The sequence below is a fragment of the Arthrobacter sp. UYEF36 genome (assembly GCF_040547025.1).
Lineage (GTDB): Bacteria > Actinomycetota > Actinomycetes > Actinomycetales > Micrococcaceae > Arthrobacter.
The window spans coordinates 111,659-168,161 of record NZ_JBEPOX010000011.1; the positions used below are offsets into that span (position 1 = coordinate 111,659).

Below are 56,503 nucleotides of genomic sequence, written 5' to 3' on the forward strand. Positions count from 1 at the left end.
ATCCTCATTGCCGGTACCGCCGGCGTCGTCGGTGGCGCGATCTCGATGGCCCTGGGCGAATACGTCTCGGTGAGCAGCCAGAAGGACAGCCAGCGGGCCCTGATCGAGAAGGAACGCCGGGAACTGGAAGAACAGCCCGACGAGGAGCTCGAGGAACTCGCCGCCATCTACCAGGGCAAGGGTCTGACCGCGGACACCGCCCGGACCGTGGCCAAGGAACTCACCGCCCATGATGCCCTCGGCGCCCACCTGTCCGCGGAACTGCATATCGACGAGACAGACATTGTCAGTCCGTGGCATGCCGCGTTCGCCTCCGCCGCGGCGTTCCTGGTCGGCGCGGTCCTCCCCATGCTTGCCATCCTGCTGCCGCCGGAGAACATCCGGGTTCCGCTGACCTTCGTGGCTGTGCTGGTCGCCTTGGCCCTGACCGGAGCCATCGGCGCCTGGATCGGCGGCGGCTCGAAGATGAAGGCGGCCGTGCGGGTGGTGATCGGCGGCGCCGCGGCGCTCGTCGCGACCTTCCTGATCGGCAGTTGGCTCGGAGCCAGCGGCATCACCGTCTGACCCTCCTGCTGCGCCGGCAGGATCCTGACCTGCTGACAACGCGGGCCGGTGTGACGAAGCGGGACCGCCCGGCCCGGCGGACCCCTGACGCCCGGCAGCAACTACGCTGGATCCGATGAGTCAGCCAACCGACGTCCCGATTCCGCCCGACCTCAGCCGCCGCTACGGCGGCAGCTCAACCGGCCGCGCCTGGCTTGCCTCGCTCCCCCGGCTGGTTCGGCACTGCCTCGACCGGTGGCAGCTCGAGCTTGACCTCGCGCCCGGCGCCCTGCCGTGGAACGGCCACGGGGCCATCGTCGTCCCGGTGCGGCTTCGCGCCAGCGCCACCATCGGGACCGGGACCGGCACCGGCAACAAGGCTAACTCCGGCACCACGGCCGGTGAAGCAAGCCGGCAGGCTGCGCGCCAGGTGGCCGTCCTGAAGATCGCCTATCCGCACGACGCAGCGCTCGTGGAACCGCAGGCGCTCGCTCTCTGGAACGGGCACGGTGCGGTCCGGCTGCTGGCCAGCGACGCCGAGGCCGGTGCGCTGCTGCTGGAGCGCCTGGACGCCGCCCGCTCCCTCCAGGGCGTGCCCCTGGACGAGGCGGTCCCGGTGTGGGGTGCGCTGGTTCGCCGGCTCAGCCTTGTCCCCGACGAACGCCCGGAATGGGCGGCTTTCGACCACGTGGCGGCCCGGGCCGAGCAGTGGAGTGATGAGCTGCCGGAGAGCTGGGAACGGCTGGGCCGGCCCTTCCCGCGCTGGCTGCTGGAAGCCGCGCTTGAGGTCTGCCAGACCCGCGGGGCCGTGGGCCGCCGCTCCGGGCGGGACGTGCTGGTCCATACCGACCTGCACTCTCTGAACGTCCTCGCCCGGTTCGGCAGTTCGGAGGCGGGCGGCGGCGGTGAACCGGCCAATGGCTGGGCCGCGATCGATCCGCAGCCCATGCTCGGCGAGGCGGAATTCGCGGTGGCGCCGTTGCTGTGGAACCGGCTCCGTGAGCTGTCCCGGGCGGATCCGGAACGGGCCCTGCGGGAGCGCTGCGGGGACTTCAGCAGGGCCGCCGGACTCGACGCCGAGGTGGCCCGGCAATGGAGCCTGGCCCGGGAGGTCGAAAACGCGCTCTGGTACGCCTCGAAACCCCGGCACGGGGGCGACCTCGCCCGGTCGCTCTGGGTGGCCAGCACACTGGCCGGCCGCACGCTCCCGGAGCTCCCCGCGCCCCACGAGCTGCCGGCACCGGGGGAAGCCGCCAGCTAGCTGCTGTGTCCGCGGACCGCCGCCACGGCGTCCTTCACGGCGTCGACGGCGGCTGCCACGTCGGGGTCGTCCGTGCTCCAGTTGCTGACAGAGATCCGCAGAATGTCACGGTCCTGCCAGCGCGAACCGGACATCCAGACCCGGCCGTCAGCGATGATCCGGGCCGTCACCGCACGGGTCGTGGCGTCGTCGCCGAAGGCCAGGGAGACCTGGGTGTAGTCGACGTCGTTGAGCACCTCGACGCCGTCCAGCGCCGACAGCTGCTCCGCCAGTTGCCGGGCGTGCAGCACCAGCCCGCGGACCTGGCCGGCGACGCCGTCCCGGCCCAGTGATTTCAGCGCGGCCCACACCGGCACCCCTCGCGCCCGTCGGGACAGTTCCGGCACCGACTCGAAGGGGTCCGCGGCGCCGTCCGCGTCCTGGATCAAGTAGCTGGTGTGCAGACCCATGGCCGACCGCAGCGCCCGGGCATCCCGGACCACCGCGATCCCGCAGTCATAGGGCACGTTGAGCGTCTTGTGCGCGTCGGTGCCCCAGGAGTCGGCGCCCTGCAGCCCGGCGGTCAGCGCGGCGAGTTCGGGGACGGCAGCGGCCCAGAGCCCGAACGCCCCGTCCACGTGGACCCAGGCGCCGTGTGCCTTTGCGACGGCGATTGCCTCCACGAACGGATCAAAGGCTCCGGAGTGGAGGTTCCCGGCCTGCAGGCAGACCAGCAGCGGCGCCGGGCCCGGTCCTGCGGCCGCGACCTGTCCGACGGCGCTGGCCAGGGCCAGGTCCAGCTCCCACGGGTTGATGCGGCCCTGCCGGTCCGCGGGGACCACTGTGGGCCGACCCAGCCCCAAATACCGCAGGCCGAGGTCAATCGAGTCGTGCCGTTCCTCGCCTACGAAGCAGTGGATCCGGGGCGCACCGAAGAGGCCGTCGCCGCCGAGGTCCCAGCCGGCGTCGGTCATCAGGCGCCACCGTCCCGCCGCCAGGCCGGTGAAGTTGGCCATCGTGGCGCCGGTGGCGAAACCGACGTCGGACTCTTTGGGCAGACCCAGCAGCTCCAGCAGCCATTTTCCGGCGGCTTCCTCGATGGCGGCCGTGGCCGGAGAGGCGAAGCGGAGCACGGCGTTCTGGTCCCAGGCGCTGACCAGCCAGTCCGCGGCCAGCGCTGCCGGCAGCGTGCCGCCGATGACCCAGCCGAAGAACCGTCCGGAGGGCATGGCCATCAGCCCGGGTTCGGCCTTTGTGGCGAGGTAGTCCACCACCTCCGCCGCCGGCGTTCCCTCCCGGGGCAACGGACCGCCGAAGTCTGCCGCGAGGTCCGTCGCGGTCACACGCGGGCCCACAGGCCGTGTTTCCTGGCTCTCCAGCCACTGGCGTGCGTGCCGGGCCGCAGCCTCCAGGGCATCGCGGTAGCGTTCAACAGGTGCTGACATAGCTGCATGCTACGCCCGCGGCCAGGGGACGGGCAGGGTCTAAAGGACGGCAGCGTTCCAGGAAGGGAACAGGGGGTGAGCGGCAGGCTAAGCGAAGCTTTCCTGCCAGATGTCCGAGCCGAGCTTGATGATCAGGGCACCCACCACGGCGAGGAACACGATGCGGATGAACTTGTTCCCCTGCTTGACGGCGGTCCGGGCGCCGAGGTAACCGCCGGCCATGTTCGCCAGGCCCAGGACCAGCCCGAGACCCCACAGCACGGCACCATGCGGCACGAAGAACAGCAGGGCGCCGGCGTTGGTGGCCATGTTCACGATCTTGGCCTTGGCGCTGGCTTCGAGGAAGGCATAGCCCATCGCCGAGACGAGCGCGATGATCAGGAAGGACCCGGTGCCTGGCCCGATCAGTCCGTCGTAAAAGCCGATCACGCCGCCGATCAGGCACGCCAGCACGTAGTGCCGGTGGCCGTTGTGCCGCAGCCTGGTCAGCTCCCCCACGTTCGGGCGGAAGGCCGTAAACAGCGCGACCGCGACCAGCGCCACCACGATGATGGGTTTGAACACGCTCGCCGGGAGGTTCGCCGCCAGCACCGCCCCGCCGAAGCTGCCGGCCATGGCGATGACCGCCATGGGCAGCGCGGTCCGCAGATCCGGCCGCACCCTGCCGTAGTAGGTGACGGCACTGGTGGTGGTGCCGAAAATCGAGCCCATCTTGTTCGTCGCCAGCGCCTGCACCGGGCTGATGCCCGGCACCAGCAGCATCGCCGGGAGCTGGATCAGTCCCCCGCCGCCGACGACGGCATCGACCCAGCCCGCGGCGAAGCCGGCGACCACAATCAGGATGAGGGTACTGAGCTCGATCGACTCGAGTCCGGAAACCACGCCTGGACGGAGTGCGGGTTAGTGGTTGCGGACGGCGTCGAGAACGTAGTCGACCGCCTTCTCGACGGCGATGTTTTCGGCGTTGCCGCTGCGGCGGTCCTTGATCTCGACCACCCCGTCGACCAGCCCGCGGCCGACGGCGAGGATGGTGGGCACGCCGACGAGTTCGGCGTCGCCGAACTTCACGCCCGGGGACACCTTGGGGCGGTCGTCGTAGATCACGTCGAGGCCGGCGGCTTCCAGTTCGAAAGCCAGCTTCTCCGCCGCGGCGAAGATCTCCTCGCCGCGGCCAACGGCCACCACGTGGACATCGGCCGGAGCGACCGAGCGCGGCCAGATGAGGCCCTTGTCGTCGTGGTTGGATTCGGCCAGGGCCGCGACGGCGCGGGTGACGCCGACGCCGTAGGAACCCATGGTGACCACCACCTGCTTGCCGTTCTGGTCCAGGACCTTGAGTTCCAGCGCCGCGGCGTATTTGCGGCCGAGCTGGAAGATGTGGCCCATTTCGATGCCGCGGGCGGTCTCCAGCGGACCGGATCCGTCAGGGGCCTCGTCGCCGGCGCGCACCTCGGTGCACTCGATAACGCCGTCCCAGCCGAAGTCGCGTCCGGCGACCAGGCCGAAGACGTGCTTGCCGGCCTCGTTGGCGCCGGTGACCCAGGCGGAGCCGCTGACGACGCGCGGGTCCACGAGGTAGAGCAGCTTGGCGGCGCCCTCGGTGCCCAGCAGGGGCGTGTCCAGGGACAGCCCGGGGCCGAGGTAGCCCTTGACGATAAGGGGCTGCTTCTTGAGGTCTTCCTCGTTGGCGGCCTCGAGGATGATCTCGCCGGCGATCGGCAGGAAGGACCCGATGTTCGCCTCCACGCGCTTGAGGTCGACGCCGCGGTCGCCCGGAACGCCGATGACGACGATCTGGCGTTCCCCGGTCGGCAGGGTGACGGCGAGAACAACGTTTTTCAGCGTGTCAGCGGCAGTCCAGGCGCCGCCGTCGGCCCCGGTGCGGGGCACCAGGAGGTTGGCGGCATCCACGAGGGTCTCGATGGTGGGGGTATCCGGGGTGTCCCGGACTTCGGCGGCCGGGGCGTTGCTGAAGTCGATGTCCGCGGGAACCACGGTGGTGACGGCCTCGACGTTGGCTGCGTAGCCGCCGGCGGAACGCACGAAGGTGTCCTCGCCGATCTCGGTGGGGTGCAGGAATTCCTCACTCTTGGATCCGCCCATGGCACCGGCCGTCGCGGCGACCGGAATGACCTCGAGGCCGAGGCGCTCAAAGATCTTCAGGTAGGCGCCGCGGTGCGCGGCGTAGCTGGCGTCCAGGCCGGCGTCGTCAACGTCGAAGGAATAGGAATCCTTCATGATGAACTCGCGGCCGCGCAGCAGTCCTGCCCGGGGACGTGCCTCGTCGCGGTACTTGTTCTGGATCTGGTAGATGCTCAGCGGCAGGTCCTTGTACGAGGAGTACAGGTCCTTGACCAGCAGGGTGAACATTTCCTCGTGCGTGGGCGCCAGCAGGTAGTCGTTGCCCTTGCGGTCCTTGAGCCGGAAGATGCCCTCGCCGTACTCGGTCCAGCGGTTCGTGGCTTCGTAGGGCTCCTTGGGCAGTAGTGCCGGGAAGTGCACTTCCTGGGCGCCGATGGCGGACATTTCCTCGCGGATGACTGCTTCGACCTTGCGCAGCACGCTCAGTCCCAGCGGCAGCCAGGTGTAGATGCCCGGGGCGGCCCGGCGGATGTAACCGGCGCGGACCAGGAGCCTGTGGCTGGCCACCTCGGCGTCGGCGGGATCTTCACGCAGGGTGCGCAGGAACAGCTTGGAGAGTCGAAGGACCACTGGGTATCTATCCGTTTCTGGGAAGGTGCGGGGCGAAGCAGCAAAGCTGTGAATCTAGCTGTGAACAGAGCTGTGAATCAGTAGAACCGGCGAAACCGGCCCACGGGTCAGGTACTAATCTACCGTCAGCCCGGACATGGAAGAGCCACGCCATAACTGACGGAAGCCCCTGGCCGTTGCCGGCTGGTCATCCTGTCATGGCGTGGCTCTGCGGCCCCAGCACCGCCAAATTACTGGCCGTGAGTTCCGTTGTGTTGCCCCCAAGGGCGTCTGCATCCCCGGCTCATGCTCCCGGGAAACGCGTGCCCATGCGACACGGCTAGCTCGAACTTATGTGACGCAGGGCACGAAAACAAGAGTCCGCATCCAGATATTTTTCTGTAGTGCCGGGGATACTGCTGGGACAGAAGAATTCTGCAGTGAACTGAGTGCTGCCGCTGGGGAGCTCGGCGGCTAGAAGAGCACCGTAGCGAACGTCCCCACCTGTCGGAAGCCGACCCGCTCGTAGGTGGCGCGGGCCCGGGAGTTGAAGTTGTTCACGTAGAGGCTGGTGACCGGGGCGAGGGTCTGGGCCAGGACAACGGCGGCGGCCATGTACCCGGCGCTGAGGCCCTGGCCGCGGAATTCCGGGTTCATCCAGACGCCCTGGACCTGCGTCACCTCCGGGGTGACCGCACCGAGCTCGGCTTTGAAGACCACGTCGCGTGCGGGGTTCAGGTGGACCATGGAATGCCCCTCTCGGATCAGGCCCTTGACCCGGCGGCTGTAGTACTCCCGGCCGCCAAGGTACGGCGAATACCCCACTTCCTCTTCGAACATCGCCGCGCAGGCGGGCAGGATCTTGTCGAAGTCCGCCAGCTGGCCAAAGCCCAGCAATGGATTGGGGGCCACGGCGGGAGGCCCGGAGATCGTCATCAGCGGCTGGTCCTCGCGGATCTCATGCGCCGCCTGACCGAACTGCTCCAGCCCGGCGTGCAGGGCCAGGACAGTGTCGGCCGGGCCGAAAATCGACGCGTACCGGCGCCCGGAGCGGTGTGCGGCCGCAGCCACCACACCGGCAAGGCCGGGGTCCAGCTGCACCGGAACCAGGTTCGCGCCGGCCCAGCACGCTCCGAGGAGCGCACCGCCGTCGAACACGCCAAGAATGCTTGCGCCGCCGGTGGTGGGTGCCGCCGTACCGGCGGTCGCCAGATGCGACAGGATGAAGACATTGGCGACGGCGTCCTGCCGCGCCAGGTCCACCAGCTGGGATGTGTCCGGGCCTCCCAGGGTCCGGACTGCGACGCCGGGAGCGGCGCCGTCCTTACGAGACGCTAACCACGGGGCTACCCTTGACAGCATCTTCGCCATCGGCCTCCCCCATCTCTTCAGCGATACGCATGGCCTCTTCGATCAGTGTCTCAACAATCTGGTTCTCGGGCACAGTCTTGATGACCTCGCCCTTCACAAAGATCTGTCCCTTGCCGTTGCCCGACGCGACGCCGAGGTCGGCTTCGCGGGCTTCGCCCGGTCCGTTGACGACACAGCCCATCACGGCAACGCGCAGTGGGATCTCCATGCCTTCCAGACCGGCCGTGACCTGCTCGGCCAGCGTGTAGACATCCACCTGGGCGCGGCCGCAGGACGGGCAGGAGACGATCTCGAGTTTGCGCGGGCGCAGGTTGAGCGACTGCAGGATCTGATTGCCGACCTTGATTTCCTCCACCGGCGGGGCGGAGAGGGAAACCCGGATGGTGTCACCGATGCCGCGGGACAGCAGGGCGCCGAAGGCCGTGGCCGATTTGATGGTGCCCTGGAAGGCGGGGCCGGCCTCGGTGACTCCGAGGTGCAGCGGCCAGTCGCCCTGTTCGGCGAGCATCTCGTAGGCGGCGACCATAATGACGGGGTCATTGTGCTTGACCGAGATCTTGAAGTCGTTGAAGCCGTGCTCTTCGAACAGCGACGCTTCCCAGACCGCGGACTCCACGAGGGCCTCCGGGGTGGCTTTGCCGTACTTCTTCAGGATTCCCGGCTCCAGCGATCCGGCGTTGATGCCGATCCGGATCGAGGTGCCGTGGTCCTTGGCCGCGCGGGCGATTTCCTTGACCTGGTCATCGAATTTGCGGATGTTGCCGGGGTTCACCCGGACCGCCGCGCAGCCTGCCTCGATCGCGGCAAAGACGTACTTCGGCTGGAAGTGAATGTCCGCGATCACGGGGATCTGGGACTTCCGGGCGATGATCGGCAGGGCCTCCGCGTCGTCAGCGGACGGGCAGGCGACGCGGACAATGTCGCAGCCGGAGGCCGTGAGTTCGGCGATCTGCTGCAGCGTGGCGTTGATGTCCGTGGTGGGCGTCGTGGTCATTGACTGCACACTGATCGGCGAGTCGGAGCCGACGCCGACCGAACCCACCTTGATCTGGCGGGTCTTGCGGCGCGGCGCGAGGACGGGGGGCGGTGCTGACGGCATTCCCAGGCTGACCGAGGTCACATGGACTCCTTGTATTGAAGTAGGTCTGGCGGGGACGGTTAGGCGGCGTGGCCGGCCAGAAGGCCGGTCAGGGGAGCCCAGACCATCGTGCGGGTGCCGGAGATGGCACCGGCGGCGGCGAAGGGATCCTGCTTGAGGACCTCGTTCAGGGCCTGCTCGTCGGCAGCCTTGAAGATCAGCAGGGCGCCGGCGCCGTCACTGTAGGGGCCGCTTGCGAGCAGCGTTCCGTCCTGGGCAAGTCCGGCGGTCCATTCGCGGTGCGCCGGGCGGGTGGCGTCGCGGGCTTCGGAGGATTCGGCGTCGTATACGTACTCAACAGCAAAAACAGTCATACGGATACACTATCGCCCCGTCGGCCAGGTACCCATCCGGCGGGCGGCCGGGCAGACTTGCGGCGGGCGGCGTCAGCCGAGGAGGAGCACTTTGGCCAGGGCGGCGACGCCGGCCGCCCACAGCAGGGACGTGAGGGTGCCGATGATGAACCGTTCCGCGGCGACCGGCGTCTCCTTCAGTTCGGCGAAGCGGCCCAGGCCCTTGATCGCGACGACGTAGGCGATGGCGACCGGTTCGCCGACGAGGATCGCGAGGCAGACCGCAAGGCGCTCCAGCACCCCGATGATTGCGCCGCCGCGCAGTATCCGGACGCTGCTGACCGAGACTGCCCCGGAGCCTGCTGCCGGGGCAGACGTACCGGCGGTACCGGAGGTGGCGGATGATGTGCGGGCGGCACCGGTGGTGACAACGGGATCAACGGTGACGTCCGCCGCGGGGTCATTCGCCAGGTCGGCGACGCCGGCCCCTGCGTCCTGCCGGTCGTCGATGGTCCGGGCGAGCCGGAAGACCAGCGCTGTCACCGGCCAGCCGACGAAACCGGCCGTGAGCAGGGTCAGGGTGATCCAGAGCGCGTTCACCGGTCTCCTTCCGTGCTGTCCCGGGGGCGGTTGTCCGGGGCCTGGGGCCCGCCCGCGTCCGGGGCGCGGTCCGCGGGCAGCCCGCGGGCGTCGTCGTTGCCGGCGATGACTCCGTGGGCGAGGGCCAGCAGCATTTCCGCCGCAGGCCTCGCGGCCCATTCTTCCTGCCAGCCGGAGCGCAGCAGTGCACGGCTCACCGATTGTTCGGTGATTCCCAGTTCTTGGGCAGCGATTTTCTGCGTGCCATGCGTGCCGGAGTGGCCGTGCTGTACCGAGCGCAGCACATCCACGACCTTCCACTGGGCGGTTGTACGGTCCTGAACCAGCCGTCCGATCAGCCGCAGCACCGCCTCGGCGTTGGCGCAGGCGCGGGCGCCGGCCGAGCCCGCGGGCGAGGGGGCAGCCTCTCCCCTGCGCAGTCCGCCGGAGACGACGGCCAGCGGCACGTGAGCGGCGCCGGACTTGGCCTTCTCGACGGCCACGCGCGCCGCCACGAAGGCCGGCCCGGATCCTTCCCGCGGGCTCGCAGGCAGCGGCAGGTCCACCGCCCCCACCCCGATTCCCACGTACCAGCGTCCGCTGCGCAGGGCGTGCAGTGCGATCTCGACAACTTCATCCGGGCGTTCCACGACTCCCTGGACCTCGTCGCCGACGGATCGTTCGAAGCGCCCGGCGGTGGAGAGCCCGGCCAGCTCCGCCAGGAGTCCCGGAACACGGTCGACGTCTGCGCTGCTGCCGCGCTGGTCGATGGTCATCACGTACATAGCCCCACCCTAGGGGGCTGATCCTGCGGAATCAATCACTTTCAACTGATTACCAAAAATAAGTCAAAATAAGCTGATGTTTGTCAATCAACCGCATCCGATTACCGCGTCGTCGCGGCTCGGGCCTTCCGAAGTCGCCGGACAGCTGTCAGATCGCCGTTTCGTTCCGACGACCTGGCAGCTTTCCGGCGATTCCGAGTTTTTCCACACAGGGGCCGGCCGGCCGCCGCCGCGTCAGCCGAAGAGGTTGACCGGCTTGACGATGTCCGCGTAGATCAGCAGGGCGCCCATGCCCATCAGCAGCACCGCCACCACGTAGGTGACCGGGAGCAGCCTGGCGATGTCGAACGCGCCGGGGTCCGGACGGCCGAACAGCTTGGCGATCCTGCGGCGGGTCCCTTCGTACAGCGCGCCGGCCACGTGGCCGCCGTCGAGCGGCAGCAGCGGAATGAGGTTGAAGACGGCCAGGGCGAAGTTGAGCCCCGCCAGCAGCCCCACCAGGGTGGCCACCCGGGACTGCATTGGCACCTGCTCCATCGCGGCGACCTCGCCGGCCACCCGCCCCACACCGACCACACTGATGGGCCCGTTGGGGTCGCGCGGCGCCTCGCTGAACGCTGCCTCCGCCACGCCGGCCACCCGGGCCGGCAGGTTCAGAACGACGCCGGCGATCTGCTTAATGTTCTCCCCCGCCATCGGCAGGACCGTCGACGCCGGCTGCGGCACCAGCGCGGTCTGCGCACCGATGCCCAGGAAGCCGACGTCCTGGTACTGGAGGGTGCCGTCGGCGCTCTTGGCCTGGCGGCCGTCGTCGCCCACCACGGGACGCGCGGAGAGAACCGGCGTGACGGTGGTGGTGACCGGGACGCCGTCGCGCGCCACCGTGATGCTGACCTGCCTGTCCGCCGACGCGCGGATCCAGCCGGTGAGTTCATCCCAGCTGGTCACGGCCTTCCCGTCGAAGGAGGTGATGACGTCGTTGGGCTGCAGTCCGGCGGCGGCGGCGGGTGTGAGCTTGCAGTCGGCGGAGTCCGGATCCACGGTTTCGCCGGCCTTGACCTGGCATTTGGAGACGTCGGCGATGGTGGTGGTCTGGGTGGCCATGCCGAAGCCCATCAGCAGCACGGCCGTCAGTGCGAGTCCGATCAGCATGTTCATGGCCGGGCCGCCGAGCATCACCACGATCTTCTTCCAGACCGGCAGCTTGTAGAACACACGGTTCCCGTCGGCGGGACCGACCTCCTCGTGCGCCAGGGAGCGGGCGTCCGAGGCGAGGGACTGGAACATGCCGGTGCTGGAGGTGCGCACGGTGCCGTCGTCCTTGTTCGGCGGGTACATGCCGATCATGGAGACGAAGCCGCCCAGCGGGATGGCCTTAAAGCCGTATTCGGTCTCGCCCTTCTTGCGGGACCAGAGCGTGGGCCCGAAGCCGATCATGTATTTGGTGACACGGACCTTGAACAGCTTGGCCGGCAGCAGGTGGCCCACCTCGTGCAGGGCAATGGACACGGCGATGCCGATCGCCACAAAGACGACACCGAGGATAAAGAGGAGGACGGGATTCATGCTTGGATCTGCTGCTTCCTAGACGCTTCTGACGGCTAAACGTTCGTGGGTGCGGGCGCGTGCCCATCTTTCAGCATCCAGCACGGACTCCAGCGTCAGCCCGGAGGATCCTGTGTGTTCGCTGAGGACTGCTTCGATGGTATCGACGATGTCGGTGAAACGGATCCGGCCGGCATGGAACGCCATCACGGCTTCCTCGTTCGAGGCGTTGAAGACAGCCGGGTAGGTGCTCCCCCGCCGTGCGGCTTCCTTCGCCAGTTCGACGGCGGGGAACGCCTCGGTGTCCAGCGGCTCGAAGGTCCAGCTGGTGGCTTTGCTCCAGTCGCACGGCCGGGCCGAGCCGGGGACGCGGTCCGGCCAGCCCAGGCCCAGGGCGATGGGCAGGCGCATGTCCGGCGGGGAGGCCTGGGCGATCGTGGACCCGTCGACGAACTGGACCATCGAGTGGACCACGGACTGGGGATGGACCACGACGTCGATCTTCTCCAGCGGGATGTCGAAGAGCAGGTGCGCCTCGATCACTTCCAGGCCCTTGTTCACCAGGCTGGCGGAGTTGGTGGTGACCATGAGTCCCATGTCCCAGGTGGGGTGGGCCAGCGCGTCCTTCGGGGACACATCGTGCAGCTCGTGCCGGGACTTGCCTCGGAACGGTCCGCCGGAGGCCGTGAGGATCAGCCGGTCCACCTCGGCCGCGCTGCCGGAGCGCAGACACTGGGCGATGGCGGAGTGTTCGGAATCGACCGGGACGATCTGGCCTTCGCGGGCCGCAGCCTTAACCAGGGCGCCACCGACAATCAGGGATTCCTTGTTGGCCAGGGCCAGGGTCGCGCCGGATGTGAGCGCGGCCAGGGTGGGCGCCAGTCCGATGGAGCCGGTGATGCCGTTGAGCACCACGTCGGCCTCGATCTCCGCGATCCGGGTGGACGCGTCCGGCCCGGTGATGATCTCGGGACGGTAGCCCGTCACCCCGGCCGCGCCGGCGGCGTCATTGATCAGGGTCTGGAGGGCGCCCGCGTCCCCGGATGCCGTACCGATGGCCTGGGCCCGGGTGTGGACGGCCTGCCGGGCCAGGAGTTCGAGGTTCCCGCCGCCCGCGCTGAGCGCCACGACTTCAAACAGGTGCGGGGCGCCGTCGACGACGTCCATCGCCTGTGTGCCGATGGAACCGGTGGACCCGAGGAGGACGATCTTGCGCGGCTGCATGGTTCAAGTATCCCGCACCGCGCCCGGTGCCCGGGTTGCCCCGCGAGAGGGAGGGCCATCAGCGGCCGACGGCGGGATGTGGCCGCGCATTGACGCTCCAAAGCGCAGGCGTAACGTGGGGATCGTGGAGTGGACGGCCTGGTTTGATGCGCCGGAGTATGAGTTCGCCCGGCAGGTTCTCCAGCGCGGCATCGCCACGCTCTACTTCGTGGCTTTTCTGTCCTCGCTCAACCAGTTTCCGGCCCTCCTCGGCGAGCGCGGGCTGTTGCCGGTGCCGGATTTCCTGGCACGCTCCCGCCGCCTGCGCCGGCCCACCCTGTTCAGCTGGCGTTACTCGGACCGGCTGCTGCGCGCCGTCTGCTGGGGCGGGATGGCGATTGCCGCCACAATCATCCTGGGCCTGCCGCAGCTGGGCCCGCCGTGGGTTCCCCTGCTGGCGTTCCTGGCGCTGTGGCTGTTGTACATGTCGATCGTCAATGTGGGGCAGACGTTCTATGGTTTCGGCTGGGAAATGCTGTTGCTCGAGGCCGGGTTCATCGTGGCCTTCCTTGGCTCCGACCAGACTCCCCCGCCGCGGACCATCCTGATCCTGCTGGCCTGGCTGGTGTTCCGCCTCGAGTTTGGCGCGGGGATGATCAAGATCCGCGGCGGCCGGGAGTGGCGTGAGCTGACCGCCCTGTACTACCACCACGAGACGCAGCCGATGCCGGGGCCGCTCAGCCGGCAGGCGCATTTGCTGCCCAAGCCGTGGCACCGGATGGAGGTCCTGGGCAACCATGTCGCCCAGCTGGTGGTGCCGTTCTTCCTCTTTGCCCCACAGCCGCTGGCCAGCGCGGCCGCGGGGATCATCATCCTCACCCAGCTGTGGCTGGTGGCGAGCGGGAACTTCGCCTGGCTCAACTGGATGGCGATCCTGCTCGCCTTCGCCGCCGTCAGCGATCCGGTGGCGCATGCTCTGGTCCCGGCGATCCCGCTTGACTGGCACGCTGGGGCGGCCGGCACCGCGGCCGGCAGCCAGGCGCCGGCCGCGTGGCTCGTGGTGGTCCTGCTCGCCACCGTGCTGCTGGTGGTGCTCAGCTACCGCCCGATCGAGAACCTGTTCTCCCGCTACCAGCTGATGAACGCCGCCTTCAACCGCTGGCAGCTGGGGAACACCTATGGCGCCTTCGGCACGGTCACGAAGCAGCGGATTGAAATCGTCGTGGAAGGAACCCTCGCCGCGGAACCCGACGACACTGCGGACTGGCGGGAATACGGGTTCCGCGGAAAGCCCGGCGAGGTCCGCCGCATCCCGCGCCAGTGGGCGCCCTACCACCTGCGCCTCGACTGGCTGATGTGGTTCCTGCCGCTGCGCACCGTGCACGAGGAGTGGTTCTACGCCTTCCTGGCCAAGCTTCTGGAGGCCGACCGCCCCACCCTGCGCCTGTTGCGGCATGATCCGTTCGACGGCGCCCGGCCCCGCTGGGTGCGGGCCCGCAGCTACCTGTACCGCTTCGCCACCCGGAAGGAATTCCGCGCCACGGGCCAGCGCTGGATCCGGATCCCGCTGCACGAGTCCATTCCGCCGCTGTCCCTGCCGCCGGATGGCTGAAAGCCGTTGGACGCAGATGGCCGGAATGGTTTTCACCATTCCGGCCATCTGAGGCGAGGCAGTGGAGCATCCCTGCCTAGACGGACAACTCGTCCTTCACCGGCGCGGCCTCGAGCGCAGCCTGGCGGCGGCGAAGCCACCAGGAGCCCACGAAGATCAGGGCCATGGAGATGTACACAACCACCGCGAACGGCGAGGAGAACAGGGCCGTGGGATCGTTCTGGGAGAGCTGGAGCGAGCGCCGCAGCTGCACTTCGAACATCGGGCCGAGAATCATTGCCACCACCATGGGCGCCACGGGATAGCCGTACCGGCGCATAAAGTAGCCCAGGATGCCCACGATCAGCAGGATCCCGACGTCGGCCGCGGCAAAGTTCACCGAGAAGGCGCCCAGTGCCGCGAAGACCAGGATGCCCGCGTAAAGGTAGGGCCGGGGAATCTGCAGGATCTTCACCCACAGGCCCACCAGCGGCAGGTTCAGCACCAGCAGCATCAGGTTTCCGACGTACAGGGAGGCGATCAGGGTCCACACCAGCGCACCCTGGTTCTCGAAGAGCAGCGGCCCGGGCTGGATCTGGTAGCGCTGGAACGCGGTGAGCATCATGGCCGCGGTCGCCGTCGTCGGAATTCCGAGCGTCAGCAGCGGGACCAGGACGCCGGCGGCAGCGGCGTTGTTCGCCGCTTCCGGACCGGCCACGCCCTCGATGGCGCCCTTGCCGAACTGTGCCTTGTTCTGGCCCTTGGCCAGTTTCCGTTCCGCGGCGTAGGACAGGAAGGTGGAAACGTCCGCGCCGCCCGCCGGCACCGTGCCGATGGGGAAGCCGATGAAGGTGCCCCGCAGCCAGGGCTTCCAGGACCGCTTCCAGTCCTCCTTGGACAGCCAGGCGTTCTTGCCCTTGCTGACCGGGATGACCTCGACCGGCCCGTGCCGCAGTTTCGACGCCACGTACAGTGCCTCCCCGAGGGCGAACAGGCCCACGGCCACCAGGACCATGTCGACGCCGTCCACCAGCGTGGGGTTGTCGAAGGTGAAGCGCTGTTGCGCGGTGCTGTCATCGATGCCGATCATCCCGATGAACAGCCCCAGGGCCAGCGACGCGAGGCCGCGCAGCACGGAGGCGCCCAGCAGGGCCCCGACGGTGAGGAATGCCACGATCATAAGTGCCACGTAGTCCACGGGTCCCAGGCCCACGGCAAGTTCCGCGACGACTGGCGCCAGGAAGGTCAGCAGCACGGTCGCGATGGTACCGGCGACGAACGAGCCGATCGCCGCCGTCGCCAGTGCCGCCGCGCCCCGGCCGGCCTTGGCCATCTTGTTGCCCTCGAGCGCCGTGACGATCGAGGATGACTCGCCCGGGGTGTTGAGCAGGATGGAGGTGGTGGAGCCGCCGTACATGCCGCCGTAGTAGATGCCGGCGAACACGATCAGGGCGGCCGCGGGGTCCAGCGCATAGGTGATGGGCATCAGCAGCGCGACGGTCATCGCCGGACCGATGCCGGGAAGCACGCCGACGGCGGTGCCGACGAAGACGCCGCCCAGGGCGTACAGCAGATAGACCGGCTGCAGCGCCGTGGAGAAGCCCTCAAGGAGCATCATGAAGCTATCCATTGAAGAACGGCACCCCCTCGAGCAGCGGGCCCGGCGGCAGGGAGACGCCCAGCAGCCCGCCGAAGACGTACTGGAGCACGAGTGCCAGCACCACGGAAATGATGACCGCCTTCCAGAGCGGTTTGGCCTCAAGGGACCATGCCGCCCCGCTGAACAGCACGGCTGCGGCTACGGGCCAGCCTGCCGGTTCGATCAGGAAGATGTGGAGCACCACGAAGCCCACGAGTTTCGCCAGGGCCACCCAGTCGGTCTTGGCGGTGACGTCGAGGTCTTCGCTTTCCTCGGCCTGGCCCACCTTGCCGCGGAACACCTGGGCAACGATGCCTGTGCCGACGAGCACCAGCATGGTGCAGACGATGTAGGGGAAGGCGCGCGGGCCGATGCCGGTCTCCGACGGCGGGATCGGGATGGACCCCGCCGTCAGGAGGCCCGCGGCGCCCACGCTCACGAACACCAGGGCGAAGAGGATCTCCCCCGTGGGCCGCTTGGCGGGCGTGCTGACTTGGATGGACATTGTTACTTGACCAGGCCGATCTCAGTCAGCGTGGTCTTGACCTTGGTGATGTCCTCGGTGAGGAATGTCTTGAACTCGTCGCCGGCGAGGAAGGCGTCGTCCCAGTTGTTCTTGGCCAGGGTGGCCTTCCAGGCTTCGGTGTCGTGCAGCTTGGTGACAACCTCGGTCAGCTTCGCCTTCTGTGCGTCGTCGATGGAACCCGGTGCCACAACGCCGCGCCAGTTGGTCAGTACGACGTCGACACCCTGGTCCTTCAGCGGCTTGACGCCCGGCAGGGCCGGGGCCTCGGAGGTGCCTGAGACGGCGAGCGCCCGGACCTTGCCGGCCTTGACCTGCTCGGCGTACTCCCCCACGCCGGAGATGCCGGCCTGGACCTTGTTGCCGAGCAGGGCGGCGATCGATTCGCCGCCGCCGGAGTAGCCGATGTAGTTCAGCTTGTCGGGTTCGACGCCCTGGGACTTGAGGATCTGGCCGGCCAGGATGTGGTCCGCGCCGCCGGCTGAACCGCCGGTGATCGCGACGCCCTTGCCATTGGCTTTGATATCATCCACGAGGTCCTGGACGGACTGGTACTTGGACGACGCCGGGACCACCAGGACCAGCGGTTCTTCGGTCAGGCGGGCGATGGGGGTGGTGTCCTCCAGCCGGGTCTTGGCGGCGTTCGTTTCCACGGCACCCACCATGACGTAACCCATCACCATAAGCGTGTTGGCGTCCTTTTCGGTGGCGAGCTTGGCGAGGCCGTTCGTGCCGCCGCCGCCGCCGATGTTGCTGACCTGGGCGGAGGTGACGAGTTTGTTGGACTGCAGGTCCTGCTGCATCGCACGGCCCGTCTGGTCCCAGCCGCCGCCCGGGTTGGCAGGAACAATGATGCTCAGCTTCTTGATCGGATCAGCGGCCGAGCCCTGGCCTGCTGCCGTGCCGCTGGCACCGGTGGCGCCGCCGGCACACGCCGACATGGCCAGTACGATGCCGGCCGCACCGGCAGCGAGCGCAGCCCGGCGGGTGAAGTTGGTCCGCGTGAAACTGGGGTGGGAGGTCATGGTTTCTCCTTGTATGAATGTGACGCACGTCATCGGAATCACTTCCCAGAGACTAGGAGCAGCCCGGCGCGGAGACCAGAATTTGGCCGTAGAGGTAGTAGTGGTCATATTGGTCACGGCCCGAAGCCCGGGATTGGCTGTGGCGGGGCCGGCCGGGATGGGAAACTTGTGACATGGTTCACAGGATTCCCTTACGCTTCCAGCTGGTCGCGCTGCAGCTCGGCATCGTGCTGGCTGTCCTGACAGCGGTGGGGGCCGTGACTATCCGGATGCAGGAGCAGCAGCTCAGGGACGCGTACAAGGGCAGGCTGATCGGGGTCGCCGAAAGTGTGGCCCGGCTGCCCTCGGTGGTGAATGCCTTCGGGACACCGCAACCGGCCCAGACCATCCAGCCCATCGCCGAAGTCATCCGGCAGGCCTCAAATGTCACCTATGTGGTGGTGACGGACCGCAACGGTGTCCGCCAGTCCCACCCGAACCCGGCGGAAATCGGCCGGCCCGTGTCGACCGATCCTTCCGTGCCGCTGTCCGGCGAGATCTACGTCGGCACGCAGACAGGAACCCTGGGTGAGTCCTGGCGGGTCAAGGTTCCCATCTTTGACAGTGCCGGCACCGTCATTGGCTCGGCCTCGGTGGGCGTGCTGGAGAGCACCCTGGCCCAGGATCTCTACGAGGACCTGCCGCAGTTGTTCGGCTGGCTTCTCGGCGCTGCGCTGCTCGGGTCGCTGGGGGCGATGTACATCTCCAAGCTCGTCTGGCGGCGGATCTACAAACTGGAGCCGGAGGACATTGCGGCCCTGCTCGAGACCCGCGACGCGATGCTCCACGGCCTGGGCGAGGGCCTCGTCGCCGTCGACGCCGAGGGCAAGGTCGCGCTCGTCAACGACGAAGCCCGCCGGCTGCTGGGTGTGGGCGAGGAGATCATCGGACAACCAGCCGGCGAATGCCTGGAACCCGGAGTCCGCCGGATGCTCATCGCCGGATCGGCCACCGAGGAACTGGTGCTCTCCGGCGAACGAATCCTGCTCGGGAAGGTCAACGCCGCGAAGGTGGACGGCCGGGAGGTCGGCAAAGTCCTCATTCTCCGTGACCGCACCGAGCTCCACACAGTCCTCCGCGACCGCGACGGCGCTTTGGACGTGACGCAGGCCCTCCGGGCCCAGGCGCATGAATTTGCCAACAAACTGCACGTGATCTCGGGCCTGCTGGAACTCGGCGAACAGGCCAAGGCCGTGGAATACCTGGGCCGCAGCCACAGCGACGCCGCGTTCGTCAACCGCCCGCTGGCCGCAGGAATCACCGACCACGACGTGCGGGCGCTCCTGATTGCCAAGTCCACCGTCTGCGCCGAGCGCGGCGTCGAGATCCTGGTGAGCCCGGATTCGGTGTGCACCCCGGACGGTACCGGTGACGTCATCACGGTCCTTGGGAACCTGATCGACAACGCGGTGGACGCCGCGGGCTACGACAGCACAGTGGCCGTTCGGCTGGATGAGGCTCCCGACGGCGAACGCACCATCACGGTCGAGGACGACGGCCCGGGCGTCCCCGAGCCGGAGCGGTCCGCTGTCTTCGAAGCCGGTGTCACCACCAAACTGGCTGAGGGCATCAACAGCCGGGGCTTCGGGCTGGCTTTGGTCCAGCGCGTGGCCAGGCGCCGGGGAGGCGCGGCGTCGGTTGCGTCCTCCGCGCTGGGCGGCGCCTGTTTCACCGTAACCCTGAAGACAAAAGAGGCGGAACTACAAAAGCAATGAGCTCCATACGCACCCTCATCATTGACGATGACGTGGCAGTGGCCGGGATCCACCATGGGTTCCTGCTGGCCCGCGGCGGCTTCGACGTCGTCAGCCTGGCCCACACCGGGCAGCAGGGCCTGGACCTGGCGGCGCAGCTGCAGCCGGAACTGGTCCTGCTGGATATCCACCTTCCGGACATGTCCGGCCTGGACGTGCTCCAGCAACTCCGCGGCCGCCAGCAGGCCCTGGACGTCCTGGTCATTACGGCGTCGAGGGAGCTAGAGACGGTCCGCAGCGCCATGGCCGGCGGGGTACTGCACTATCTGGTGAAGCCGTTCACGTCCCAGGCCCTGAACGAACGGCTCGACGAGTACCTGCTCCTGCGCCGCGAACTCGCTGCGGGCGGGGCTGCCGGACCGCTGGACCAGGACAGCATCGACCGTCTCGTGGCCCCATCACGCCGGGCCACCGCTGCAGATACCGTGGCGGGGTCTCAGGCCGGGCCCCCGGCAAGGCTGCCCAAGGGGCTGTCCCGACCCACGCTGGATGCCGTCATCGAGGCGCTCAAGTCCAGCCCGCAGGACGTCTCGGCGGCCGGGATGGCCCTTCAGCTCGGACTCTCGCGGGTCAGCGCACGGCGCTACCTCGAATATCTGGTCATCCATGGCTTCGCCCGGCTGACGCCCCGCTACGGTGCTGCGGGGCGGCCGGAGAACAGGTACTTGTGGAAGCGCTGAGCATGTCCAGTCTTCATGTGCAGCGATGAGCATGTCCAGTCTTCATGAGCAGCGCTGAGCATGTCCATCCGCCACGGTGGAACACCCGGACAGGGTTGCGCGCCGGGAACCATCCATCTGACGCTAATGGCCGTTACGGTGCACCCATCTGACGCAAATGACCGCTATGGGATCCGCCAAAGCGGCCATTCGTGGCAAATCGATGAAGTTCCACCCCGCAGGGCCGTCCTGGTGAAGCCACGGTGCACCCATCTGACGCAAGTGGCCGTCACGGTGCACCCACCTGACGCAAGTGGCCGTCACGGTGCACCCATCTGACGCAAATGGCCGCTATGGGATCCGCCAAAGCGGCCATTCGTGGCAAATCGATGAAGTCACACCCCGCAGGGCCGTCCTGGTGAGGCCACGGTGCACCCACCTGACGCAAATGGCCGCTACGGGACCCGCCAAAGCGGCCATTCGTGGCAAATCGATGAAGTCACACCCCGCAGGGCCCTCCATCCGAGGCCACGGCGCACCCATCTGACGCAAATGGCCGCTAAGGGACCCGCCAAAGCGGCCATTCGTGACGGATCGATGCGGCCTACACCACGGAACCGGGCGCAGCTCTGCACCAGCCGCACGCCCCGCCAGTGAACTGGGTGCCGGAACCTCCCGAAGCTAGTGCCCCGCCCGCCGCAAAGTTGATTCGGCGTGTTTGAGGATGGGCCCGTCGATCATCTTGCCCTGGAGCTGGAACACGCCCGAGCCTGACGCGGCGGCGGCGGCCAGCAGTTCGGTGGCTGCCGCGACCTCGGCCTCGGACGGCGCGTAGGCCCCGCGCACCACGGCCACCTGGCTCGGGTGGATACACGCCTTGGAACCGAAACCTGAGGCGACGGCGTCGCGGGCTTCGACGGCGAGACCTGCAAGGTCCGGGATGTTGACGTACACCGAGTCGACGGCTTCCTTGCCGAAGGCCCGGGCGGCCAGCAGGACCGTGGAGCGGGCCTGCAGGGCAACCGCACGGTAGGCGCCGTCGTCCGTCCTGCTGGAGGTGCCGCCGAGCGAGGCGAGCAGGTCTTCGGCGCCCCACATCAGCCCGACCACGTTGGGTTCGGCCGCGATGGCGGCGGCATTGACGACCCCCAACGCCGTCTCACAGAGCGCAATCACGCTGTAGCCCTCCAGCTCCCTGAGCTGCTCGGCGCTTTCGGCCTTGGCGAGCATGACGTGCCGGTACGGAGTGTGCTTGAGGCAGTGCAGGTCTTTCTCGAATTCCTCCGTGCCGGCCGGGTTGATCCGGACGATCGTGCGGCTCGGGTCCAGCTCGGGCACGTCCCCGGTAGCGCCGAGCTGGGCGAGGATGGCGCCGCGGGCACGCTGTTTGTCCGCCGGCGCGACGGCGTCTTCCAGGTCCACGATCACGGCGTCGGCACGCTCGGCGGCCTTCTGGTAGCGCTCGGGACGGTCGGCAGGGCAAAACAGCAGGGCGGGGCCCATCAGGAAGCTCATGTGTCTATTCTGCCCTTGTGTGCCCGTTCTTTCCCGGCAGAGTTTGCCTGCTGCGCGGCGGTGTGCGCGTCCCGGGTCCACATCAGGCAACTGCGGGTGGCGAGTGCCACCACCTCGCCGTGCTGGTTCCGGCCGGTGTGTTTCATGGTCACAATCCCCTGGCCCGGGCGGGAGGAGGACAGCCGCTTCCCGGTCACGACTGTCTCCGTATACAGGGTGTCGCCGTGGTACATCGGATGCGGGAAGGACACGTCGGTGAGCCCCAACTGGGCGATGATGGTGCCCTGGGTCAGCTGCGGAACGGACTGCCCCACCACCGTGGCCAGGGTGAACATGGAGTTGACCAGGCGCTGGCCGAACGGCTGCTCCGCGCTCCAGGCAGCATCGAGGTGCAGGGCCTGGGTGTTCATGGTCATGGTGGTGAAGAGGACATTGTCCGCCTCGGTCACGGTCCGGCCGGGCCGGTGCGCGTAGACCACGTCCTCCTCGAGCTCATCGAAATACAGCCCGCGCTGTTCAATGACACGCGGTTCAGTCACGCGCTCCTGCAGGGGTTCGGTCGTCATACGGTCAGTTCCTGGTCTTCCTCGAAGAGTTCGGCGCCGGTGGCCGCAGCCACGTCCTCGGCCGTGACATTGGGGGCGAGTTCACGCAGGACCAGCCGGGATGTGCTTCCCTCGGTCACCACGTCGATGACCGCCAGGTCAGTGATGATGCGGTCCACGCAGCCTTTGCCGGTCAGGGGCAGCGTGCACTGTTCCACGATCTTGGGCCTGCCGCTCCGGTCCACGTGCTCCATCATCACGATCACTTTCTTGGCGCCGAACACCAGGTCCATGGCGCCGCCCATGCCCTTGACCATCTTGCCCGGGATCATCCAGTTGGCCAGGTCCCCGTTCTGGGCCACTTCCATCGCACCGAGTACGGCAACATCGACGTGCCCGCCGCGGATCATGCCAAAGGACGCGGCGGAGTCGAAGAATGCGGCGCCCTTGTTGACCGTGACGGTTTCCTTGCCGGCGTTGATCAGGTCCGGATCCACCGCGTCCTCCGCCGGGTACGGACCGACGCCGAGGATGCCGTTCTCGGAGTGCAGGACCACCTCGACGCCGGCGGGGATGTAGTTGGGAATCAGCGTGGGCATGCCGATGCCGAGGTTGACGTACTGCCCGTTGCGCAGTTCCTGCGCCACCCTGGCGGCCAGTTCGTTGCGCGTCCAGCCTTTACTCTCCACCCCGGCAGGGTGTTCGACGGCGGCAGGCCGGTACTCGTGGCGGACCGCTTCGGGGCGGGGCGGCGCCCCCTGCAGGCTGTTGGAATCCATGGCCTAGGCTCCTGACTGGTTTGCTGCTGTGGCTTCGGTGCCGGCCGCCGTGCCGGGTGAGGTGCCGGCTGTACTGCCGGGCGTGGACGCAGCAGCCAGGGCCACCGTCCGCTTCTCGATCCGCTTCTCGACCCCCGGCGCGAGCACCACGCGCTGGACGAAGATCCCGGGAATGTGGACGTGTTCGGGGTCCAGTTCCCCCGGCTCCACGAGTTCCTCGACCTCGGCGATCGTGATCTTCCCGGCCATGGCGCAGAGCGGGTTGAAGTTCATCGCGGTGGCGTGGAAGACGAGGTTGCCGTGGCGGTCGCCCTTCCAGGCGTGCACCAGTCCGAAGTCCGGGGTCAGCGACTCCTCCAGGACGTAGTCGGCGCCGTGGAAGCCGCGCACCTCCTTGGCCGCGGAGGCGATCGCGACGGTGCCGTCGGCGTCGTACTTCTGCGGCAGGCCGCCGTCGGACACCTGGGTGCCGACGCCGGCCGGCGTGTAGAACGCCGGGATGCCCGCGCCGCCGGCGCGCAGCTTCTCGGCCAGCGTGCCCTGCGGGGTGAGCACCACTTCGAGCTCACCGGCGAGGTACTGCCGGGCGAATTCCTTGTTCTCCCCCACGTACGAGCTGATGGTGCGGCGGATCCGGCCGTCCTTCAGCAGGATCCCGAGCCCCCAGTCGTCGACTCCGCAGTTGTTGCTCACGGTCTCCAGGTTCGTGGCGCCGCTTTGGTGCAGGGCCTCGATCAGGGCCACCGGGATGCCGCAGAGCCCGAAACCGCCGACGGCGAGCGAGGCGCCGTCGTGGATGTCCGCGACGGCCTCGGCAGCGCTGGCAACAACTTTGTTAATCATCGTTGATCCTTCGTTCGACGGGTGCGGCCAGCGGGCCGGTTAGAGCCCCAGTTCGCGGGCGATCAGCATCAGCTGGACCTCCGTGGTGCCCTCGCCGACTTCAAGGATCTTGGAGTCGCGGTAGTGCCGTGCCACGGTGAATTCGTTGATGAAGCCATAGCCGCCGAACACCTGGGTGGCGTCCCGCGCGTTGTCCATGGCTGCCTCGCCTGCGACCATCTTAGCGATGGCCGCCTGCGTCTTGAACGGCTTTCCGGCGAGCATCCGGGCGGCCGCGTCGTAGTAGGCCAGGCGGGCGGTATGGGCCCGGGCTTCCATCCGGGCGATCTTGAACGCGATGGCCTGGTATTTGCCGATGTTCTGCCCGAACGCGCTGCGCTCCTTCGCGTATTTCACCGACTGGTCCACGCAGCCCTGCGCCGCGCCGACGGCCAGCGCCGCGATCGCGATCCGGCCCTCGTCGAGGATGGAGAGGAAGTTGGCGTAGCCGCGGCCCTGGGCCCCGAGCAGGTTCGCCTCGGGGACGTGGACGTTGTCGAGCGTCAGCGGGTGCGTGTCCGAGGCGTTCCAGCCGACCTTGTTGTAGGCCTTCTCGGCCTTGAAGCCGGGCGTGTCGGTGGGCACCAGGATGGTGGAGATCTCCTTCTTGATGCTCCCGTCCGGGCGCTCCTGCTGGCCGGTGACCGCGGTGACGGTGACGAGCCTGGTGATGTCGGTGCCGGAGTTGGTGATGAATTCCTTGTTGCCGTTGATGACCCACTCGCCGCCACCGAGCTTGGCGGTGGTCTTGGTGCCGCCGGCGTCCGATCCCGCTTCCGGTTCGGTCAGGCCGAAGCCGGCGAGCGCCTTGCCGGAGGCGAGCAGCGGGAGCCACTCCTCCTTCTGGGCGGCGCTGCCGAAGCGGTGGATCGGCATGGCGCCGAGGGAGACTCCGGCCTCCAGGGTGATGGCGACGGACTGGTCCACGCGTCCGAGCTGTTCCAGCGCGAGGGCCAGCGCGAAGTAGTCGCCGCCCATGCCGCCGAATTCCTCCGGGAACGGCAGGCCGAACAGGCCCATGTCCGCCATCTGGGAGACGACCTCGTAGGGGAAGCTGTGCTCCTCGTCGTGCTTGGCGGAGACCGGGGCCACCACTTCGTCGGCGAATTCGCGGACGGTGTTGCTGAGGTCCTGGTAATCCTCGCTGAGTTCAAAATCCGGCATGGTGACTCCTTTGTCTGTGGTGCTGGTCGGTGGAAAAGGTGCTGAAGCTGCTGGGTGTTACTCCGCCGCGCCCATGGCGATGACGGCTTCCTCGATGGTGTCCTCGGCTTTCGACGGTTCGACAGGCACGGCGGGGTGGATGGTCGCGAGGACCTGGTCCGCCTTTACGAGGTCACCGGAACTGATGCTGATGTGCACGGTCCCGTCCAGCGGCGCCACCAGCTGGTGTTCCATCTTCATCGCCTCCACGGAGAGCAGCACTTGGCCGGCCGCCACGGTGTCCCCGTTGCTGACGGAGACGGACACCACGGTGCCGGGCATCGGCGAGCGCACGGCGGGGTCCGCGGCGCCCTCCTCGCGTTCAATCGCCGCGAGAACCCGGGCCAGCCGGGACTCACGGGTGAGCACCTCAAGCCCGCAGGACCAGCCGTCGTTGCCGAGGAAGAGTTCGGTGGGCACGCCAGGCACCGGGTTGTCCCAGGTCGGAGTGACGGGACCGGTGTAGACGGGGGCCAGACGGTAGGCCCGGGCCGTCCCGTCCAGGGTCAGCACCATGTCGTTGCGTCGCCGGAACTGCAGGGACGCCCGGCGTTGCGGGCCGTCGCCGACCGCCACCGCCATTTCAGCCGAGGTTGCGCTGCCGTGAACGTACACGGAAGCGACGCCGCCGTCGGGTGTTCCCAGGCTGATCCGGCGTGGCGCCTGCGTGCCGAGACGCCAACCATCCCGCCGCCGCCAGGGACCGTCAGCGGCGGCGGTGTTGTGCTCCTCCATGGCCAGGGCATACACAGCGGCGGCTACCAGTTCGAAGTCGTCCACGCGCCGGAAGCCGAAGTCCGGCATCTTTCGTTCGATCAGGCCGGTGTCCAGGCGGCCCGCGCGGACGTCGGCGTCGTTGATCAGCAGCCGGAGGTATTCGACGTTGGTGTGCACGCCCAGCGCGGTGTACCCGGCGAGCGCTCCGTCCAGGGTGTCCAGGGCTGCGGTGCGGTCCTCCCCCCACGCTATGACCTTGGAGATCATCGGGTCATAGCTCGACGAGATCTCCAGGCCCTCCGCCAGGGCGGAGTCCACCCGGACGCGGCCCTGGCCGGCCACGACCTCGGTCCGTTCGGGGGCGCTGGGCCGTCGTGCGGGGCCGGGCAGTTCGTCCAGCAGGAGGACATGCCCGGTGGAGGGCAGAAAGTTGCGTTCCGGGACTTCCGCGTAGACCCGCGCCTCGACGGAGTGCCCGGTGAGCACGACGTCGTCCTGCCGGACGGTGAGTTCCTCGCCGGCGGCGACCCGCACCTGCCATTCGACCAGGTCGACGCCGGTGACCATCTCGGTGACCGGGTGCTCGACCTGCAGGCGGGTGTTCATCTCCATAAAGAAGAACTCGTCCGGGGCGTTGTCGGAGACGAGGAATTCCACGGTGCCGGCGCCGCTGTAGTTGACGCTGCGGGCGGCGTTGCAGGCCGCCTCGCCGAGGCGGGCCCGGATCGCGGCGCCGTCGGGCAGGGATTCCAGCAGCGGGGACGGTGCTTCCTCGATGACCTTCTGGTGCCGGCGCTGCAGCGAGCACTCGCGTTCGCCGAGGTGGATGACGTTGCCGTGGTTGTCCGCGAGGACTTGGACCTCGATGTGCCGCGGGGTCAGGACGAGGCGCTCCAGGAAGAGGGTGTCGTCGCCGAAGGCGCTCGCCGCGACCCGGCGGGCGGTCACCAGGGTGGCAGCCAGGTCCTCGGGGCGTTCGACGATGTGCATCCCTTTCCCGCCGCCGCCGGCGGAAGGCTTGATCAGCAGCGGGTAACCGACGCCGGCCGCGGCCTCGATGAGCTGCGCGTCCGTCATGCCGGGTTCGGCGATGCCCGGGACCACCGGGACACCGTAGCCGGTGACGTGGTTCTTGGAGCGGATCTTGTCCCCCATGACGTTGAGGGATTCAACGCCGGGGCCAATGAAGGTGATCTCCGCCTTCTCCAGTGCCCGGGCGAAGTCCACGTTCTCGCTCAGGAACCCGTAGCCCGGGTGCACGGCGCCGGCGCCGGTGTCGCGGCAGGCCTGGATGATGGCCTCTATTTTGAGGTAGCTCTCGGCCGCGGCGGCCGGGCCGATCCGCACGGCGACGTCGGCCTCGCGCACGTGCCGGGCTCCGGCGTCGGCGTCGGAATAGACGGCGACCGAGCGGATGCCCAGTGCCCGCAGGGTTCGGATCACACGGCACGCGATCTCGCCGCGGTTGGCGACGAGCACGGTGCCGAAGAGGGGCTTCATGGAAGTTGTCGTAGGCGAAGAATTAGTCGACGAAGAAAGAGTCATGGCTGGCTCACATCCGGAAAAGGCCGAAGGAGGTCTCCGGCAGCGGGGTGCGGGAGACGACGTCGAGCGCCAGTCCCAGGACGGTGCGGGTGTCCGCGGGGTCGATCACGCCGTCGTCCCAGAGGCGGGCGGTGGAGTAGTAGGGGCTGCCCTGGTCCTCGTACTGCTGCTTGATCGGGGCCTTGAATGCTTCCTCGTCCGCGGCGGACCATTCCTCGCCGCGGGCTTCGTACTGGTCCCGCTTCACCGTGGCGAGCACGCCTGAGGCCTGGTTGCCGCCCATTACCGAGATCCGGCTGGCCGGCCACATCCACAGGAAACGCGGCGAGTAGGCCCGCCCGCACATGGAGTAGTTGCCGGCGCCGAAGGACCCCCCGATCACCACGGTCAGCTTGGGGACCCGGGCGGTGGCGACGGCGGTGACCATCTTGGCGCCGTTCTTGGCGATGCCGCCCTGCTCGTAGTCCTTCCCGACCATAAAGCCGGAGAGGTTCTGCAGGAAGACCAGCGGGATGCCGCGCTGGTCGCAGAGCTCGATGAAGTGGGCTCCCTTGAGCGAGGACTCGCTGAACAGCACCCCGTTGTTCGCGACGATGCCCACCGGGTGGCCGTGCAGTTTCGCGAAACCGGTGACGAGGGTGGTGCCGTAGTTCTTCTTGAACTCGTGGAAGCGGCTGCCGTCCACCAGCCGGGCGATGACCTCGCGGACGTCGTACTGGGCGTTGACGTCGGTGGGGACGGCGCCGTACAGCTCGCTTTCGTCAACCAGCGGTTCGACGGCGGTGTCGATGTCCCAGGCGGGGGCGGCCGGCCGGGGCAGGGTGGAGACGATGTCGCGGACAATCTGAAGGGCATGCTCATCGTTCTCGGCGAGGTGGTCGGTGACACCGGAGATCTTGGCGTGCACATCGCCGCCGCCGAGCTCCTCGGCCGTGACGATCTCGCCGATCGCGGCCTTCACGAGGGGCGGGCCGCCCAGGAAGATCGTGCCCTGGTTGCGGACAATCACGGTTTCGTCGCTCATCGCGGGGACGTAGGCGCCGCCGGCGGTGCAGGAGCCCATCACCGAGGCGATCTGCGGAATCCGGGCCGCGGACATCTTGGCCTGGTTGAAGAAGATCCGGCCGAAGTGTTCCTTGTCCGGGAAGACCTCGTCCTGCTTGGGCAGGAACGCCCCGCCCGAGTCCACGAGGTAGATGCAGGGCAGCCGGTTCTCCAGCGCGATTTCCTGCGCCCGGAGGTGCTTTTTCACCGTCATCGGGTAGTAGGTGCCGCCCTTGACCGTGGCGTCGTTGGAGATGACCAGCACCTGGCGGCCGTGGACCAGCCCGATCCCGGCAATAACGCCGGCGCCGGGCGAGTCGTCGTTGTACATGCCGTTGGCGGCCAGCGGCGCGATTTCGAGGAACGGGCTGCCGTCATCCAGCAGCTGGTCGATGCGTTCGCGGGGCAGGAGTTTGCCGCGGGCCACGTGGCGTTCGCGGGACTTCTCCGGCCCGCCGAGCGCGGCCGTGGCGAGCCGTCCCTTCAGCTCACGGGCCAGTCCCAGCTGGGCCTCGCGGTTCGCGGCAAAGGCGGCGCTCGTGGCGTCCACCTGGCTGGCGATTGTCTCCATTGACTGCTTCCGTTCTCGACCTTCATGCTGGGGACCTGCAGTGCGCCCGTTCCAGCCATTTCGGTTAGTACCGCATAACTGAGATTTAGGTTAGTCTCTATTAACTGTGATGTCCAACACGGCGCCATGTGAGCCGCCAAATAGGAGAAACGAAGGATGTGCCGGTGAGCGAACCCAGCGAGACGGGCCAGATCGGCACACAGCCGTCGGCTGCCCTGCCTACTGCAACCCTGCGCAGCCAGGCCAAGGAGAACCGCCGGCAGGCGTTGCTGTCCTCGGCGGCCGCGCTGTTCGCCGTGGACGGGTTCAACCGTGTCTCCCTCGAGGACCTCGGCGCCGCCGCCGGTGTCAGCGGGCCGGCGGTCTACCGGCATTTCGCCGGTAAGCAGGCCGTCCTCGGGGCGCTGCTGCTGAGCGTCAGCCAGGAGCTGCTCGACGGCGGCCGCCGCGTGATCGCGGAATCCGAGGGTGCCGCCGCCGCGCTGCACGGGCTGGTGGAATTCCACGTGGACTTCGCGCTCAGCAACCCCGACGTCATCCGTGTGCAGGACCAGGACTTCAGCAACCTCGCCGACGAGGACCAGGCCGAGGTCCGCACGCTGCAGAGGAACTATGTGGAGCTCTGGGTCGAGGTCCTGGCCGGACTGCACCCCGGAACCGAGGCCGCCGAACTCCGGATGCGCGCCCACGCCACCTTCGGACTGATCAACTCCACCCCGCACTCGGTGCGCAGCCATGGGCGGCGGATTGCGGTCAAGCGGGCCCGGCCGCTGCTGCAGAGTATGGCTTTGGCGGCCCTGATGGCCCCGGCCGTCCCCGGCCCGCCCGGCTAGCCGGCTCCCCCGCGGCCCACGGGCCCACCCCAGTTTCAAGCGGCCTCGGCGATACCCACGGCCTCCACCACGGACTGCACTCCCGCCGAGCACAACTCGCGTACAACACCCCGCCACACAACAAAACTGCCGGCTGCTCCCTCAAGAGGGGCGGCCGGCAGCTCTGAGTTGGGGTCTGCTAGACCATGGCCAGGGCCATCCCCGGATCGGACAGCATGGCGCCGAGGTCCTGCAGGAAGCGGGAGCCCTGCTCCCCGTCGACCAGGCGGTGGTCGAAGGACAGGCTGAGGGTCATGACCTGGCGCAGCGCCACCTCGTCCTGGTACTCCCAGGGCATCTTCCGCACGGCGCCGAGGGCCAGGATGGCTGCCTCGCCCGGGTTCAGGATGGGAGTGCCGGCATCGATGCCGAAGACGCCGATGTTCGTGATCGAGATGGTGCCCCCGGAGAGCTCGGCCGGGGCGGTCTTGCCGGCCCGCGCCGTGTCCGTCAGTTCGGTCAGCGCCGTGGAGAGCTCCAGCAGGGACATCCGGTCGGCGTCCTTGATGTTCGGCACGGTCAGGCCGCGGGGGGTGGCGGCCGCGATGCCCAGGTTCACGTAGTTGTACTGGACGATCTCCTGCTTGGCTTCATCCCAGCGGGTGTTGAGCGTGGGATGGTTCTTCAGCGCGATGAGCACGGCCTTGGACACCAGGGTCAGCGGCGTGAGCTTGTAGCCGGCAAACGCGCGGCTGGCTTTAAGCTTCGCCAGCAGCTCCATGGTGGGAGTCACGTCAATGGTCAGGAACTCCGTGACGTGCGGCGCGGTGAACGCGCTGGAGACCATGGCGGCGGCGGTGAACTTGCGCACGCCCTTGATCGGTGTCCGGGTTTCCCGCTCACCCTGCGCCGGCGCCGGGACCGGGGCGGACACACCGGCCAGGTCCCGGGGTGCGACCGGGAGGTCTCCTCCGCCGACAAAGTTGCGGACGTCGTCGCGGGTGATGAGCCCGAACTCCCCTGTGCCGGTGACCAGGGCGAGGTCGACGCCGAGATCTTTGGCAAGCTTGCGCACCGGCGGTGTGGACCGCGGGCGTTCCCCGGGGTGGGCCGCAGGCAGGGTCTCAAGCCGTCCGGTCTCCGGAACCACAGGGGCGGCCACGGGCTCAGCGACCGGAAGCACCGGGGCGGTGTCGACGCGCTCAGCCACCGGCGCGGGCATGGTTGCGGATGCAGCGGCGGGGGCAGCGAAGCTGCGGGCGCGGCGGGCCGGGCGGCCGGAATTCTCGAGGACGGCGCCGTACCCGACGAGGTTCGGTTCGCGTTTGGCGGGCGCGTCTGCACCCCCACCTCCGGCGGTTCCGGATCCGCCGTCGGGACCGCCGTCGTCGCCCTCCACTTCGAAGGAGACGATCGGCTTGCCGACCTCCACGACGGTGCCGGGCTGCTCGTGCAGGGCCGCGACCACACCGGCGAACGGCGAGGGAAGCTCGACGACGGCCTTGGCCGTTTCCACCTCCGCGATGATCTGGTTGAGCGCGACGGTATCCCCCACCGCGACCTTCCAGGCGACAATTTCCGATTCAGTCAGACCTTCACCGAGGTCCGGCAGCCTGAATTCCTTGATCATGGTGGCGCTCATCCTTCCAGCCCGCTCAGCGAGTTGGGACGGCCCAGGGCGCGGTCGACGCCGTCCAGGATGCGGTCCAGGCCCGGGAGGTGGTGCATTTCAAGCTTGGAGTACGGATACGGGACGTCGAAGCCGGTGACCCTGACCGGGGCGGCCTCGAGGTGGTAGAAACAGCGTTCGGTGATGCTGGCGGCCACTTCGGCGCCGATGCCGCCGGTCTGGGAGGCTTCGTGCGTGATGACGAGCCGGCCGGTCTTCCGGACCGACGCTTCCAGGGTCGCGAAGTCCAGCGGGGCGAGCGAGCGCAGGTCGATGACCTCGATCGAGACGCCTTCGTCGGCGGCGGCGAGCGCGGCGTCCTTGGCCGTCTTGACGAGCGGGCCGTAGGCCACGAGCGTCACGTCCTTGCCTTCGGTGAGGATGCGGGCCTTCTCCATCGACAGGGCAGCGCTGAGGTCCAGGGCCTCGTCCACCTCGCCCTTGTCGTGGTAGCGGCGCTTGGGTTCGAAGTAGAGCACCGGATCATCCGAGGCGATGGCCTGCTGGATCATGGTGAAGGCATCCTGCGGGTTGGAGACGCTGATCACGCGCAGACCCGAGGTGTGGGTGAAGTACGCCTCCGGCGACTCGGAGTGGTGTTCCGGGGAGCCGATGCCGCCGCCGAAGGGCACACGGATGGTGATGGGCATCTTGACCGCACCCTGGGTGCGGTAGTGCATCTTGGCGACCTGGCTGACGATCTGGTCGAACGCCGGGTAAATAAAACCGTCAAACTGGATCTCCACCACCGGGCGGTACCCGCGGTAGGCCAGGCCGACGGCGGTGCCCATGATGCCGGACTCGGCCAGCGGGGTGTCCACGACGCGGTGCTTGCCGAAGTCCTTCTGCAGGCCGTCCGTGACACGGAAGACGCCGCCGAGGGCGCCGATGTCCTCCCCCATCAGGATCACCTTGGGATCGTTTTCGAGCGACTTGCGCAGGCCCGAATTGATGGCTCGGGCAAAGGTCATCTGCGTCATCAGCGTGCACCTTCTTCAGTAGCGGCTTCTGCGGGGTCGCCGAAGGAAGCCAGGTAACGGGAATAGTGGTCCTGCTGGCGGTCCAGCGGGGAATGGGGCGTGCTGTAGACGTGCCCGAAGATGTCCATCGGCTGCGGCTCAGGCATATTGATGGTGCCGGCCCGCAGCGCCTTGGCGACGGCGTCCGCTTTGGCGGCGACGGCGGATTCGAGCTCGTCGGTGAGCAGTCCCTTGCGCTCCAGCAGGGACTTGAGCCGGGTGATCGGGTCCTTCGCGGCCCAGTCCTCGAGTTCGTTCGCGTCGCGGTAGCGGGTGGGATCATCCGCCGTGGTGTGCGGGCCCATCCGGTAGGTGACGGATTCGATGAAGGTGGGGCCGCCGCCGTGGCGTGCACGGTCGATGGCGATCCGGGTTGCCGCCATCACGGCCAGGACGTCGTTGCCGTCCACCCGCATACTGGGGATGCCGAAGCCGGCTGCGCGGTCCGCGATCTGGATGTGGGACTGCAGCCGGACGGGCTCGGAGATTGCCCAGTGGTTGTTCTGGCAGAAGAAGACCACCGGGGACTGGAAGCTGGCGGCGAATACCAGGGCCTCGTTCACGTCGCCCTCGCTCGTGGCGCCGTCGCCGAAGTAGGCCACGGCGACCGAATCGGCGCCGTCGTTCTGGATTCCCATGGCATAGCCGGTGGCGTGCAGGGTCTGCGCGCCGATGATGATCTGCTGGGTTGCGACGTTGACCGTGTAGGGGTCCCAGCCGGCCAGGGCGTTGCCCCGCCAGGCTTTGACGATGTCCTCGGGGTTCACCCCGCGGCAGTAGGCCACACCGTTGTCGCGGTAGCTGGGGAAAACGAAGTCGTCGTCACGCAGGGCCCGGGCGGAGCCGATCTGGGAGGCCTCCTGGCCCAGCAACGGCGGCCAGAGGGCGAGTTCACCCTGGCGCTGCAGGGCGGTGGCCTCGGCATCGATCCGCCGGATCACCACCATGTCTTCGTACAGCGCGCCAAGCTGTTCGTCGCTGACGTCCTGGACCCAGGGATCGAATTCGGGATGGCTGACGCGTTCACCACCGGGGGTGATGAGCTGGACGAGATCCCCGCCCGTCCGCCTGTTTGATTCTGCACTGTTCCCGGGGCCCCCGGCGGAAATGCCGCCCTTGCCCGCGTCGTCGGTAAACACAGTTGTACGCACCTTCTGACGTCGTCTGACCGGTGCCCGCGGGACTCGTGATCCCGGTGCGCGCCGGCCGCCCGGGCGCCGTTGCCCCGGATAGTTGTGACCCTACTCACAATGCCCATTGGGTACAACCACCTACGAATAAATTGAGCATTCTGCACTGTCTGGCGACCTGCCACCGTGCTAATCTTGCGCATTATGCAACCCTTGGATGGCACCGACACCCGCCTGCTTTCGGCCATGGCCCGGGATCCCCGACGGACCGTAGTGGCGCTGGCCCAGAAGCTGGGTTTGTCGCGGAATACCGTGCAGGCCCGGATGGCCCAGCTGGAGAAAAAACACGTCTTCCTCTCCTTTGAGCGCCGCATCAATCCGGCCTCGCTGGGCTACCCGCTGATGGCATTCATCTCGGTGCACGTCCAGCAGCAGAAGCTCGGCACACTGGCGGTGGAACTGGCCGACATTCCGGAAATCCTGGAGGGCTACGGCCTGACCGGCTCGGCGGACCTGCTGCTCCGGGTGGTAGCGCTCGATGCCGAGGATCTGTTCCGGATCAACGGCAAGATCCTGGCCTGCGACGGCGTGGACCGGACCGACACCGCCCTGGCCATGGGTGAGCTGATCCCGTTCCGGATCCAGCCGCTGCTCGAACGCGGTTCCGCCGAGGGCTAAGGGCCCCCCGCGGTTCCACCGCGGAACGCCGGACATGAGAACGGCAGGAGCCCCCGTGCGGTTGCACGGGGGCTCCTGCCGTTCTCAGCCGGTGGTTCACCAGCGGTTGGTGCTTAGTGGTCGGTGGCCTTTTCGGCACCCACGCCCGTGAGGGAGCGGACTTCCATTTCGGCCTGCTTGGTGGTGTCTTCCAGCCGCTTGTCCAGCACCGAACCGAGCCAGCCCAGGAGGAACGCGAGCGGGATGGAGACGATGCCGGGGTTGCTGAGCGGGAAGATCGCGAAGTTGGCGCCCGGGATCATGGACGTCTTGGCACCCGAGACCACCGGGGACAGCGCGATCAGGATGATCGCGGAGCCGAGCCCGCCGTACATGCTCCAGATGGCGCCCTGGGTGGTGAACTTGCGCCAGAACAGCGAGTACAGGATGGTGGGCAGGTTGGCCGAAGCCGCCACCGCGAAGGCAAGCGCCACCAGGAACGCCACGTTCTGGCCGTTGGCAAAGATGCCGCCGACGATGGCCAGCAGGCCGATGACGACCACGGTGCGCCGCGCCACCTTGACCTCGGTGGCGGCGTCGGCCTTGCCCTTGGCAATAACGCTGGCATAGATGTCGTGGGCGAACGATGCCGCCGCGGTGATCGTCAGTCCGGCGACGACTGCCAGTATGGTGGCGAAGGCCACCGCCGAGATGAAGCCGAGCAGCAGCGGCCCACCAAGGTGGAACGCCAGCAGCGGTGCGGCGGAGTTGACGCCGCCCGGGGCACCCTTGATCGTTTCAGCGCCAACCAGCGCCGCGGCACCGAAGCCCAGGACCAGGGTGAACAGGTAGAACAGGCCGATCAGCCAGATGGACCAGACCACGGACTTGCGGGCTTCCTTGGCGGTCGGAACCGTGTAGAAGCGCATCAGGACGTGGGGCAGTGCCGCGGTGCCAAGCACGAGGGCCAGGGCCAGGGACATGAAGTCGATCTTGGAGGTTTCAGTCTTGCCGTACTGCAGGCCCGGGTTAAGGAGGTTCTGGTTGCCCGAGGCTTCCACCGCGCCCCCCAGCAGGGAGGAAAGGTTGAAGCCGTAGATGGCGAGGACCCAGAGGGTCATCACGGCTGCTCCCGCAATCAGGAGCACGGCCTTGATGATCTGGACCCAGGTGGTGCCCTTCATGCCGCCGATCAGTACATACATGATCATCAGGGCGCCGACGACGATGATGACCAGCGCTTGTCCGCCCCAGTCGCTGATGCCCAGGAGCAGGGAGATCAGGGTGCCCGCTCCGGCCATTTGGGCCAGGAGGTAGAAGAAGCAGACCACGAGGGTGGAGATGGCCGCCGCGATGCGCACGGGGCGCTGCTTGAGCCGGAAGGAGAGAACATCGGCCATGGTGAACTTGCCGGTGTTGCGCAGCAGTTCGGCCACGAGCAGCAGGGCGACGAGCCAGGCGACCAGGAAGCCGATGGAGTACATAAAGCCGTCGTAGCCGTTGATGGCGATGGCGCCGGTGATCCCCAGGAACGAGGCCGCCGAGAGGTAGTCGCCTGCGATGGCGGTGCCGTTCTGAGATCCGGTGAAGGACCGTCCGGCGGCGTAGTAGTCGGCGGCCGTCTTGTTGTTTTTGCTTGCCTTGACCACGATGATCATCGTGATCGCCACGAACAGGGCGAAGATGCCCATGTTCAGCAGTGTGGTTTCCTTGAGATCCGCAACGATTACTGCGGGAACCATAAACGTCATTTTTGAACCCCACTGATTTGGTTGCCGTGCTTGTCGAATTCGTGGCCCTCGATTTCGTGGCGGATTTCCGCTGCGATCGGGTCAAGCTTCCGGTTCGAGTAGCTGACGTACCAGCCGGTGATGGCGAACGTGGTCACGAACTGAGCCAGGCCCATGATCAGGCCGACGTTGATGTTGCCCCAGACCTTGATGGACATGAACTCCACCGCGTAGTCGGCCAGCAGGACATAAGCGAAGTACCAGAGCAGGAATGCAATGGCCATCGGAAAGACAAAGCTGCGGTGACGCTTGCGCAGTTCCTGGAACCGCGGCGTCGACTGGACTTCTTTGAAGTCCACGGCCGCCGTAGCGTCCGTTTCTTGGGCTTCGTGACCCATCGTTCCTCCTCATTGAGACTTTCGAGTCCACACCGGCTGCCTTGGCCTGCTCCGAACAGCCCTCCGGCCAATGTGACTACAATCACTCTCTCCCGTGACACGGCCAACATCCACATCCGCCCGGCCCTGCGTCGCTCAGCGGTCGGGATGCTGCGCTCAGCGGCGCCTCCAGCAAGGTCCGGCGCCCCCTCGGCCCCTGCCCGGCACGTGCCGCGATACGCTGGGCCCATGCCCGACTCTCCCCTGTTCATCGCCGCCGCCATCGCCGTGATCGCGGCGGCGATCGCCGTCGTCGTCGCCGTTGGACTCAAGGTGCTCCGCTCCTTCCGGGAGCTTGGCACCGACGCGGAACGGGCCACGTACAAAACGCTGCACGCGGCATCGCGCGCCGGCCAGCACTTGAGGACGGGCCTGAATCCTGCCGGTGCCGCCAAAGCCAGCCGGCAGCTGCGCAACCTGCTGGGCTGCGACGCGCTGGCGATCACGGACACCACCGGCGTGCTCGCCTGGGACGGGGCCGGGGAGGAACTTAAACCGCTGCTGATGGAGCTCGCGGCAGGGGTGCTCGACGGCGGCCACACCGCCGTGATCCCGGCCGGCGAAGTGCAGGAACTCGCGCAGGGCAAGGGCGCCGCGGCGACCCGCGCGGACGTGGAACGCGCCGCGGTGATCGCCCCGATCAGGGCCGGGACCCGGGTGGTGGGCGTCGTGGCCGCCTTCGCCCCGGCGGCCGGGGCCGGGCTGGTCCGGGCCACCAGCGAGGTGGCCGACTGGGTGGCGACGCAGGTGGAACTGGCCGAACTCGACGCGTCCCGCACGCTGCTGATGGAGGCCGAGGTGCGTGCGCTCCGGGCCCAGATCAGCCCGCACTTCATCTACAACTCGCTGAACGCGATCGCGTCCTTCATCAACACGGATCCGGTCCGGGCCCGGGAGCTGGTGGTGGAGTTCGCCGATTTCACCCGCTATTCGTTCCGCCGGCACGGGGACTTCACCACCCTCGCCGAGGAGCTGCGCTGCATCGACCGCTACCTGCTGCTGGAACGGGCGCGGTTCGGCGACCGCGTGCAGGTGAGCCTGCGGATCGCCCCCGAGGTGCTCAGTACCGTGATCCCCTTCCTGAGCCTGCAGCCGCTGGTGGAAAACGCGGTCCGGCACGGCCTCGAGGCCAAGGAGGGCCCCGGCCATATCTCCATCACGGCCAACGATTCCGGTGCCTTCGCCGAGGTGACCATCGAGGACGACGGCGTGGGCATGGACCCGGAACAGCTGCGGTCTGTCCTTGCCGGGCACAGCGACGGCGACCATGTCGGGCTCCGCAACGTCGATGCCCGGCTGCGCCAGGTCTACGGCGACGACCACGGGCTGGTGATCGAGACGGCGCCCGGGGAAGGCACCCTGATCACGATGCGCGTGCCCAAATCGCAGCCCCGCCACGATGCCTGATAGGGGCCAAACGCCTCCGGCGTTAGTCTTGGACCATGATTAACGTCCTCGTCGCCGACGACGAGCTGCCCGCCGTGGAGGAACTGGCCTTCCTGCTCGGCCGCGATGACCGGATCGGCACCATCCACCGCGCCTCCTCCGGGGCGGAGGCCCTGCGGGCCCTCGAGGCCGAGGAGGTCGACGCCGTGTTCCTCGACATCCATATGCCCGCACTTTCCGGCCTGGACATCGCCCGCGTCATCGCGCGCAGCAGCAAGCCGCCCGCGGTCGTCTTCGTCACTGCCGACGAGGACTGCGCCCTGGAAGCCTTCGACCTGGCCGCCGTGGACTATCTGCTGAAACCCGTCCGCGCCGAGCGGCTGGCAAAGTCGATCGGCAGGATCAGTGAGCTGCTCAAGGACGGCGCCCCGCGGCCGGAAATGATCACCGTGGACCTCGGCGGCACCACGAAGATGATCCGCCGCGAAGACGTCACCTATGTCCAGGCCCAGGGCGACTACGCCAGGCTGCACACCGCGGACGCCAGCTACCTCATACGGGTCCCGCTGGCCGATCTGGAGCAGCAGTGGGCCGAAGCCGGGTTCCTGCGGATCCACCGTTCCTACCTCATCGCGCTGAACCATGTCAGCCACATGAAGCTTGCCGCGGCCCGGCCCAGTGTCACGGTGGCGGGGGCCGAGCTGCCCATCAGCCGGCGGCACCTGCCCTCCGTGCGGGAAAAGCTCGAGGCGACCCGGATCCGGCCGCAGGCATGACCCGCGTCCGTGTCACCGCCCCGCGCACCTTCACCCCGGGGAGCGGCGCGCTGCCCGACGCGCGCTCGGCGGCCGATTCGCGCGACGCCGCCGAGGAATCCGACGCCGGCCAGGTGTTTGTCCGCTCGTTGATCCGCTCCCAGCTGCGGCTGGCCGTGGTGGTGGCCGCGGGATTCCTGCTGATCCTGGTCGCGTTCCCGCTCATGCTGGGGCTGGTCCCCGGGCTCGCGGAGTCAACGATTGTGGGCCTGCCGTTCGACTGGGTGCTGCTGGGCGCCGGCATCTATCCGGTGATCGGGCTCAGCGCCTGGCTGTACATCCGGACCGCGGCCCGGAACGAGGCCCGCTACCGGGATCTCGTCGGGGACAAGTGAGGCGACCGTGAACCCGGTCGTCGGCATCGCCGCGTTCGCCGCCGTCTCGCTGGCCACGGCCGTCATCGGTTTTTACGGGCTGCGGATCTCGCGCACCACCGGGGATTTCTACGTGGCGTCGCGGACCGTCCGGCCCTGGTGGAATGCCTCCGCGATCGGCGGCGAATACCTCTCGGCGGCGAGCTTCCTCGGCGTCGCCGGGCTGATCCTCCTCTCCGGCACGGACGCCCTGTGGTTTCCAGTGGGGTATACCGCCGGTTACCTGATGCTGCTGCTCTTCGTCGCGGCGCCGCTCCGCCGCTCCGGCGCCTACACAATTCCCGACTTCACCGAAGCGCGGCTCGACTCCCGGGTGGTCCGCAGCGTCACGAGCGTCGTCGTCGTGATGGTCGGGTGGCTGTATATCGTCCCGCAACTCCACGGCGCGGCGCTGGCCATCCGGATCACCACCGGGCTGCCGGCGTGGGTGGGGATGGTGGCCGTGGTCGCCGTCGTGTGCGTCACGGTGGTGGCGGGCGGTATGCGGTCCATTACCTTTGTCCAGGCGTTCCAGTACTGGCTGAAACTGACGGCGCTGGCGGTGCCGATTCTCTTCATCGCCTTCGCGCTGGCGGACGCCGGAAGTCCCGCCGAGGCGGCAGCGTACGTGAACCCGACGGGCGCGGCTCCGGCGGGGATGTACCAGAACATTTCCCTGCTGGTGGCGCTGCTGTTCGGGACGCTCGGGCTGCCGCACGTGCTGGTGCGCTTCTACACGAACCCGGACGGGCAGTCGGCCCGCCGGACAACCCTGATCGTCCTGGGCCTGTTGTCGGTCTTCTACCTGTTCCCGACGGCCTACGGGCTGATCGGCCGGATGTTCGCCCCTGAACTGGCGCAGAGCGGACAGTCCGACGCGCTGGTGCTGCTGCTGCCCGGAGAGCTGGTGGGCGGGATGGCCGGGGATCTGCTGTCCGCCCTGGTGGTGGCCGGGGCGTTTGCCGCGTTCCTGTCCACGACCTCCGGGCTGGTGGTCTCGCTCGCCGGCGTGATCAGCCAGGACCTCTTCGGCGGCAGCGTCAAGGGCTTCCGCCGGGCGGCCGTGATTTCGGCACTGGTCCCGCTGGGCCTGGCGTCCATGACGGGTTCGCTCGCGCTGGCAGGCAGCGTGGGGATGGTGTTTGCGTTCACGGCGTCCACACTCTGCCCGGTGCTCCTGCTGGGCATCTGGTGGCGCGGGCTGACCGATGCCGGGGCGATCGCCGGAATGGCGACGGGGGCCGTGCTGTGCGGCGGGGCGATGGTGGGAGGGGCCGTGCTGGGTGCCGGCGGGTCCCCGCCCTGGCTGGCCCAGCCCGCCGCCTGGACGGTGCCGGCGGCGTTTGCCGTGATGGTCCTGGTGTCGCGGGCCACCAGGAACCGCGTGCCGCGGGGCATCACCCGTCTCATGACACGGCTGCACACTCCGGAGCGGCCGCTGGTCACTGAGCGCTGATGGCGCTCAGTCGATGGCGGCCATGAGTTCGACGACCCGGTCCAGGAAAGCGTCCACCTGGTTTTCCTCGTAGCCGTCCCGGCCGACGGCGGGACGAAAGACAGCGCGGCGGACGTTGTCCACACTCAGCGGCTTGTCCTGTTCGAGGTATCCGATCAGGTCGTGGCAGAGGTGGTCCACGTCCGTGGTGTTGTAGCTGCGGGCCTTGGCTTTGGCGGGGCGCCGGAAGCGCTGCCCGTCGGGGCGGTGCAGCCGGCCGCGGAGCAGTCCGGCGATCCGGCCGATTTCGCGGAGCCAGGCTTCCTCGCCGCGTTCGGCCACGAGTTCATCGCGTTCCCGCATGGCGAGGGCGTCCTCCAGCCGGTCCAGGGCCGCGTCCACGCCGGCCGCTGCGTAGCCGCCCTTGACGGGGTCGAAGGAGACCGCCCTGACGTCCCCGCTCTTGACCGGCCGGGCGGCCGACTGAGGCGTTTCAAAAGACACCCGGGCGCGCTGCATGAACTGGTCGACCTGCTTGGCGTTGTAGCCGTACTGGTTCCGCTGCACGCGGTCAAAGGAAGCAGGAATCTGCCGTTGAATGTCCACTGTAACTGTGTTTCCTTCAATGCCGTTCGGCTGGTTTGCCCGGCACCATTCTAGGGGCCGGAGGGGGGAACAGGGGCTGCCTTACGCGCCGGAAAAGACGGAGGAGAGGATGAATGCCACCGGACACGCGAAGACGATCGAGTCCAGCCGGTCCATGACCCCGCCGTGGCCGGGCAGGATGCTGCTCATGTCCTTGATCCCGAGTTCGCGCTTCACCATGGATTCGGAGAGGTCTCCGGCAGTGGCCGCCGCCACCATGCCCACGGCCAGGGCGACCCCGACCCACCAGGGCTTGTCGAGCAGGAAGATGGCGGCGAGCACTCCGACCACCGTGGCACCGGCAATGGATCCGGCGAAACCTTCCCAGCTCTTTTTGGGGCTGATCTTCGGCGCCATCGGGTGCTTGCCGAGCGAGGCCCCGACGAGGTAGCCGAAGGTGTCGTTGGCGACCACCAGCAGCAGGAGCGTGGCGATCTGCCACGCTCCGGGGGGAACAACGCCGTCGGGCCACAGCCCCAAGGGCGTCTCCCCCACGAAGGTGTGCAGCGGCAACACGGCGAAGCTGATCAGGAACGGGATCCAGGACAGGGTGAAGACGCCGGCGAAGATACTGCGCGCGGATCCGGCAGCGCCTTCCAGGGACCGCCAGATCAGCGCCGCGACGCTGCTGAGCAGCATCGCGAACAGGAGGCTTTCGGTGCCGCCGAAGTAGGCGGCGGCCGGCATCGCCACGGTGCCGGTCATCACCGGAACAATCGGCAGCCTCGTGCCGGTGGTTTCCAGTGCCCGGAAGACTTCCCAGACACCGAAGACCGCGAAGGCGGTGACGATGAGCACGAACCCCAGCGGAAGGAACAGCAGTCCGCCGAGGACAAACACGAGCATGCCAAGGCCCACCGCTATAGCGGCGGGAAGATTCCTGCCGGCTTTAGGCGTCGGGTTCCTCCGCTGCTTGCCCCGCACCCGGACGTCCGCTCCGGGGTCCCCCTGTTCCTGCGCCATCAGACCTCGAGCAGCTCGGCTTCCTTGCGCTTGAGCAGTTCGTCGATCCCGTCGACGTGGGCCTTGGTCATGGCGTCCAGTTCCTTTTCGCCGCGGCTGCCCTCGTCCTCGCCGGCCTCGCCGTCCTTGACCAGCTTGTCCAGGGCTTCCTTGGCCTTGCGGCGGATGTTGCGGATGGAGACCTTGGCGTCCTCGCCCTTGGACTTGACGATCTTGACGTATTCCTTGCGGCGCTCCTGCGTGAGGTCCGGGATGGTGATCCGGATGACGTTGCCGTCGTTGGACGGGTTGGCTCCGACCTCGGAGTCGCTCAGCGCGCGCTCAATATCGCGCAGGGCGGTCTTGTCGAACGGCGTGATCAGGATGGTGCGGGCGTCCGGAACGGCGAAGGAGGCCAGCTGCTGCAGCGGCGTCGGGGAGCCGTAGTAGTCCACGAGGACCTTGTTGTAGAGGCCCGGGGTGGCGCGGCCGGTCCGGATCGAGGCGAAGTCTTCCTTGGCTACTTCAACCGCCTTGTCCATCTTTTCCCCGGCTTCGAGCAAGGTTTCTTCGATCACGATCTCTCCTCAGAAATTGGTGCACCCGCCACTGGCGGGATGCTGCACGGTCTTGGCTGTGTTCCGTCTGCCTGCCCCGGATCCGGGGAGTGGAACTGTCCTGAAAACATCCTAGCCGTTGCTAGGGGGTGACGACGGTGCCCAGGTCCTCGCCCAGAATGGCGCGGGTGACGTTGCCTTCGCCTTCCATGCCGAACACCACCATCGTGAGGTTGTTGTCCTTGCACATGGTCATGGCGGTCTGGTCCATCACGCGGATGTCGCGGCGCAGGGCGTCGTCGTAGCTGAGCCGGTGCAGCTTCTCGGCCGTGGGGTCCTTCTTCGGGTCCGCGGTGTAGACGCCGTCGACGCCGCTCTTGGCCATCAGGACGACGTCGGCGTGGACCTCCATGGCGCGCTGGGCGGCCACGGTGTCGGTGGAGAAGTACGGCAGGCCGGCGCCGGCACCGAAGATGACGACGCGGCCCTTTTCCATGTGGCGGATGGCGCGGCGCGGAATGTACGCCTCAGCGACCTGGCCCATGGTGATGGCGCTCTGGACCCGGGTCTCGACGCCGGCCTGTTCCAGGAAGTCCTGGAGGGCCAGGCAGTTCATGACAGTGCCGAGCATGCCCATGTAGTCGGCACGGGAACGGTCCATGCCGCTCTGGGACAGTTCGGCGCCGCGGAAGAAGTTTCCGCCGCCGACGACGATCGCAACCTCAACGTCGGGAACTGCTGCGGCGATCTGCTTGGCCACGCCGCGGACGGTGTCAGGGTCGACGCCGAGCTTGCCGCCGCCGAAGACCTCGCCCGATAGCTTCAACAGGACTCGGCGCCGGCTCTTCTTTGGCTGGGCTGAAGTGGTGACGGTTTCCATGGTGCCTTCCCGTTGGTGAACTCTGAAAAAGGGTATCGTGCCGGGGACCAAAGGCGTCATTCCGCCGGGGCCCGGGGCTGCACCGGGAAAGTCTCCCGGGTTTGTGACCTGCAGGCGTACCCTGCGTGCATGCCAAAGGGGCGGCCACCGCAGTGACCACCCCCTCAGCGTGTCTGACTAGTGTCTGACTAAGTGTCGGACTGGTGTCTGGCTAGGAACCGACGCGGAAACGCGCGAATGCGGTGCCCTTGACGCCGGCCTCTTCGAGGACCTGCGCGACAGACTTCTTGGCATCCTTGGCGAATGCCTGGTCAAGGAGAACCTCGCCCTTGTAGAAGCCCGTGACACGGCCTTCCACAATCTTGGTCATGGCCGCTTCCGGCTTGCCTTCAGCCTTGGCAGTCTCCTCGGCGATGCGGCGCTCGGACTCTACGAGCTCGGCCGGAACGTCCTCGCGGGAGAGGTAGTTCGGGGACATCGCTGCGATGTGGACGGCGACGTCGTGGGCTGCGGTGGCAGCTGCTTCGCCTTCGCCGTCAACAGCGAACAGGACGCCGACCTGGGCCGGGAGATCCTTGGAGGTCTTGTGCAGGTAAGCGTCGACCGTGGCGGCTTCGAGGCGGGCGATGCGGCGGACAACAACCTTCTCGCCCAGAACGGCGCCCTCTTCGACAACAACCTCGGACAGCGGCTTGCCGTCGACCTCGGTGGCCAGCAGGGCCTCGAGATCGGCAGCGCCGGACTCGACGGCGACAGCCAGGACCTTGTCGGCGAGCTGGATGAACTTGTCAGCCTTCGCAACGAAGTCGGTCTCGCAGTTGACTTCAATCATCACGCCAACGCCGCCGGCGACCTTGGCAGCAACCAGGCCTTCCGCGGTGGAGCGGCCCTCGCGCTTGGTAGCGCCCTTGAGGCCCTTGATGCGGATGATTTCGATGGCCTTCTCGGCGTCACCGTTGGCCTCGTCGAGAGCCTTCTTGACATCCATCATGCCGGCGCCCGTGCGCTCGCGCAGAGCCTTGATATCAGCAGCAGTGTAGTTCGCCATGTGAACCCCTCTGTCTAGAAATTTTATGTGGTGTACGGACTGACAGGACGGCAGCTCACCGGCGTGAGCGGCCATCCTGTCAGTTCCCTTTACGCGGAGAGCGTGCGGGGAGATCCGGATTTATTTGTCAGCTGAGAAAAGCAGCCGGTCTGACTACTTGGCTTCGCCGGCGGCGTCGTCAGCAGCCGGAGCGGCCTCGGCAGCGGCGGGCGCCTCTTCAGCAGCTTCTGCAGCCGGAGCGGCTTCAGCGGCCGGAGCGGCAGCAGCCTCTTCGGTCTTGCTGCCTTCGAGGAGCTCGCGCTCCCACTCGGCCAGCGGCTCTTCCGGAGCTTCGGTGGTGCCGGTGGCGCGCTGGTTGCGGGCGATGAGGCCCTCAGCAACGGCGTCAGCAACAACGCGGGTCAGCAGGTTGACGGAGCGGATGGCGTCGTCGTTACCCGGGATCGGGAAGTCGACTTCGTCCGGATCGCAGTTGGTGTCCAGGATGGCAACAACCGGGATGTTCAGCTTCTTGGCTTCGTCGACAGCAAGGTGTTCCTTCTTGGTGTCAACGATCCACAGCGCGGAAGGCGCCTTGGTCAGGTTGCGGATACCACCGAGGTTGGTTTCCAGCTTGGTGAGTTCGCGGCGAAGGAGCAGCAGTTCCTTCTTGGTGTAAGCGGAGCCGGCGACGTCGTCGAAGTCGATCTCTTCGAGTTCCTTCATGCGCTGGATGCGCTTGGAGACCGTCTGGAAGTTGGTCAGCATACCGCCGAGCCAACGCTGGTTGACGTACGGCTGGCCAACGCGGGTGGCCTGCTCGGCGATGGATTCCTGCGCCTGCTTCTTGGTGCCGACGAAGAGAACGGTGCCGCCGTGTGCAACGGTGGCCTTCACGAACTCGTAGGCGCGGTCGATGTAGGACAGCGACTGCTGCAGGTCAATGATGTAGATGCCGTTGCGCTCCGTGAAGATGAAGCGCTTCATCTTCGGGTTCCAACGGCGGGTCTGGTGTCCAAAGTGGACGCCGCTGTCAAGCAGCTGGCGCATAGTTACGACGGGCATGCCGGCGCTCCTTCCGGCAGGTCATTCATGAGACAGCCCATGGGTTGTCTTACCCTGCCAATAGTTGACGGTTGATAGCACCACCCAGGCGGGCAGCGCTCCTGGCATCCACTGCGCTTCTCCACCGGACCTTAGGCCCGGACCGAAAGAAGCACAGTCCTCCGCACCCTGAAGAGTTCAAGCTTCGAATAAGGAGGGCTGGATACGCGTAGTCAGCCGCTGCTCCCCCGCACCCCTGAATGAGGCGTGCCGGCTTAGACAAATACCTTGCTAGCACAAAGACAGTGATCAAGCGTGAGGGCACAGCAAACTGCTCCACCAAGTGTACTACAGGGGCGGTGCCGGATTGGACAGTTTCCGGGGGCTGGCGACAGGGCGGCGGGGTCGTTTTGGCGCCCGTGCAGGAGACCGTGCGGGGCCTTGTCCGGGGCCGGCCCGCGGCGCTGTCCACATACACGGGGCCGTCCACATACGCCGGAGGCACGCTTTCGCCGGTCCGGTGGCGCCGTCAGGCTGGATCCATGAAAACTTTGGCGTCTGTTCCCGCCCTGGTTGCCGCACTGCTTCTGGCACTGTCCCCCGTGACGGCGTCCGCGGGCCCAGCACTGGTTCCCGGTTCCAGCAGCGGCCCCGTGAACGGCCCCGGCGCGGTGACCGCCGGATGGAGCTGGCCATTGAGTCCCCGGCCCGCTGTCCTGCGCGCCTTTGACCCGCCGGCCAGACCGTGGCTGAGCGGTCACCGCGGCGTGGATCTCCGGGCACCGCACGACGGCGCCCCTGTCACCTCGCCGGCGTCCGGCACCGTGAGCTTTGCCGGCGTTGTCGTGGACCGCCCGGTCATCACCGTCGACCACGGAAGCGGGCTGCGGAGCAGCTTCGAGGCGGTTCGCAGCGATCTCGAGGCCGGCGCCGCCGTCGCTCAGGGAGATGTCCTGGGCTGGATCCAGGCCGGCCACTGCACGCCAGCGCCCTGCGTCCACTGGGGCGTTCGCCGCGGCGAGGAGTACCTCAATCCGCTGGCCTTCGTGACAGACCTGCGGCCCTCCGTCCTGCTTCCTCCCCTCGATCCCGCGCCCGGATAGGGGCGCGGAGGGTGGATATGGACGAAGGGCCGCGGGCAGTGAGCCGGCCGCCGGCGCTGGCGTCTTGGGGCCGCCGTGCGCCGTGGGGCCGTTTCCTAGACGATCGCGGAGATGCCCGTGATCGCCCGGCCGGTGACGAGGGTGTTGATCTCGTGGGTGCCCTCGTAAGAGTAGATGGCTTCGGCATCCGAGAAGACCTTGGCCATCTCATAGTCGGTCACGATCCCGTTGCCGCCGAGAATGCCGCGGCCCAGGGCCACGCTCTCGCGCATGCGGGCCGTGGTGAAGGCCTTGGCCAAAGCCGACTGCTCGTCCTTGGCCTGGCCCAGGTCCTCCAGCTGTGAGAGCCGGACCATCATGCCCATCGAGCTGACGGCGTTGCCGAGGATCTGTACGAGCTGGTGCTGCACCAGCTGGAAGGAGGCGATCGGGCGTCCGAACTGGCTGCGCTCCACGGCGTAGCGGCGGGCGACGTCGAAGGCGGCCAGCTGCTGGCCGACCGCCTGCCAGGCAACGGCCAGCCTGGTGACCTTGAGGACCTTGTTAGTGTCGCGGAAGCTGTTGGCGTTTGCGAGCTTGAAGAACTCGGGAACCACGACGTTATCGAGCGTAATGTCAGCGTTCTGCACGGTGCGCAGCGAGATCTTGTTCTCGATCTTGGTGGCGCTGTAGCCCTCGGTCTTGGTGTCGACCAGGAATCCCTTGACCTGGTTGTCGGCGAGGTCGCGGGCGTAGATGACCACCCAGTCGGAGAACGTGGCGTTGCCGATCCAGCGCTTGGCTCCGTTCAGGATCCAGCTGTTCCCCTCCTTGCGGGCTGTGGTGCGGGTGCCGCCGGCGACGTCGGAGCCGCCGAGAGGTTCGGTGAGGCCGAACGCACCGATTTTCTTGAGCGAGTAGATGTCCGGCAGCCACGCTTCCTGCTGCTCCTGGGAGGCCAGTGCCTCGATGGAGCCGGTGAACAGCCCGTCGTGGACGCCGATGAAAGTCGCAATGGAGGTGTCGGCGCGGGTTGCCTCGGCGTGCAGCATGCCCGCGAAGAGGTTGGAATAGCCCTGCCGCCGGACCGGGCTGACCAGGTCGACCTCGGCAAGCTTCGGAATCAGGTCCATCGGGAATTCGGCGCGGTTCCAGCAGTCGACGGCGATCGGCTTGACCTCGCGGGCCAGGAACTCGCGGACTTCAGCGAGCCGGTCCTGCTCCTTGCCGGTGAGCAGTTGCTCGAACGCAAAGAAGTCGCCATCGGCGTAGGGGAGGTTGTTGATATCGATGTCAGCTTTGGACATGGTGTTCCTTCACGAGGGATCAGCAGCGGCCAGGAGGCCGCGGGCGGTGCGCCGGCAGAATGTTACTCACGAGTAACTTACCGCAATGCGGAAGGGCGCCGCAAGTGATGGAGGTCATTCGGAGGAAGAGCGTAAGGCCGCGTTCGCCCGCGGAGTCACGGCGATCGGCTTCGGATCCGAACGAAAGTTCGGCCCGACAAATCAAAGGAGCCGGGCCGACGTCCAACGTCAACCACGGCTCCCGTGGATGCGGTTCCCTGACAGGGTCCCCGCGGAAAGGTAGGGCTACTCGGACTTGAACCGAGGACCTTAGGATTATGAGTCCCGCGCTCTAACCAGCTGAGCTATAGCCCCTTACGCCCGGAAATCTTTCCGGCCCTCGCAGGGCCGGAGCGTTTCCGGGCGAAAATCACTCTAACAATAGTAGTGGCCCGTTTCAGACGACGAGGTCGTCGTAGCTTGCGCCGCGGTACAGATCCTCGAAGGCCTGCAGGGTTCGTTCCAGGCTGTGGTTCTCCACCAGACCCCGGCTCGCCTTGCCCATCGCCGCCAGCTCAGCAGCGGGGAGCGACAGCACGCGGACCATTTTGGCTGCGAGATCGTCGCTGTCGTTGGGCGTGAACAGGTAGCCGTTTTCGCCGTCGTGCACCAGGTGCGGCAGCGCCATGGCGTCAGCCAGCAGCACCGGGGTGGAGGCGGACATCGCTTCCAGGGTCACGAGCGACTGGAGTTCGGCCGTCCCGGGCATGCAGAACAGGTCCGCCGCCAGATAGGCCTCGCGAAGATCGGCGTCGCTGGCCAGGCCGAGGAACGTGACCCGGTCCTGCAGCCCTAGACGGGCAACCTGGGCTTCGAGGGCCGGGCGCACTTCCCCGCCGCCGACAATTTCGAGGTGGACGTCCAGCGCCCGGGGCGTCTTGGCGACAGCGTCAACCAGGACATCGATGTGTTTTTCCTCGGCGAGCCGGCCAACGAACAGCACGGTGGGGCTTGTGTGGCGCTCCAGCTCCTCCCCGGGTTTGAGTTCGTAGGCCGCGGAGTCGATGCCGTTGGACAGCGGCAGGACCTTGCGCAGGAAGGCGTGCTGGTGCATCGCCTTGGCTGCCAGCGGCGTCGGGGTAGTGACGACGTCGGCCTGGCCCATAACCTTGCCCATGTCCTTCCAGGAAATCCGGCCCACGATGTCCTTGAACCACTGCGGGAACGGCAGGAACGGGTTAAGGTTCTCCGGCATGAAGTGGTTGGTCGCCACAATCCGAATACCACGCTTCACCGCCTCGTAGAGCACGTGCTCGCCGATCATATAGTGGCTCTGGATGTGCACCACGTCGGGTTGGATCCGGTCAAAAAGCAGGCTGATTTCCTTCTTGATTTCCCAAGGGAAGGTGATCCTGAAGTATTCGTGCGTGGGAACTGAGTGCGAACGGATCCGGTGGACCGTGCCCTCGTCGCTGAACTCGGTGTAGCTCTTGCCCTTGTCCGGTCGGCAGGCCAGGACGTGAACATCGTGTCCGCGCGCCTTCATGCCCTTGGCCAGGCGGTAGCCGAACATGGCTGCACCGTTGACGTGAGGCGGGTATGTGTCTGCGGCAATCAGGATGGTCAGCGGGTGCTGGTTGTCAGGCATGGTCACGGGGAGAGCTCCTGGTGGTCACGGTGCGGGCAGCTGGGACTTGTGGTGGCCGCCTGGCCGTCGGCGCAGGCGCGCCGGGCCTACTGCTGAGGTCTGTTGACGTTCTGCGGCACCCGCCCCGCGGCCTTCCGCGCGTCCTTCTTGCGCTTGGTGACTTCGGGATGGTGCCTGGACAATGCGATCACTCCCACGATAGCAAGCGAACCGGCCGCCCCCATCGCTATCGCCGTCACGGCGTGGACATCGGGGCGCAGTTCGCCGAGGATCGTGATGCCGATTGCGATGCCGACGATCGGATCAATCACGGTCAGCCCGGCAATCACGAGGTCCGGCGGGCCGCCGGAGTAGGCGTTTTGAACGAACCACGAGCCGAGGACGCCGGCGGCCACGATGGCGACCACCGAATACCACGGCACATTCAGGATGCCCAGACCGTTCGGCTCCAGCAGGTGCTTGCCGATGATGCGGGTCAGGACGGCGACGAAGCCGAACAGGATGCCCGCGCCAAGGATATAGATGAAGGCACTCATCCGGTGCCTGAACACCAGGGCGAGTGTCCCGAACAGACCGACAGCCAGGGCCAGCAGCAGCACGATGGTCAGTTCGTCGGAGGCGCCGACCTGGTGGGTCTCCTGGGTTACGTTGACCGCCAGAATCACAAACAGGGCCGAGCCGGTGACACAGGCGGAGATGGCCACCACCGTGGCGCGGTTGATGCTCAGCCCTTGGTCTTTGGCATTGACGATCGTGGTGATCACGAGGGCGATCGCCCCGATCGGCTGGACCACGGTCAGCGGCGCCATGACCAGGGCGACGGCGTTCATCGCCATGCCAACGGCCAGCAGCAGCAGGCCGAACACCCAGCGCGGGTTGCGGATCAGCCGGAGCATCCCGTGGTTGCTGAGCGCCAGTCCCCCGGTGTCGGCCTTGACCGCACTGCCCTGGCGCTGGGCGCCGAACGCGAGGCAAAACGCGCCCAGCACAGCCAGCAGGACAGCGAACCACACCATCAGTCGGTGCCGCCGTCGACGTCGAGCTTGCCGCTCTTGAGCTTCTTGCCTTTGCGGATGATGGCCCAGAAGTAGTTGTAGCCGGCGATCCAGTGCCCCACAAGCCCCAGTCCGAGGAAGATCCAGGCGGCGGTGAAGTACACCTCGGTGCCCGGGACGGGGAGCTTCGAGAGCACGAGCAGCGGCGTGCCGACCAGCAGGAGCGCAGTCCGGATCTTGCCAATCCGGCTCACGGGGAGGTCGGGGTGGCCATGGAAGTAGTAGAGCGACAGTGCGAGCAGGACGGCGTCCGGGATCAGCAGCGCCGCGAGGTACCACCACGCCACGACGCCGGCGATCACGAGCGTCACGGCAACCGCGATCAGCGACAGCCGGTCCGCGATGGGATCCATGACCCGTCCAAGGTTGGACATCTGGTCGAACCGGCGGGCGACGTAGCCGTCCACCCAGTCCGTGCTGCCCATGATCGCCAGGACGAGGGCGGCGTAGCCGTATTCCTGCACCCCGAGCACGAGCCAGATGAAGAGCGGTACGCCGAGGAACCGCACCACTGTCACCACGTTGGGGATGGTGAAAACCCTGTCGTGGTGGATCTGCGGCTGACCAGGCCGGGAACCCGCACCGATGAATTTCATCCAGTCCCCCTCTCCGTGGCCGGCAACGATCGAGCGTTGCGGTTCAGCGGGCTACCTAGCCCTTGATCAGTTTGCGCAGCAGGAACACGAGCGCGGCGGCCGAGGCGGTGAGAGCGACGAGCGGCTTCCACCGCTGGCCCAGCTGTTCTGCCACGCCTGCGCCGTCAGCACGGGCCGAAGCCGCGGGCCGCTGCGCGCGGCGGCTGGCCGCGGCCCGGAAACTGACGACCTTGTCGCTGAGCTGTTCCTTGCCGTCCTGCAGCTTCACCTGGGCCACGGCCAGGAGCGCCTGGGCCTGGGTCTTGACGTCCAGTTCCTCGTTCAGTTCATCGCGGACTCCGGTGAGGTGGGTGCGGCGCTGGTCCAGCCGGCGTCGCAGTTCCGCTTCGGTGGGCGGCGGACCGAAGTCCGGCTCGGCGGCCTTCTTGGCTTCCTTCTCGGCCTTAGCCTTGGCGGCTGCCTCTGCCTTGGCTGCCTTCGCTGCCTTGTACTGCTCGGATTCCGGATCCAGCACGGCAGGATTGAAGGCGGAGCCTTCCTTGGCGATGCCGAGGTCGTACTTGAGGCCCCGGATGGTATCTTCCGGAACCAGCGGCATGGCCTTCTTGAACTTGCCGACCCCCAGGAGGCCGACGATCAAGGCGATCAGCAGGAACACCCCGCAGACCAGCAGTGCCGCGAGCCAGGCCGGCATGATCGTGGCGAGACCCATGATGGCCGCGACGATGAGGCCGATGACCAGGAAGCCAACGAAGATCAGCGCGACGGCCAGGAAGGCGGCGGCAACGCCAACCTGGATGCCCTTGCGCTTGATCTCGACCTTGGCAAGGGCAATCTCGTCGTTGAGCTGCCGCGGGGCCAGTTTGAAGATCAGCTTCAGGGTCCTGGGCAGCGCGGAAATCCGCAGCCCCCCGCTTGTTCCGCCGCTGTGACGTCCGCTCATCGGTCCCGCCTAACTGGTTACGTCTGTGATTCCGCTTCCGCGGGTTTGCCGGTGTGCGCAGCTTCACGCACACCCCGGTGTCAAAACTACCATTCAGGCTCCCGGCCGCGGCGCGGGAGCGGGCTGTGGCGCGCCTTCGGCTGCACACATGGTCGACCTTCGTGAGCCCTAGGATTGACCTCTGTGACTACACCCACCAATCCCGGCGATTCCCTGAGCCGCCGCCGCAAGCTCCTCTACATTCTGATGCTTGGCGCCCTGACCGCTCTCGGACCCTTCACCGTGGACTTGTACCTTCCGGCGTTCCCGGCGCTGGAAGAAAGCCTGGCCGTCTCGGAGGCGGCCGTTCAGCTGACGCTGACAGGCACCACGATCGGCTTTGCGCTGGGCCAGCTGGTGGTAGGCCCGCTAAGCGACAAGTTCGGCCGGCGGATGCCGCTGATCCTGGCGACGGCGGTGCACATCGTGGCCTCCCTGGGTGCGGCCCTGTCGACCGACATCACGACACTGGGCTTCTTCCGGGTGATGATGGGCATCGGCGCCGCGGGAGGCGGCGTGGTGGCCATGGCGATGGTGCGGGACCTGTTCAGCGGCTACGCCATGGTGCGGATGTTCTCCCGGATGGCACTGGTGAACGGGCTGGCGCCGATCCTTGCTCCCGTGATCGGCTCGCAGCTGCTGCTGTTCATGCCGTGGCCGGGGATCTTCTTCTTCCTGGCCGGCTACGGCATGTGCGTACTCATCGCCGCCGTCTTCGTGGTGCGCGAGACGCTGCCCCGGGAACTCCGGGGAAAAACCGGCATGACCGCCCGCCAGCGGTACGGTGTGCTGTTCGCGGACCGGATCTTTGTCGGGCTGTTGCTGGTGGGAGGAATGAACTTCGCCGGGCTGTTCACGTACCTGTCCGCGTCGCCGTTCCTGTTCCAGGACGTCTACGGTTTCAGCCCGCAGCAGTACGGGCTGCTCTTCGGCGTGAACTCGCTGGGCATTGTGGCGGGGGTGCAGACCAGCTCGAGGCTCATCCGGAACGTCCCGCCGCAGTGGATCCTGGCCTGCTCCACGGCGTGGATGTTCCTGATGGCGTTGTTGATCGTGCTCTTCGATCAGCTGGGCTTCGGGCTGTGGGGTGTGATGGTGCCGCTGTGGTTCTATATCCTCGGCGCCGGCTTCACGTTCCCCTGTGTCCAGGTGCTGGCCCTGGCCAAGCACGGCGCGCAGGCCGGCACCGCTGCCTCCTTGCTCGGTGCCGCCACGTTCCTGATGGCTGGCCTCATCTCGCCGGTGGTGGGCTGGCTCGGCGTCACCTCATCCACCCCGATGGGCGCCGTCCAGGCCGCGTGCATCTTCCTGGCAGCGGCAGCTCTCTGGCTGGTCGTCAGGCCCCGCACGGTCCCGCGCATCCAGTAGCCCCACCCCGAGCACTGGACATGTCCCCTGGCGGACCGGGGCGTGCTGAGCATCCCCGCGGAGGACAAGCCCAGTCTTCGCGGCCAGGAGTGGGCACATGGGCACTATGTCCATGCGCCAGCCCCACCACGGGGCATGTCCCCTGGCGGACCGGGGCGTGCTGAGCATGCCCGGGGAGGACATGCCCAGTCTTCGCGGCCAGGAGTGGGCACATGGGCACTATGTCCATGCGCCAGCCCCACCACGGGGCATGTCCCCTGGCGGACCGGGGCGTCCTGAGCATCCCCGGGGAGGACATGCCCAGTCTTCGAAGCCAGGAGTGGGCACATGGGCACTATGTCCACGCGCCAGCCCCACCACGGGGCATGTCCCCTCGGGGGCGGGGCCGCGCAGTTGTGCGCCAGCCCTGTTGCCGCTCCACAGCGGGCGATAAAGTTGTAGATGTGCCCCACCGGCAGGATCCTCCGCGCTTACCGGCCACGTGGCAGCGGTGCGACACCGGAATCCTGCCTCTGTGGTGGGATCGTCTATGCAGTCAGACCAGCCAGCAGTCGGCGGCGCTCTTCGCGGCCGGCCTGTTCGCCGAGGACCGCCGGCGCCCGATCGCCCAGTGGTACAACCCGGCCTTCGATTCGGCGCTCCTGGTCGCGCCCGAGACCTCCCCCGAGTGGCCGGTGCAGCGCTTCGGCATTTTCTACGCCCCGCCCGGCGGCGGCTTCACCCAGGTGCACTCCGCACCGCACGAATGGCACCCCCGCGAACCCCGCACCTCCCCCACCGAACTCGAAGCCTTCCGGGCGGCCGTGGCGGAGGCAGAGCGGTTCCTGCAGGTGGAGATGTATTTCGTCTGAGCACACCACAGGCCGCCGTAGGAGGGCACAAAAAAGGTCCCGCAGCCTGTTATCCACGGGCTGCGGGACCTGTCCGCTCCTCCTGCTGGACTTGAACCAGCAACCCTTCGATTAACAGTCGAATGCTCTGCCAATTGAGCTAAGGAGGAATGAAGCAGGTATGACATTAGCAAAGGTTTTGCCGCTTAGGAAATCGGCGGGCCACCCTCCCCGCCGCAGCCCACAAATACCCCCGCCGGGTATAAAAAAGTCCCCGTCCCGGCGAACCGGGACGGGGACTGCGCGCTCCTCCTGCTGGACTTGAACCAGCAACCCTTCGATTAACAGTCGAATGCTCTGCCAATTGAGCTAAGGAGGAATGAAGCGGATATAAGCCTAGCAAACACCCTGCCGGGAAGTGAAATTGCGCCCTGCGGGACACCACGGCGGGGCAACCAGGCCTCGACGATCCGCGCCGGGAATCAGGCTTCCGAGCGCAGGGACCGCCTCTGCATCTCCAGCTGCATGAGCTCGCGGTTCAGCCGCTGGAATTCCTCCGGGTCGGCCGAGGCGTCCAGCCGCTGCAGCTGTCCCATCTTTTCAGCCTTAACCCTGGTGATCTGCAGCTCGAACAGGCGCGCCAGAATGTCCCGGCAATAGCGCAGGACACCGTCCGCGGTGCTGGCCGGCAGCGGGACCACGGCCAGCTCGGACACGAGCGGCCGCAGCGGCTCGGGCACCTCCTGCAGCAGCTGTTCCACCCAGCGCACCGGGTCACCGGCGAACGCCAGACCAGTGGCCCGGATGGCCTCGTGAATGGCCAGGTACGCCGGCGTCGAGAACCTCGCCTCGGAGAAGCGCTGCCAGGTCTCACCTTCGAGCATCCCGGGCTGCTGGAGGGCAACCTCCAGCGCCTGCCGTTCCATCGCCGCCACGGGGTCGCGCGGATCGGGGCGGTTGAAGGAGGGCAGCACGGCCGACGGCGGCAAAGGCGCCAGCCCCGGAGCGGATCCCCCGCCGGTCACCGTGGTGTACCCGGAGCCAGGGCCGCGGCCCTGGCTGTTGCCCTGCCCCTGGTAGGGGCCGGAGCCGCCCGACGGCGGCTGTGCGGCGCGCTTGGCGGCAGCGCCCACCGCGCGGCTGACTTCCTCGACCGGCATGCCCAGCCAGCCGGACAGTTCACGGGCGTAGGCGGGACGGATGCCGGCGTCGCGGATCTGGGCGACGACCGGGGCGGATTCCCGCAGGGCCGCGATCCGGCCTTCGACCGTGTCCAGGTTGTGCCGTTTCAGGGCGGCACGGATGGCGAATTCAAACAATGGGCGGCGGGTGGTGATCAGGTCCCGGACGGCGGCGTCGCCCTTGGACTGGCGCAGCTCACAGGGATCTGCGCCGTTGGGCTCCACAGCGACGTAGGTCTGTGCCACGAACCGCTGGTCCTCCTCGAAGGCCCGCAGGGCCGCCTTCTGGCCGGCGGCGTCGCCGTCGAAGGTGAAGATGACTTCCCCGCCGCTGCCGTCGTCGGAGAGCAGGCGGCGGGCAATCTTGATGTGCTCGGTGCCGAAGGCCGTGCCGCAGGTGGCGACCGCGGTCGGAATCCCGGCGAGGTGGCAGGCCATCACGTCGGTGTAGCCCTCCACCACGACGAGCTGCCGGTCCTTGGCGATATTTCTCTTGGCGAGGTCGATCCCGTAGAGCACCTGCGACTTCTTGTACAGCGCGGTCTCGGGGGTGTTGAGGTATTTGGGGCCCTGGTCGTCCTCGAAGAGCTTGCGGGCGCCGAAGCCGATGGTGTCGCCGGCGATGTCGCGGATGGGCCAGATCAGCCGGCCGCGGAACCGGTCATAGATGCCCCGGCCGCCTTCAGAGAACATGCCGGTGAGTTTGAGCTCGGGATCCGTGTAGCCCCGGCCGCGGAGGTGCTTGAGCAGCGAATCCCAGCCCTGCGGGGCGTAGCCGACGCCGAACTGGTCGGCTGCGGCGCGGTCAAAGCCGCGTTCGTGCAGGAAGTTGCGGCCCTCGGTGGCTCCGGGGGTCAGCAGCTGGGCGCGGAAGAATTCGTCCGCGACCTTATGGGCATCGAGCAGTCGCTGCCGCCGTCCGACATCCTCGCGGTTCGGTCCGGAACCGCCGTCCTCGTAGCGGAGCTCGAAGCCGATCCGGGCGGCGAGCTTTTCGACGGCCTCGTGGAACGACGTGTGGTCCAGTTTCTGCACGAAGGAGATGACATCGCCGTCCTCACCACAGCCGAAGC

General features: G+C 67.4%; 51 protein-coding genes and 3 tRNA genes (2 of these 54 cut by a window edge). 14 read left to right on the forward strand and 40 right to left on the reverse strand.

The features are described from left to right. Positions 1-564, forward strand: the 3' portion of a protein-coding gene (locus ABIB29_RS16040; protein WP_354173795.1) for a VIT1/CCC1 transporter family protein. It extends 168 nt beyond the left edge of the window; only the last 564 of its 732 coding nucleotides appear in the window; the start codon falls outside the window, past its left edge; the stop codon is at positions 562-564. Between the two features lie 115 nt (positions 565-679). Beyond that, a complete protein-coding gene (locus ABIB29_RS16045; protein ID WP_354173796.1) occupies positions 680-1,804 on the forward strand; it encodes an aminoglycoside phosphotransferase family protein in 1,125 nt (374 codons plus the stop codon). Here ABIB29_RS16045 and ABIB29_RS16050 read toward each other — a convergent pair. From ABIB29_RS16050 to dxr, 10 genes are all read right to left on the reverse strand, one after another. Continuing rightward, on the reverse strand, positions 1,801-3,228 hold the full coding sequence (locus ABIB29_RS16050; RefSeq protein WP_354173797.1) for a pyridoxal phosphate-dependent decarboxylase family protein: 1,428 nt from the start codon (positions 3,226-3,228) through the stop codon (positions 1,801-1,803). The two genes, ABIB29_RS16045 and ABIB29_RS16050, sit on opposite strands and share 4 nt — an antisense overlap. 87 nt (positions 3,229-3,315) lie before the next feature. Continuing rightward, positions 3,316-4,110 (reverse strand): sulfite exporter TauE/SafE family protein, encoded by a 795-nt coding sequence (locus ABIB29_RS16055; RefSeq protein ID WP_354173798.1) that lies wholly within the window; start codon positions 4,108-4,110, stop codon positions 3,316-3,318. A gap of 18 nt (positions 4,111-4,128) precedes the next feature. Then, complete coding sequence (locus tag ABIB29_RS16060) at positions 4,129-5,940, reverse strand: proline--tRNA ligase (protein ID WP_354173799.1); 1,812 nt, start codon at positions 5,938-5,940, stop codon at positions 4,129-4,131. A gap of 453 nt (positions 5,941-6,393) precedes the next feature. Further along, positions 6,394-7,281 carry a GNAT family N-acetyltransferase gene (locus ABIB29_RS16065; RefSeq protein WP_354173874.1) on the reverse strand — a complete coding sequence of 296 codons (888 nt, stop codon included), beginning with the start codon at positions 7,279-7,281 and terminating at the stop codon, positions 6,394-6,396. After that, on the reverse strand, positions 7,244-8,410 hold the full coding sequence (gene ispG / locus ABIB29_RS16070; protein WP_354173800.1) for a flavodoxin-dependent (E)-4-hydroxy-3-methylbut-2-enyl-diphosphate synthase: 1,167 nt from the start codon (positions 8,408-8,410) through the stop codon (positions 7,244-7,246). The genes ABIB29_RS16065 and ispG overlap by 38 nt, the downstream gene beginning before the upstream one ends. Positions 8,411-8,448: 38 nt before the next feature. After that, positions 8,449-8,742 (reverse strand): YciI family protein, encoded by a 294-nt coding sequence (locus ABIB29_RS16075; RefSeq protein ID WP_354173801.1) that lies wholly within the window; start codon positions 8,740-8,742, stop codon positions 8,449-8,451. Between the two features lie 72 nt (positions 8,743-8,814). Further along, entirely contained in the window at positions 8,815-9,321 is a 507-nt protein-coding gene (locus ABIB29_RS16080) for a hypothetical protein (RefSeq protein WP_354173802.1), read from the reverse strand. After that, the gene (locus ABIB29_RS16085) at positions 9,318-10,085 is read right to left on the reverse strand and encodes a MarR family transcriptional regulator (RefSeq protein WP_354173803.1); all 768 of its coding nucleotides are present in this window, start codon (positions 10,083-10,085) and stop codon (positions 9,318-9,320) included. The genes ABIB29_RS16080 and ABIB29_RS16085 overlap by 4 nt, the downstream gene beginning before the upstream one ends. A gap of 234 nt (positions 10,086-10,319) precedes the next feature. Beyond that, entirely contained in the window at positions 10,320-11,651 is a 1,332-nt protein-coding gene (locus tag ABIB29_RS16090) for a M50 family metallopeptidase (protein WP_354173804.1), read from the reverse strand. An 18-nt stretch (positions 11,652-11,669) separates the two neighbouring features. Further along, a complete protein-coding gene (gene dxr, locus ABIB29_RS16095; RefSeq protein WP_354173805.1) occupies positions 11,670-12,854 on the reverse strand; it encodes a 1-deoxy-D-xylulose-5-phosphate reductoisomerase in 1,185 nt (394 codons plus the stop codon). Between the two features lie 124 nt (positions 12,855-12,978). Here dxr and ABIB29_RS16100 point away from each other — a divergent pair, with 124 nt between their 5' ends. Next, positions 12,979-14,445, forward strand: coding sequence for a lipase maturation factor family protein (locus ABIB29_RS16100; protein ID WP_354173806.1), 1,467 nt, complete (start codon positions 12,979-12,981; stop codon positions 14,443-14,445). A 76-nt stretch (positions 14,446-14,521) separates the two neighbouring features. Here ABIB29_RS16100 and ABIB29_RS16105 read toward each other — a convergent pair whose 3' ends face one another. The 3 genes from ABIB29_RS16105 to ABIB29_RS16115 are packed head-to-tail and all read right to left on the reverse strand — an operon-like array spanning position 14,522 to position 17,611. Further along, entirely contained in the window at positions 14,522-16,054 is a 1,533-nt protein-coding gene (locus ABIB29_RS16105; RefSeq protein WP_354173807.1) for a tripartite tricarboxylate transporter permease, read from the reverse strand. Then, positions 16,047-16,568 carry a tripartite tricarboxylate transporter TctB family protein gene (locus ABIB29_RS16110; protein ID WP_354173808.1) on the reverse strand — a complete coding sequence of 174 codons (522 nt, stop codon included), beginning with the start codon at positions 16,566-16,568 and terminating at the stop codon, positions 16,047-16,049. The genes ABIB29_RS16105 and ABIB29_RS16110 overlap by 8 nt, the downstream gene beginning before the upstream one ends. A 2-nt stretch (positions 16,569-16,570) precedes the next feature. Further along, on the reverse strand, positions 16,571-17,611 hold the full coding sequence (locus ABIB29_RS16115) for a Bug family tripartite tricarboxylate transporter substrate binding protein (protein ID WP_354173809.1): 1,041 nt from the start codon (positions 17,609-17,611) through the stop codon (positions 16,571-16,573). Between the two features lie 173 nt (positions 17,612-17,784). Between ABIB29_RS16115 and ABIB29_RS16120 the strand changes: the two genes are divergently transcribed. Both ABIB29_RS16120 and ABIB29_RS16125 read left to right on the forward strand, forming a co-directional pair. Beyond that, entirely contained in the window at positions 17,785-19,365 is a 1,581-nt protein-coding gene (locus ABIB29_RS16120; protein WP_354173810.1) for an ATP-binding protein, read from the forward strand. Then, complete coding sequence (locus ABIB29_RS16125; protein ID WP_354173811.1) at positions 19,362-20,084, forward strand: response regulator; 723 nt, start codon at positions 19,362-19,364, stop codon at positions 20,082-20,084. Before ABIB29_RS16120 ends, ABIB29_RS16125 begins: the two co-directional genes overlap by 4 nt. A 660-nt stretch (positions 20,085-20,744) precedes the next feature. On the opposite strand, the gene ABIB29_RS16130 is transcribed toward ABIB29_RS16125, so the two are convergent. Genes ABIB29_RS16130 through ABIB29_RS16160 form a run of 7 tightly spaced genes read right to left on the reverse strand, consistent with a single transcriptional unit; the run spans position 20,745 to position 28,864 of the window. Continuing rightward, positions 20,745-21,578 (reverse strand): HpcH/HpaI aldolase/citrate lyase family protein, encoded by an 834-nt coding sequence (locus ABIB29_RS16130; protein ID WP_354173812.1) that lies wholly within the window; start codon positions 21,576-21,578, stop codon positions 20,745-20,747. Further along, positions 21,575-22,144, reverse strand: a complete 570-nt coding sequence (locus ABIB29_RS16135) for a MaoC family dehydratase (protein ID WP_354173813.1) — start codon at positions 22,142-22,144, stop codon at positions 21,575-21,577. Before ABIB29_RS16135 ends, ABIB29_RS16130 begins: the two co-directional genes overlap by 4 nt. Beyond that, entirely contained in the window at positions 22,141-22,902 is a 762-nt protein-coding gene (locus ABIB29_RS16140) for a CoA transferase subunit B (protein ID WP_354173814.1), read from the reverse strand. The genes ABIB29_RS16135 and ABIB29_RS16140 overlap by 4 nt, the downstream gene beginning before the upstream one ends. A gap of 3 nt (positions 22,903-22,905) precedes the next feature. Next, positions 22,906-23,745, reverse strand: a complete 840-nt coding sequence (locus tag ABIB29_RS16145) for a CoA transferase subunit A (RefSeq protein WP_354173815.1) — start codon at positions 23,743-23,745, stop codon at positions 22,906-22,908. A 39-nt stretch (positions 23,746-23,784) separates the two neighbouring features. Next, positions 23,785-24,948 (reverse strand): acyl-CoA dehydrogenase family protein, encoded by a 1,164-nt coding sequence (locus ABIB29_RS16150; RefSeq protein ID WP_354173816.1) that lies wholly within the window; start codon positions 24,946-24,948, stop codon positions 23,785-23,787. 57 nt (positions 24,949-25,005) lie between these two features. Then, positions 25,006-27,249 carry an ATP-binding protein gene (locus ABIB29_RS16155; protein WP_354173817.1) on the reverse strand — a complete coding sequence of 748 codons (2,244 nt, stop codon included), beginning with the start codon at positions 27,247-27,249 and terminating at the stop codon, positions 25,006-25,008. A 7-nt stretch (positions 27,250-27,256) separates the two neighbouring features. After that, complete coding sequence (locus ABIB29_RS16160) at positions 27,257-28,864, reverse strand: carboxyl transferase domain-containing protein (RefSeq protein WP_354173818.1); 1,608 nt, start codon at positions 28,862-28,864, stop codon at positions 27,257-27,259. Between the two features lie 164 nt (positions 28,865-29,028). Here ABIB29_RS16160 and ABIB29_RS16165 point away from each other — a divergent pair, with 164 nt between their 5' ends. Continuing rightward, positions 29,029-29,697 carry an SACE_7040 family transcriptional regulator gene (locus tag ABIB29_RS16165; protein WP_502915631.1) on the forward strand — a complete coding sequence of 223 codons (669 nt, stop codon included), beginning with the start codon at positions 29,029-29,031 and terminating at the stop codon, positions 29,695-29,697. Positions 29,698-29,875: 178 nt separating this feature from the next. Here ABIB29_RS16165 and ABIB29_RS16170 read toward each other — a convergent pair whose 3' ends face one another. Genes ABIB29_RS16170 through pdhA form a run of 3 tightly spaced genes read right to left on the reverse strand, consistent with a single transcriptional unit; the run spans position 29,876 to position 33,503 of the window. Then, complete coding sequence (locus ABIB29_RS16170; protein WP_354173819.1) at positions 29,876-31,318, reverse strand: dihydrolipoamide acetyltransferase family protein; 1,443 nt, start codon at positions 31,316-31,318, stop codon at positions 29,876-29,878. After that, positions 31,315-32,325: an alpha-ketoacid dehydrogenase subunit beta gene (locus ABIB29_RS16175; RefSeq protein ID WP_354173820.1), complete on the reverse strand. Its 1,011-nt coding sequence runs from the start codon at positions 32,323-32,325 to the stop codon at positions 31,315-31,317. The genes ABIB29_RS16170 and ABIB29_RS16175 overlap by 4 nt, the downstream gene beginning before the upstream one ends. Next, positions 32,325-33,503 carry a pyruvate dehydrogenase (acetyl-transferring) E1 component subunit alpha gene (gene pdhA / locus ABIB29_RS16180; RefSeq protein WP_354173821.1) on the reverse strand — a complete coding sequence of 393 codons (1,179 nt, stop codon included), beginning with the start codon at positions 33,501-33,503 and terminating at the stop codon, positions 32,325-32,327. The genes ABIB29_RS16175 and pdhA overlap by 1 nt, the downstream gene beginning before the upstream one ends. Positions 33,504-33,698: 195 nt before the next feature. On the opposite strand from pdhA, the gene ABIB29_RS16185 reads away from it, so the two are divergent. Further along, entirely contained in the window at positions 33,699-34,172 is a 474-nt protein-coding gene (locus ABIB29_RS16185) for an Lrp/AsnC family transcriptional regulator (protein WP_354173822.1), read from the forward strand. 113 nt (positions 34,173-34,285) lie between these two features. Here ABIB29_RS16185 and ABIB29_RS16190 read toward each other — a convergent pair whose 3' ends face one another. Beyond that, positions 34,286-35,902, reverse strand: coding sequence for a monocarboxylic acid transporter (locus ABIB29_RS16190; protein ID WP_354173823.1), 1,617 nt, complete (start codon positions 35,900-35,902; stop codon positions 34,286-34,288). Further along, complete coding sequence (locus ABIB29_RS16195) at positions 35,899-36,279, reverse strand: DUF485 domain-containing protein (RefSeq protein WP_354173824.1); 381 nt, start codon at positions 36,277-36,279, stop codon at positions 35,899-35,901. The genes ABIB29_RS16190 and ABIB29_RS16195 overlap by 4 nt, the downstream gene beginning before the upstream one ends. A gap of 228 nt (positions 36,280-36,507) precedes the next feature. Between ABIB29_RS16195 and ABIB29_RS16200 the strand changes: the two genes are divergently transcribed. Genes ABIB29_RS16200 through ABIB29_RS16215 form a run of 4 tightly spaced genes read left to right on the forward strand, consistent with a single transcriptional unit; the run spans position 36,508 to position 40,328 of the window. Then, positions 36,508-37,725 carry a sensor histidine kinase gene (locus ABIB29_RS16200; RefSeq protein WP_354173825.1) on the forward strand — a complete coding sequence of 406 codons (1,218 nt, stop codon included), beginning with the start codon at positions 36,508-36,510 and terminating at the stop codon, positions 37,723-37,725. A 35-nt stretch (positions 37,726-37,760) separates the two neighbouring features. Further along, entirely contained in the window at positions 37,761-38,480 is a 720-nt protein-coding gene (locus ABIB29_RS16205) for a LytR/AlgR family response regulator transcription factor (RefSeq protein WP_354173826.1), read from the forward strand. Beyond that, on the forward strand, positions 38,477-38,854 hold the full coding sequence (locus tag ABIB29_RS16210) for a DUF485 domain-containing protein (protein ID WP_354173827.1): 378 nt from the start codon (positions 38,477-38,479) through the stop codon (positions 38,852-38,854). Before ABIB29_RS16205 ends, ABIB29_RS16210 begins: the two co-directional genes overlap by 4 nt. A gap of 7 nt (positions 38,855-38,861) precedes the next feature. Continuing rightward, complete coding sequence (locus tag ABIB29_RS16215) at positions 38,862-40,328, forward strand: sodium/solute symporter (RefSeq protein ID WP_354173828.1); 1,467 nt, start codon at positions 38,862-38,864, stop codon at positions 40,326-40,328. Positions 40,329-40,334: 6 nt separating this feature from the next. On the opposite strand, the gene ABIB29_RS16220 is transcribed toward ABIB29_RS16215, so the two are convergent. The 6 genes from ABIB29_RS16220 to rpsB form a co-directional block, all read right to left on the reverse strand. Beyond that, on the reverse strand, positions 40,335-40,913 hold the full coding sequence (locus tag ABIB29_RS16220) for a DivIVA domain-containing protein (RefSeq protein ID WP_354173829.1): 579 nt from the start codon (positions 40,911-40,913) through the stop codon (positions 40,335-40,337). Between the two features lie 81 nt (positions 40,914-40,994). Further along, positions 40,995-41,915 (reverse strand): phosphatidate cytidylyltransferase, encoded by a 921-nt coding sequence (locus ABIB29_RS16225; protein WP_354173830.1) that lies wholly within the window; start codon positions 41,913-41,915, stop codon positions 40,995-40,997. After that, positions 41,915-42,472, reverse strand: a complete 558-nt coding sequence (frr, locus tag ABIB29_RS16230; protein ID WP_354173831.1) for a ribosome recycling factor — start codon at positions 42,470-42,472, stop codon at positions 41,915-41,917. The genes ABIB29_RS16225 and frr overlap by 1 nt, the downstream gene beginning before the upstream one ends. 121 nt (positions 42,473-42,593) lie before the next feature. Further along, positions 42,594-43,331 carry a UMP kinase gene (gene pyrH, locus ABIB29_RS16235; RefSeq protein ID WP_354173832.1) on the reverse strand — a complete coding sequence of 246 codons (738 nt, stop codon included), beginning with the start codon at positions 43,329-43,331 and terminating at the stop codon, positions 42,594-42,596. 211 nt (positions 43,332-43,542) lie between these two features. Continuing rightward, the gene (tsf, locus tag ABIB29_RS16240) at positions 43,543-44,379 is read right to left on the reverse strand and encodes a translation elongation factor Ts (RefSeq protein WP_354173833.1); all 837 of its coding nucleotides are present in this window, start codon (positions 44,377-44,379) and stop codon (positions 43,543-43,545) included. A 153-nt stretch (positions 44,380-44,532) separates the two neighbouring features. Further along, entirely contained in the window at positions 44,533-45,423 is an 891-nt protein-coding gene (rpsB, locus tag ABIB29_RS16245) for a 30S ribosomal protein S2 (RefSeq protein ID WP_354173834.1), read from the reverse strand. Between the two features lie 521 nt (positions 45,424-45,944). On the opposite strand from rpsB, the gene ABIB29_RS16250 reads away from it, so the two are divergent. Further along, positions 45,945-46,505 (forward strand): M23 family metallopeptidase, encoded by a 561-nt coding sequence (locus ABIB29_RS16250; protein ID WP_354173835.1) that lies wholly within the window; start codon positions 45,945-45,947, stop codon positions 46,503-46,505. A 95-nt stretch (positions 46,506-46,600) separates the two neighbouring features. On the opposite strand, the gene ABIB29_RS16255 is transcribed toward ABIB29_RS16250, so the two are convergent. From ABIB29_RS16255 to ABIB29_RS16280, 6 genes are all read right to left on the reverse strand, one after another. Next, positions 46,601-47,791: an acyl-CoA dehydrogenase family protein gene (locus ABIB29_RS16255; RefSeq protein WP_354173836.1), complete on the reverse strand. Its 1,191-nt coding sequence runs from the start codon at positions 47,789-47,791 to the stop codon at positions 46,601-46,603. A 280-nt stretch (positions 47,792-48,071) separates the two neighbouring features. Further along, positions 48,072-48,145 (reverse strand) — tRNA-Ile (locus ABIB29_RS16260). Positions 48,146-48,227: 82 nt separating this feature from the next. Then, a complete protein-coding gene (locus ABIB29_RS16265; RefSeq protein WP_354173837.1) occupies positions 48,228-49,424 on the reverse strand; it encodes a glycosyltransferase in 1,197 nt (398 codons plus the stop codon). 80 nt (positions 49,425-49,504) lie between these two features. Beyond that, entirely contained in the window at positions 49,505-50,434 is a 930-nt protein-coding gene (locus tag ABIB29_RS16270) for a DMT family transporter (RefSeq protein WP_354173838.1), read from the reverse strand. Continuing rightward, positions 50,434-51,069 carry a CDP-alcohol phosphatidyltransferase family protein gene (locus tag ABIB29_RS16275; protein ID WP_354173839.1) on the reverse strand — a complete coding sequence of 212 codons (636 nt, stop codon included), beginning with the start codon at positions 51,067-51,069 and terminating at the stop codon, positions 50,434-50,436. Before ABIB29_RS16275 ends, ABIB29_RS16270 begins: the two co-directional genes overlap by 1 nt. Positions 51,070-51,124: 55 nt before the next feature. After that, a complete protein-coding gene (locus tag ABIB29_RS16280; protein WP_354173840.1) occupies positions 51,125-52,012 on the reverse strand; it encodes a phage holin family protein in 888 nt (295 codons plus the stop codon). Between the two features lie 183 nt (positions 52,013-52,195). On the opposite strand from ABIB29_RS16280, the gene ABIB29_RS16285 reads away from it, so the two are divergent. Next, positions 52,196-53,419: a multidrug effflux MFS transporter gene (locus ABIB29_RS16285; protein WP_354173841.1), complete on the forward strand. Its 1,224-nt coding sequence runs from the start codon at positions 52,196-52,198 to the stop codon at positions 53,417-53,419. A gap of 443 nt (positions 53,420-53,862) precedes the next feature. Further along, a complete protein-coding gene (locus ABIB29_RS16290) occupies positions 53,863-54,270 on the forward strand; it encodes a hypothetical protein (RefSeq protein WP_354173842.1) in 408 nt (135 codons plus the stop codon). Positions 54,271-54,346: 76 nt separating this feature from the next. Here ABIB29_RS16290 and ABIB29_RS16295 read toward each other — a convergent pair. From ABIB29_RS16295 to dnaG, 3 genes are all read right to left on the reverse strand, one after another. Continuing rightward, positions 54,347-54,419 (reverse strand) — tRNA-Asn (locus ABIB29_RS16295). A gap of 136 nt (positions 54,420-54,555) precedes the next feature. Further along, positions 54,556-54,628: transfer RNA gene (locus tag ABIB29_RS16300), tRNA-Asn, on the reverse strand. A gap of 103 nt (positions 54,629-54,731) precedes the next feature. Next, positions 54,732-56,503, reverse strand: the 3' portion of a protein-coding gene (dnaG, locus tag ABIB29_RS16305) for a DNA primase (protein WP_354173843.1). 184 nt of this gene lie beyond the right edge of the window; the window shows 1,772 of its 1,956 coding nt (coding positions 185-1,956); its start codon lies beyond the right edge, outside the window; its stop codon occupies positions 54,732-54,734.

What these genes read in the sequence shown, in the direction of transcription:
- ABIB29_RS16255 (WP_354173836.1), bottom strand. Translation starts at nt 47,791, where the DNA reads ATGTCCAAAGCTGACATCGATATCAACAACCTCCCCTACGCCGATGGC.
- ABIB29_RS16090 (WP_354173804.1), bottom strand. Translation starts at nt 11,651, where the DNA reads ATGAATCCCGTCCTCCTCTTTATCCTCGGTGTCGTCTTTGTGGCGATC.
- ABIB29_RS16160 (WP_354173818.1), bottom strand. Translation starts at nt 28,864, where the DNA reads ATGGAGACAATCGCCAGCCAGGTGGACGCCACGAGCGCCGCCTTTGCC.
- ABIB29_RS16175 (WP_354173820.1), bottom strand. Translation starts at nt 32,325, where the DNA reads ATGACGCAGATGACCTTTGCCCGAGCCATCAATTCGGGCCTGCGCAAG.
- ABIB29_RS16115 (WP_354173809.1), bottom strand. Translation starts at nt 17,611, where the DNA reads ATGACCTCCCACCCCAGTTTCACGCGGACCAACTTCACCCGCCGGGCT.
- ABIB29_RS16085 (WP_354173803.1), bottom strand. Translation starts at nt 10,085, where the DNA reads ATGTACGTGATGACCATCGACCAGCGCGGCAGCAGCGCAGACGTCGAC.
- ABIB29_RS16050 (WP_354173797.1), bottom strand. Translation starts at nt 3,228, where the DNA reads ATGTCAGCACCTGTTGAACGCTACCGCGATGCCCTGGAGGCTGCGGCC.
- ABIB29_RS16205 (WP_354173826.1), top strand. Translation starts at nt 37,761, where the DNA reads ATGATTAACGTCCTCGTCGCCGACGACGAGCTGCCCGCCGTGGAGGAA.
- ABIB29_RS16110 (WP_354173808.1), bottom strand. Translation starts at nt 16,568, where the DNA reads ATGTCCATCCAAGTCAGCACGCCCGCCAAGCGGCCCACGGGGGAGATC.
- ABIB29_RS16140 (WP_354173814.1), bottom strand. Translation starts at nt 22,902, where the DNA reads ATGGATTCCAACAGCCTGCAGGGGGCGCCGCCCCGCCCCGAAGCGGTC.
- ABIB29_RS16190 (WP_354173823.1), bottom strand. Translation starts at nt 35,902, where the DNA reads ATGACGTTTATGGTTCCCGCAGTAATCGTTGCGGATCTCAAGGAAACC.
- ABIB29_RS16105 (WP_354173807.1), bottom strand. Translation starts at nt 16,054, where the DNA reads ATGGATAGCTTCATGATGCTCCTTGAGGGCTTCTCCACGGCGCTGCAG.
- ABIB29_RS16275 (WP_354173839.1), bottom strand. Translation starts at nt 51,069, where the DNA reads ATGAAATTCATCGGTGCGGGTTCCCGGCCTGGTCAGCCGCAGATCCAC.
- ABIB29_RS16225 (WP_354173830.1), bottom strand. Translation starts at nt 41,915, where the DNA reads ATGGCGCAGGAACAGGGGGACCCCGGAGCGGACGTCCGGGTGCGGGGC.
- ABIB29_RS16135 (WP_354173813.1), bottom strand. Translation starts at nt 22,144, where the DNA reads ATGACGACCGAACCCCTGCAGGAGCGCGTGACTGAACCGCGTGTCATT.
- ABIB29_RS16120 (WP_354173810.1), top strand. Translation starts at nt 17,785, where the DNA reads ATGGTTCACAGGATTCCCTTACGCTTCCAGCTGGTCGCGCTGCAGCTC.
- dxr (WP_354173805.1), bottom strand. Translation starts at nt 12,854, where the DNA reads ATGCAGCCGCGCAAGATCGTCCTCCTCGGGTCCACCGGTTCCATCGGC.
- ABIB29_RS16210 (WP_354173827.1), top strand. Translation starts at nt 38,477, where the DNA reads ATGACCCGCGTCCGTGTCACCGCCCCGCGCACCTTCACCCCGGGGAGC.
- ABIB29_RS16250 (WP_354173835.1), top strand. Translation starts at nt 45,945, where the DNA reads ATGAAAACTTTGGCGTCTGTTCCCGCCCTGGTTGCCGCACTGCTTCTG.
- rpsB (WP_354173834.1), bottom strand. Translation starts at nt 45,423, where the DNA reads ATGCCCGTCGTAACTATGCGCCAGCTGCTTGACAGCGGCGTCCACTTT.
- ABIB29_RS16200 (WP_354173825.1), top strand. Translation starts at nt 36,508, where the DNA reads ATGCCCGACTCTCCCCTGTTCATCGCCGCCGCCATCGCCGTGATCGCG.
- ABIB29_RS16065 (WP_354173874.1), bottom strand. Translation starts at nt 7,281, where the DNA reads ATGCTGTCAAGGGTAGCCCCGTGGTTAGCGTCTCGTAAGGACGGCGCC.
- ABIB29_RS16130 (WP_354173812.1), bottom strand. Translation starts at nt 21,578, where the DNA reads ATGAGCTTCCTGATGGGCCCCGCCCTGCTGTTTTGCCCTGCCGACCGT.
- pyrH (WP_354173832.1), bottom strand. Translation starts at nt 43,331, where the DNA reads ATGGAAACCGTCACCACTTCAGCCCAGCCAAAGAAGAGCCGGCGCCGA.
- ABIB29_RS16195 (WP_354173824.1), bottom strand. Translation starts at nt 36,279, where the DNA reads ATGGGTCACGAAGCCCAAGAAACGGACGCTACGGCGGCCGTGGACTTC.
- ABIB29_RS16170 (WP_354173819.1), bottom strand. Translation starts at nt 31,318, where the DNA reads ATGAGCGCCACCATGATCAAGGAATTCAGGCTGCCGGACCTCGGTGAA.
- ABIB29_RS16150 (WP_354173816.1), bottom strand. Translation starts at nt 24,948, where the DNA reads ATGCCGGATTTTGAACTCAGCGAGGATTACCAGGACCTCAGCAACACC.
- ABIB29_RS16145 (WP_354173815.1), bottom strand. Translation starts at nt 23,745, where the DNA reads ATGATTAACAAAGTTGTTGCCAGCGCTGCCGAGGCCGTCGCGGACATC.
- tsf (WP_354173833.1), bottom strand. Translation starts at nt 44,379, where the DNA reads ATGGCGAACTACACTGCTGCTGATATCAAGGCTCTGCGCGAGCGCACG.
- ABIB29_RS16185 (WP_354173822.1), top strand. Translation starts at nt 33,699, where the DNA reads ATGCAACCCTTGGATGGCACCGACACCCGCCTGCTTTCGGCCATGGCC.
- ABIB29_RS16155 (WP_354173817.1), bottom strand. Translation starts at nt 27,249, where the DNA reads ATGACTCTTTCTTCGTCGACTAATTCTTCGCCTACGACAACTTCCATG.
- ABIB29_RS16075 (WP_354173801.1), bottom strand. Translation starts at nt 8,742, where the DNA reads ATGACTGTTTTTGCTGTTGAGTACGTATACGACGCCGAATCCTCCGAA.
- ABIB29_RS16045 (WP_354173796.1), top strand. Translation starts at nt 680, where the DNA reads ATGAGTCAGCCAACCGACGTCCCGATTCCGCCCGACCTCAGCCGCCGC.
- ABIB29_RS16280 (WP_354173840.1), bottom strand. Translation starts at nt 52,012, where the DNA reads ATGAGCGGACGTCACAGCGGCGGAACAAGCGGGGGGCTGCGGATTTCC.
- ABIB29_RS16125 (WP_354173811.1), top strand. Translation starts at nt 19,362, where the DNA reads ATGAGCTCCATACGCACCCTCATCATTGACGATGACGTGGCAGTGGCC.
- ABIB29_RS16270 (WP_354173838.1), bottom strand. Translation starts at nt 50,434, where the DNA reads ATGGTGTGGTTCGCTGTCCTGCTGGCTGTGCTGGGCGCGTTTTGCCTC.